Origin of the sequence: Desemzia sp. FAM 23989, assembly GCF_045528345.1 — a bacterium.
Lineage (GTDB): Bacteria > Bacillota > Bacilli > Lactobacillales > Carnobacteriaceae > Desemzia.
The window spans coordinates 1-55,293 of the sequence record NZ_JBGQQT010000019.1 but is presented as its reverse complement, the minus strand read 5'-3'; the positions used below and the strand labels follow the sequence as shown (position 1 = coordinate 55,293).

The window sequence follows — 55,293 nt, the reverse complement described above, 5'->3', positions numbered from 1 at the left end:
AGCTTTTATTACTTTATATTTCTTATCTTCATTCATCGTTAGTATTATCCTTTTCATGATTTTATTTTATCATTTTGGGACATTTTATGCTTCGACCTACTTAGGACATTATCACGTTCGAACGATACTACCTTCTTGCAGGTTGAAAACTGCTTGACAGCAAAGGAAAGTAATGGTAAATTGTGACCGATACCTTAGTGCTTAAGAAAGAATAGGTGAAAAAATTGAGTGTGAAAAAAACAGCTTTAGCATGTACTGTTTGCGGCTCTCGTAACTACACAGCCCGCGCAGGTGAAACAGCCAGATCTGAACGATTAGAAATCAAAAAATTCTGTAAATATTGCAATAAACATACAATGCATCGCGAAACTAAATAATGATGATAGAGTGTACGAATAGTCTGGAGGGAATGTAGTGGGAAAAGTAAGAAACTTTTTTGGCGGTGTTCGTCAAGAAATTCGCCAAGTGACTTGGCCAACAGGAAAAGAACTGAGAAAATATACGGTTACTGTCTTTGGGGTAGTCATCCTGTTTGCAATTTTCTTCTTAGTAGTTGATTTTGCGATCACGTCTTTACTGGATTTGTTCATCTAAAAAACAATATTGTTGCCATATGACTAGCACAAATGCTTGACTAATGGTATACTGAGTGCAATAAATCATCACGCAGAACCTTCCTTATATGATGGAGAAGGTTTTTTTGTGTGTTTAAATTAAACGATGCGAGTATAATGAATTATAACCTATACAAGGAGTGTTAATAATGGAAGAATTGGAACTTGAAAAACAATGGTATGTGCTGCATACGTATTCTGGCTATGAAAACAAAGTCAAACAGAACATTGAATCTCGTGCAAACAGCATGAACATGGAAGAACACATTTACAGAGTGGTAGTACCTGAAGAAGAGGAACACGAAGTAAAAAATGGGAAAGAAAAGATCAAAATGAAAAAAGTCTTTCCTGGGTATGTATTGGTAGAAATGATCATGTCAGATGACTCTTGGTATGTTGTACGTAACACTCCAGGTGTAACTGGTTTTGTTGGTTCACACGGTGCGGGAAGCAAGCCAGCTCCATTATTGCCGGAAGAAGTAAAATCTATTTTACGCAGCTTGGGCATGAATACACGTCATCAAGAAATTGACTTTGAAGTTGGTGAAACAGTTACGATTGTTGAAGGAGCCTTCAATGGTATGACTGGTAAGGTAACAGCAATTGACGAAGAAAGAGCAAAATTAAAAGTGAACGTTGAGATGTTCGGACGTGAAACAAGTACAGAATTAGAATTCGATCAAGTAGACAAACTATAGAGAGTGGAATAAGGCGTTTGGCTTTCCGGAAATAAGCCCGCCACCAACAGTTAGGTGTTGTTCCTAACTGTTGGTGCCGGACTTATTGGCGTGTAAGCTGCCTTACGCAACTCGTTTTAGATAGAGAGTGGAATAAGGCGCTTAACTTTCTGCAGCTTGTTTAAAAGGAATGAAGGAACTGGGGAAAAAGTCACTTTTTAATAATAATTTGGATCTTCATCTTCTAGCGTTGGTAAAGAAATTTTCTCCGGTCTACGGGGTTGCTTATGAAAGCCATGGGAACGCCTTGAGCCGAAAAACGCGTCTCAAGGCTTGCAAGCGTCAAGCTAAGCGTAACGGCTAAAGCCTAACGCTCAGTAATTGCCATGATTGTTGCTGCTTCAGCAGCTTGCAATCATGGTACACTTGGGCGTACGTCCACAGTGTTTCCTTTTTTTGCATCCTTTTTCATGGCTATAAGCAACCCCATATTCCTCCAAAAATTTCTAGGAATGATTTTTTTAAAGGTTTAGGATTTATTTTTTTCCTTACCAACGTCAAATGTTTTAGAACCAATAATTTATAAATCTGAGTAATTAAAAACACCGTCAAGTCAAGGATCCTTCTTCCTAGATTTGACGGTGTTTTCTAATTCAGCTAGTTATTCCCCAGCTCCTCTTTTTTATCTTCTGAGAAAAAATCTTAGGTATCAGAACTCAAAGAAAAGCTGTAAAGATTTTCTTCTATTTGTCTTTCTTCGTTGAAACGACGTTCTACAAAAGTAACGTGGTTTTCTTGGTCAACTAAGATAACGGTAGTGCCGATAGTCCCGTATTCTTTCGTGCGAATAAAAATGGCAGAAGCAGCTTCTTCGAATTCAATAGGAAGACCGGTTTTCGGCAATGCTTCTTTTGGAGCGGTCTGTTCGTCTGAAAACAAAGCGAATAATTGATCGGTGAGTTGTTCTTTCGAGCCGCTTAGTTGCTTTATTCTACTGGTAACTGTGGCAACTTTAGGCCAGGGAGTATCTAGAGTAGCATTGCTTAAACCATGTGTGCCAGGCGTTAACTCATTTAGCTGATTTTCACTGTTATTATAATGAAGAAATTGACCTTCAAGAATGTTGCCGAAGATTAAATTATAGCCGTCATACTGATGTCTGGTATTGATTAAATCATCCGCATATTCAGCGGCTGTTTGATCACCGGTTAAAAAGTTTTTGACTAAAGTGCCTCTGGAAGTCAAAAAAGCTTGCGGATCTTCAGACGTCTGTCTAGTAGAAACTTTTCGACAATTTGTGAGGGCTGCGAATTTACCCTGTTTGGTCAACCCCAGCCAAGTGCCTTTTTGGAGTTCGTCTTGACCAGCTAATAACTCGGGATGGTCTTTCCAGAAGTGAGCAGATTTTGTAGGTCTGCGATAAGCTTCATCGCGGTTAGCAGCAAACACAAATTTATAAGCGCCGTTTTGATGGAATTTTAAGCCGATATTGCACATAATATCCTCCTCGGTTTCAGTGGTTGGTCCTTTCAGTATACAGTAATGAGATAAAATCGGGGTATAAAGTGTATTGGCTTAAAATCGATGTCGTAAACAAGTTTTGTGCTATACTAAATGAAATTAAGTTCAAGAGGTGAAGGTAAATGAGAGAAATTATATTGATTCTTTCAGAAATGATGAATCGAATCCACGATGTCCTTATGTATGGAATAGGGATCGACATGTCAGATAAAGAATTGCATTTTTGGGTGATCGGTTTTATTGGATTAATAACATTTTTAGCAGTGTTCGTCTTAGCAAAAATTATTCAAAAATTGAAATTCAGTACAACGATCCATTCGTTTATCTTTACTTTTGTAGTGATGACAGTATTTGTATTTGCTATCGAAATCCAGCAAGCTGTTACCAATAGCGGGAATATGGAATTTGCAGATGCTATTGCCGGGCTTTGGGGATTTGTTGTGTTCTTTGCCGTGTATGCGGTAATTGCAGGGATCTTTTATAACGCTTTTCGATTAGTTAGAAAGAAGAAGCGAAAGGCTAAACCAATTAAAAACAGTAACTATACTGGGAAACAAAAAAAGGTATCGGATCCAGACATTGTGGAAGAATGGAGCGAGGCTTCATCAGAACCAGCTCAGACGGTCAAATACAGAACTGAAGCCAGAAAACAACGAGAACAATCACGCGAATAGCGTTTTGTCTGTTTAATGAATGGCTCGAAAGTCAAAAAAAGAATGGTTAAAATGAAAAGCTGCATTAAAACAATAACTATTTCTTGATCCGATACCGCTGCGCTGATTGCTTTTGCAGAGATGCCCCAAAACAAAGGTATTTTTAAGCCATTTAAAAAGCTTTTCCTAAATGCTAACGATAAATCGGTCTTGAAATACTTATTTCTCCACGTCATACGCATGAAAAAATTTAAATAAAAAATAAGATTCCGATTCCGTTTGAAACTTGAAAGTTTGGAGACTACAGGCTCCAGACGGTCCCATGGCTTTCCACAAGCAAACCCGTCCATTCCGGAGGGAATTTCACCCCATAGAGCCGCCCCTACTTATTAAGAGAGCGTTTTAAAAAGAAGACCTTAATTTTTGGGAGAAAGTACTTTTCATGCGTATGATGGGTTATTTCTCTAAATCATATGATGGGTTATTTCTCTAAATCTTATTGACAAGATTTGGAAAGTGTAATATAATTCCATGGTACGTTTAGACGTATGTTTAAAGTGGGAGGGGAAATATTAACCCCATTCAACCACACCCGGACTAAATCAAGGAGGAATGTCTCGTGGCTAAAAAAGTTGTTAATGTCGTAAAATTACAAATTCCTGCAGGTAAAGCAAGTCCTGCTCCACCCGTAGGTCCAGCTTTAGGTCAAGCACAAGTGAATATCATGGGATTCTGTAAAGAATTCAATGCACGCACAGCTGACCAAGCAGGTATGATCATCCCTGTTGTAATCTCTGTATATGAAGACCGTTCATTTACATTTGTTACAAAAACTCCACCAGCTGCTATTTTATTGAAAAAAGCTGCAGGTGTTGAATCAGGTTCTGGTGAACCAAATACTAAAAAAGTTGCAACTGTTTCTCGCGCGCAAGTTAGAGAAATCGCTGAAACTAAACAAGAAGACTTAAACGCTGCATCTGTTGAAGCTGCAATGCGTATGGTCGAAGGTACTGCACGAAGCATGGGATTTGTTGTAGAAGACTAATCTGATTAAAGCTTCTCAGTATCTCTTCGTGAAGCTTGCTTTACGGAGAATAAGTGGGAGGTTTAACCGTTATAACCACAATCAAGGAGGAAAAAAACATGGCTAAAAAGAGTAAAAAATTCTTAGCTGCTTTGGAAAAAGTAGATACTTTAAAAGCATATTCAGTTGAAGAAGCTGTAGCTTTAGTAAAAGAAATTGATTACGCTAATTTCGATGCAACTGTAGAAGTTGCTTACCGTCTTGGAGTTGACCCTAAGAAAGCTGACCAACAAATTCGTGGAGCAGTTGTTCTTCCAAACGGAACAGGTAAAACACAAAGAGTATTAGTTTTTGCTAAAGGCCCTAAAGCTGCTGAAGCAGAAGCTGCAGGAGCAGATTACGTAGGTGATTCTGATCTTGTTCAAAAAATCAATGGTGGATGGATGGACTTCGACGTTGTTGTAGCAACTCCAGACATGATGGGTGAAGTTGGACGTCTTGGACGTGTCTTAGGACCTAAAGGTTTAATGCCTAACCCTAAAACAGGAACTGTTACAATGGATGTAACTAAAGCTATCAACGAAATCAAAGCTGGTAAAGTAACTTACCGCGTGGACAAACAAAGTAATTTGCATGCTCCAATCGGTAAAGTATCTTTCGATGCTGATAAATTGATCGAAAACTTTAGAACTATCCAAGATACAGTGTTGAAAGCTAAACCTTCAACTGCTAAAGGTGTTTACATTAAAAACATCACTATTACATCAACATTTGGCCCAGGGGTTAAAGTTAACCCTCAAGCATTCTAAAAAAATCATAAATTTCTTGACCTAGATGATTAGAATTGGTAAAATCATCTAGGTTAAGAATAAATTGAATTATTACCGAAGACAGTAGGTGGCACTTGCCTTAATTTCCTACCGAGGATGATATGTCGTGAATATACACTACACAATCTCTATGTCTACGGTGACATGGGATTTTTTGTTTGTCTAGGACTTTTTTTTAAAAGTCAAAATGAAAAATTCCCGCCAATTGATCAGGAGGTGAAATGTTAATGAGTGAAGCAGCAATCGCTAAAAAACAAGAATTAGTAGATTTAGCTACAACAAAATTCAAAGATGCTGCCGCAGTAGTCGTAGTTGATTACCGTGGATTAACAGTTGAACAAGTTACTGAATTACGTAAACAATTACGTGAAGCAGGAGTTGAAATGCGCGTTATTAAAAACTCTATCCTATCTCGTGCGGCTAGTACAGCTGGACTTGAAGGAATGGATGACGTATTTAAAGGCCCTACAGCCGTTGCTTTCAGTAACGAAGATGTTGTTGCACCAGCCAAAATTATTGCTAATTTTGCTAAAGAAGCAGAAGCTTTAGAAATTAAAGGTGGCGTTATCAGTGGTAAAGTTTCTTCAGTAGAAGAAATCAACACACTTGCAACACTACCAGACCACGAAGGTCTACTTTCTATGTTGTTATCTGTACTTCAAGCACCAATCCGCAATACTGCACTTGCAGTCAAAGCTGTTGCAGAACAAAAAGAAGAAGTTGCTTAATTAAAAGCACTATTCTTTCAATCAACAAACAAGCAAGTTAATAAAAAAACTAAAACATTATAAACGGAGGAACTAACAATGGCATTAAACATTGAACAAATTGTTGCTGACTTAAAAGAATCAACAATCTTAGAATTAAACGACTTAGTAAAAGCAATTGAAGAAGAATTTGGCGTAACTGCTGCTGCTCCTGTAGCTGCTGCTGGTGGAGCTGGAGAAGCTGCTGCTGCAGAACAAACTGAATTTACAGTTGAATTAACAGATGCTGGATCTGCTAAAATCAAAGTTATCAAAGCAGTTCGTGAAGCTACTGGCTTAGGCTTGAAAGAAGCTAAAGCATTAGTTGACGAAGCTCCTAAAGCAATCAAAGAAAACATCTCTAAAGAAGATGCTGAAGCATTGAAAGAAGCTATTGAAGCTGCTGGTGGTTCTGTAGAAGTTAAATAATCATTTTTTAAATGATCATTTAGTTCTATAACGAGCGAAAAGGTGTGAATCGGAAACGATTCACACCTTTTTTCTTTGTGTACATTGGCTGGTTTAGGCTGCCTAATGTAGAGAAGCGGCTTTAACGGATTGTCTAAAGCCCTCAAGCCGGATATAATAGGTTAAAATAGAGGTATCTATTTGTAAGAAGGAAGATACGAGTAAAGGAGATCAAGAAATATGTCTGATCATTATTATACTAGCAATCCAAATGCTAAAAGCAATATTGATTCATGGAAGTTTACTTTGCGCGGACACGAATTTACTTTTTTAACAGATTCAGGTGTGTTTTCTAAAGCGACGGTTGATTACGGCTCGCGTGTATTAATTGAAACAGTTGATTTCAGCCAATTACCTGAAGGTGACTTATTAGATCTTGGCTGCGGCTATGGTCCGATGGGATTATCCTTTGCTAAGGAAGAGAACGAACGTAAGGTAGAGATGGTAGATGTCAACGAACGAGCGATTGGGCTGGCTCAGCAAAATGCTCTTAAAAACAAAGTGACGAATGTGGATATACACCAGTCCAATATTTACGGAAATGTAAAAGGTACTGAGTTTGCCGGGATTTTCAGCAATCCGCCAATTCGAGCTGGAAAACAAGTGGTTCATGAAATTCTGACGGGAGCTTATGATTACCTTAAGACAGGTGGAGCTTTAGTGATCGTGATTCAAAAGAAACAAGGTGCTCCAAGTGCGAAAGAAAAAATGAACGAGACTTTTGGCAATGCAGAAGTCATTGCAAAAGATAAAGGATATTGGATTATCCAAAGTGTGAAAGAATAGATCATGCTATTCTTTCTTTTTTTGGTTATTTTGATTGACTTCTGTGGAAGTAATTTGTAAACTAAATGATAAGTTAATTAGAAATTAGAAATAGATAATAAAACGCTGTGAAAAGAAGAGTATATTCAGAGGAAACCTTAAAGAGAGCCTTGTTTGGTGAAAATAGGCAGGAGCGAATGAATAGAAGATGGTCTTGGAGCGGGATGGACGAGTAAGGCAATTAGTAAATGAGTCCATAACGGATGCACCCGTTACAGTGCCTCAGTACAATATTCTAGATTTTTGTACTGATTGAGACAAACACAGTGATGTGCTTGTAAAACAAGGTGGTAACACGAAATTGATATTTGCTTTCGTCCTTGAAAAGAAGTTCTGTAAAGAGCTTTCTTTTTGAGGGCGATTTTTTTATTCTAAATTAAATACACTAAATTAAATACACTAAATGCGATGAAGAGAAAAGTATGTTTGCTGTACAACAATGACAGAGAGCCTGAGAGCTGAGAACAGGTTTGTTGGTGCAAATGGAAAATGGCCTCTGAGCAAGGATACCGAATGCTTTTAAGTGTAAGGCTGTCATGGGTGCGCCCGTTAAAGCGTCAGAGTATCGAGATGAATTCTTTGTACTTGTTGAGGAATTGTTTGAAAAAGCAATTTGAAAAAAGGTGGTAACACGAACTAATAAACGTTCGTCCTTTTGGTTGAACTGAGTTCAGTCAAAAGGGCAGCGTTTTTTTATTTTTTGAAGGAGGGATCATAATCTTAAGGTGTGCTCGAAATTATTTTAAATACGTATATTTTTATAAAGCAGCTGGGTGAACCCAGAATTAAACCAAAGAGGTGGAAACATGAAAAAATTCAAATCATTCATACTTACTATATTATCTATTGCAACATTAATTGTTCTTACTGCGTGTGGTGCGGCATCTGGAGAAAGTCAAACGGTCAAATTAGGGGTAGTCGGAGAAATCAATGAACCTTGGGAATACGTTAAAGAACAGTTGGCAGCAGAAGGAATCGAGATCGAATTGGTGAAATTTTCCGATTATAGTACGCCGAACCGAGCTTTAGCGGATGGGGAAATCGATATGAACTCCTTCCAAACAAAAATCTTTATGGAAGCTTTTAATGAAGATACAGGAAATAATCTGACTCCTATTGGGGATACTGTTATTGCGCCATTAGGAATCTATTCTCAAAAAATAACAGATATCAGCGAGATCAAAGAGGGCGACAGTATTGCCATTCCAAATGATGCGTCAAATGAAGGGCGGGCATTGCTGTTGTTGCAGACAGCTGGTTTGATTGAGGTCGATCCTTCTAAAGGGCAAGTTCCTGTTGTAGAAGATGTGACGTCTAATCCGCTGAATCTACAATTTGAAGTGATAGATTCAGCTCAAACAGCACGTGCTCTGGAGGATGTAACAGCTTCTGTCATCAATAGCGGGATGGCAGTCGATGCTGGATTTATTCCAACTGAGGATGCGATTTTCTTAGAACCAGTAACGGAAGATTCAGATCCTTACTACAATGCGATCGTTGTGCGTGAAGAAGATAAAGATAATGAGTTGTATCAAAAAATCGTGGATGTCTATCAAACAGACGGAACTAAAGAAGTTATTGAAGAAAGTTCAAAAGGCTCCTCCATCCCAGTGTGGGAATAACGGATAGAGTGAAAAAGACTGACTGAGGATTTTTTTGAGGCTGTTGAAAAGATGTAGTTTTATTTCAAAGGTGATCTGATTAGAAAATGAAGGCGAGGAAATGGTGAATATGCCAGTCCTCGCTTTTTTTACGTTACCTATTGCATTAATTATTCGGATAAAGGGAACGCAAAATTAAATTGCGTTCCCTTTAAGATGATATTATCTTAGAAAAGGAACGCAAACTGGATTTGCGTTCCTTTTAGAGCTTAAATTTTGACAAAAGGTCACGTAAATTGACTTTCGCTACTTCAGCAGCCGCGTAGTTTTTTTCGACAGTCTTTTTTTGATGAATAAGAAAGAAAAAAACTTCCTTTATAGTGTTGACTATTGCTTTAAAGGAGTGTAAAATAAATAGATGCAAATACTATCTAAAAAATAAGCTTTTGGTTTGAAATATTGTCCAAATCAAAGGGTTATGTATGTAAAACAAAAGAAAATGTGCTTTTTCTGAAAAAGTTACGGATCTTTTGGTTTTTTTTTGCCTAAAAACAGGTTATGACTTCTATTCTTAATAATTGTAATCTAAACGTAACAAAAGGCGGCATACTAGATATGAATAATCATTTGAGGGGTGAACAGGTTGGCAGGCCACTTAGTAAATTACGGTAAACACCGTACACGTAGAAGTTATGCACGTATCAATGAAGTTTTAGAACTGCCGAATCTGATTGAGATTCAATCAGACTCATATCAATGGTTCTTAGATGAAGGATTGCGTGAAATGTTTAGAGATATTTCACCAATTGAAGACTTCGCAGGAAACTTATCATTAGAGTTCCTTGACTATACATTACAGGAACCAAAATACACGGTATCAGAAGCTCGTGCTCATGACGCAAATTATTCCGCACCTATATACGCAAAATTACGTTTGATCAACAAAGAAACTGGAGAAGTGAAAGACCAAGAAGTCTTCTTCGGTGATTTCCCGTTAATGACTGAAATGGGAACGTTCATTATCAATGGAGCTGAACGTGTTATCGTTTCTCAATTGGTTCGTTCACCAGGTGTTTATTTCAATCTGAAAATCGATAAAAACGGCCGTGAAAGCTTCGGAACTACTTTGATTCCTAACCGTGGAGCTTGGTTGGAATTTGAAACAGATGCTAAAAACATCTCTTATGTGCGTATTGACCGTACACGTAAAATTCCATTGAGTGTTCTTGTTCGTGCATTAGGATTCGGCTCGGATGATCAAATTCTAGAAATCTTTGGTGAAAATACTTCACTAGGATTAACTTTGGAAAAAGACATTCATAAAAACGCTAGCGACTCTCGTACTGAAGAAGCCTTAAAAGATGTTTATGAACGACTACGTCCAGGTGAACCAAAGACAGCAGACAGTTCAAGAAGCTTGTTAACAGCTCGTTTCTTTGATCCAAAACGTTATGACTTGGCAGCTGTAGGTCGTTACAAAGTAAATAAAAAATTAAGCTTGAAAACGCGTTTGTTCAATCAAACAGTAGCTGAAACGTTGATCGATTCTGAAACAGGAGAAATTATCGTTGAGGCTGGTACATTATTAGACCGCGACCAAATGGATAAATTAAATGACTACTTGGACAACGGCTTAAATAGTGTAACTTTCTATCCAAATGAAGATGGTGTAGTTCCAGAACCCATCAAATTGCAAATTGTAAAAGTTTACTCTAAAGAAAACCCTGAACACATTGTAAATGTTATTGGAAACGGAAATGTTTCTGAAGACCACAAACACGTTACACCGGCTGATATTTTATCTGCTATGAGTTACTTCTTTAACTTGCAAGAAAGCATCGGAAACGTAGACGATATTGACCACTTAGGTAATCGTCGTATTCGTTCAGTAGGTGAATTATTGCAAAATCAATTCCGTATTGGTTTGTCTCGTATGGAACGTGTGGTTCGTGAACGTATGTCTATTCAAGATATGTCTACTGTTACACCACAACAATTGATCAATATTCGTCCAGTTGTAGCATCAATCAAAGAATTCTTTGGTTCTTCTCAATTGTCTCAATTCATGGATCAAACTAACCCATTAGGGGAATTGACTCACAAACGTCGTCTATCAGCATTAGGACCCGGTGGTTTAACAAGAGACCGTGCCGGATATGAAGTTCGTGACGTTCACTATTCTCACTATGGCCGTATGTGTCCGATTGAAACGCCTGAAGGTCCTAACATCGGTTTGATCAATAGTTTATCCAGTTTTGCGAAAGTAAATAAATTTGGATTTATTGAGACTCCTTACCGTCGTGTTGACCGTGAATCAGGTAAAGTAACTGGAAAGATCGACTACCTGACAGCTGATGAAGAAGATAACTATGTCATTGCTCAAGCAAATGCTATTTTGAATGAAGATGGTACATTTGCAAATGATGTTGTATTAGCTCGTTATAAAGATGAAAACTTGGAGATGGATGTAGCTCGTGTAGACTACATGGACGTTTCTCCTAAACAAGTAGTTGCCGTTGCGACAGCATGTATTCCTTTCTTGGAAAACGATGACTCGAACCGTGCCTTAATGGGTGCGAACATGCAACGTCAAGCTGTACCGTTGATCAAACCAGACGCTCCTCTTGTAGGGACTGGTATGGAACACGTAACAGCTAAAGACTCTGGAGCTGCTTTGATTTGTAAAAATGACGGTATTGTAGAATACGTCGATGCTGATGAAGTTCGCGTTCGTCGCGACAATGGCGCATTAGACAAATATACAGTTATCAAGTTCCAACGTTCTAACTCAGGTACTTCTTATAACCAAAACCCTATCGTTGCTAAAGGCGACCGCGTAGACAAAGGCGAGATCCTAGCTGATGGTCCTTCAATGGATCAAGGAGAAATGGCTCTTGGACAAAACCCGGTTATTGCTTTTATGACTTATGATGGGTACAACTTTGAGGATGCTATCATTATGAGTGAACGTTTAGTAAAAGACGACGTTTATACTTCTATTCATATTGAAGAATATGAATCAGAAGCTCGTGATACAAAACTTGGACCTGAAGAAATCACTCGTGAAATTCCAAACGTCGGTGATGACGCACTGAAAAACTTGAACGAAATGGGTATTATCCGTATTGGTGCTGAAGTAAAAGATGGTGATTTATTAGTAGGTAAAGTAACTCCTAAAGGGGTAACGGAATTATCTGCTGAAGAACGCTTATTGCACGCAATCTTTGGAGAAAAAGCTCGTGAAGTTAGAGATACATCCTTGCGTGTACCTCACGGAGGCGGCGGTATTGTTCATGATGTGAAAATCTTTACTCGTGAAGCTGGGGACGAATTATCTCCAGGTGTCAATATGCTGGTTCGTGTGTACATCGTTCAAAAACGTAAAATCAACGTTGGAGATAAGATGGCGGGTCGTCACGGTAATAAAGGGGTAGTTTCCTTAATCTTACCTGAAGAAGATATGCCATTCTTACCAGATGGTACACCAATCGATATTATGTTGAATCCATTAGGGGTTCCTTCTCGTATGAATATTGGGCAAGTATTTGAAACTCACATGGGTATGGCTGCTCGTCGTTTAGGTATTCGTATCGCAACGCCAGTATTTGATGGTGTTCGTGAAGAAGACTTATGGGCTACTGTTAAAGAAGCAGGAATGGCTTCAGATGCTAAAACCGTATTGTATGACGGACGAACTGGTGAACCTTTTGACAACCGTGTAACCGTTGGGGTTATGTACATGATCAAATTGGCTCACATGGTCGATGACAAATTACATGCTCGTTCAACTGGACCATACTCACTTGTTACACAACAACCATTGGGTGGTAAAGCTCAATTTGGTGGACAACGTTTCGGTGAGATGGAAGTTTGGGCTCTTGAAGCATACGGAGCTGCTTATACTTTACAAGAAATCTTAACGTACAAATCAGATGATGTTGTTGGACGTGTGAAAACTTATGAAGCTATTGTTAAAGGAGAACCAATTCCTACACCAGGTGTTCCTGAATCTTTCCGTGTATTAGTCAAAGAGTTGCAATCTCTTGGATTAGACATGAAAGTATTGGATGCACAAGATGAAGAAATTGAATTACGCGATATGGATGATGACGATGATATCGGAACTGTCGATGCGCTTAGCAAATACGCTGAAGAGCAAGAAAAAGCTAGACAACAAGATTCTGAATAAGAGGTAGTTAGAGTTGATTCCAAAGTAATTGGGATCAGCTCTGCACCTTATTCAATAAAAAGAACGAAACAATTCGAGCAAGTTAGGGCAGCTCAAAAAATAAAGGGAGGTAGGCCCCTTGATAGACGTTAATAATTTTGAAAGCATGCAAATCGGTTTGGCTTCTTCTGATAAAATCCGCAGTTGGTCTTATGGAGAAGTTAAAAAACCTGAAACTATCAACTATCGTACGCTAAAACCTGAACGTGATGGTTTATTCTGTGAACGCATTTTTGGCCCATCAAAAGACTGGGAATGTGCTTGTGGGAAGTACAAACGTATTCGTTATAAAGGAATCGTTTGTGATCGTTGCGGCGTTGAAGTTACTCGTTCAAAAGTACGTCGCGAACGTATGGGTCACATTGAATTAGCAGCACCAGTAACACACATTTGGTACTTTAAAGGTATTCCGAGCCGTATGGGTCTTGTATTGGATATGAGTCCTCGTGCGTTAGAAGAAATCATTTATTTTGCTTCTTATGTAGTTATTGAACCAGGTAACACAACGCTTGAAAAGAAACAATTGTTAACAGAAAGAGAATATCGTGAAAAACGTGCGCAATACGGAAATGAATTCAAAGCCGGTATGGGTGCTGAAGCGATTAAACAATTGTTGGACGATGTAGAATTAGGTAAAGAAGTTGAAGAGTTAAAAGAAGAGTTAACTACTGCAACTGGTCAAAAACGAACTCGTGCGATCCGCCGTTTAGATATTTTGGAAGCATTCCATTTATCTGGCAACCACCCAACTTGGATGGTAATGGACGTAGTTCCGGTTATCCCGCCAGAAATCCGCCCAATGGTTCAATTAGAAGGCGGACGTTTTGCAACAAGTGACTTGAATGACTTATACCGTCGCGTAATCAACCGTAACAACCGTTTGAAACGTTTACTGGACTTGAATGCACCAAACATCATTGTTCAAAATGAAAAACGTATGTTGCAAGAAGCAGTAGATGCATTGATCGATAATGGTCGTCGCGGCCGTCCAGTTACTGGACCAGGTAACCGTCCATTAAAATCTCTTTCTCACATGTTGAAAGGGAAACAAGGTCGTTTCCGTCAAAACTTGCTGGGTAAACGTGTTGACTACTCTGGCCGTTCCGTTATCGTAGTAGGACCGACATTGAAAATGTACCAATGTGGTTTACCGAAAGAAATGGCTGTTGAACTATTCAAGCCGTTTGTAATGAGAGAATTAGTTGAACGTGGTATTGCGAACAACATCAAAAATGCGAAAAGAAAAATCGAACGTTTAGACGAAGATATCTGGGACGTTTTAGAAGAAGTTATTCGTGAACACCCAGTTCTATTGAACCGCGCACCAACATTGCACAGATTAGGTATCCAAGCTTTTGAGCCTATCTTAGTAGAAGGAAAAGCGATTCGTCTGCACCCATTAGTGTGTGAAGCTTACAATGCCGATTTTGATGGTGACCAAATGGCGGTCCACGTACCGTTAAGCGACGCTGCTCAAGCTGAAGCACGTATTTTGATGTTAGGTGCACAAAATATCTTGAACCCTAAAGATGGTAAACCAGTTGTTACACCATCTCAAGATATGGTTTTAGGTAACTACTACCTGACAATGGAAGAAGCTGGACGTGAAGGCGAAGGAATGGTATTCAGCAGTATTGAAGAAGCTGAATTAGCTTACCAACAAGGATACGTTCATTTGCACTCTAGAGTAGGGATCCAAGTTTCAGATATCCGAAACAAACCATTTACTGAATGGCAAAAGGATAAAGTCTTGATCACTACTGTTGGGAAATTGATTTTCAACCAAATCATGCCTACAGAATTCCCTTACTTGAATGAACCGACACAAGTCAACTTGGAAGTTAAAACTCCAGACAGCTACTTTGTTGAATATGGAACAAACATTCCAGAACACATTGCTAAACAAAGTTTAGTAAAACCATTCAAAAAGAAAAACTTAGGAAATATCATTGCAGAAGTCTTCAAACGTTTCAAAGTTGCTGAAACTTCAAAAATGTTGGACAGAATGAAAAACTTAGGTTACAAACATTCTACAAAATCTGGTATCACAGTAGGGATCGCAGATATTGCTGTCTTGAAAGAAAAAGAACAGATCTTGGAAGATGCGCATAAACAAGTTGAAAAAGTTACAAAACAATTCCGTCGTGGTTTGATTACAGATGAAGAACGTTATTCAAATGTTATCGACATTTGGAATGCTGCTAAAGACACGATTCAAGAAAAACTGATGGAAGTATTGGATGACAGAAACTCTATCTTTATGATGAGTGACTCTGGTGCCCGTGGTAACATCTCAAACTTTACTCAGTTAGCTGGTATGCGTGGATTGATGGCTGCTCCGAACGGACAAATCATGGAATTGCCGATCACTTCGAACTTCCGTGAAGGTCTAAGTGTTATGGAAATGTTTATCTCTACCCATGGAGCTCGTAAAGGTATGACCGATACAGCCTTGAAGACAGCCGATTCAGGTTACTTGACTCGTCGTTTGGTTGACGTAGCACAAGATGTTATTATCCGTGAAACAGATTGTCATACAGACCGTGGTTTAGTAGTTCATGCTATCAAGAACGGTAATGAAATTATCGAAACTCTTGAAGAACGTCTATTAGGTCGTTATACGAACAAATCGGTTATCCATCCAGAAACTGGCGAAGTTATCATGGAGAAAAACCAATTGATTACAGAACCATTGTCTAAAACGATTATTGACGCAGGTATTAAAGAAGTTACTATCCGCTCTGCATTTACATGTAATACTCCTCATGGTGTATGTAAATACTGTTATGGACGTAACTTGGCTACTGGTAGCGAAGTTGAAGTTGGGGAAGCAGTTGGAACAATTGCCGCTCAATCAATCGGAGAACCAGGTACTCAATTAACCATGCGTACGTTCCATACAGGTGGGGTTGCCGGAGACGATATTACTCAAGGTCTTCCTCGTATCCAAGAAATTTTTGAAGCTCGTCATCCGAAAGGTCGCGCAACGATCACTGAAGTTACTGGTGAAGTTGTTTCGATTGAAGATAAACAAGCTGAACGTATTAAAGAAGTTACCATCAAAGGTGCTACAGATACACGTAGCTACACTGTTCCTTACACTTCTCGTATGCTAGTAGAAGAAGGGGACTTGATTCACCGTGGAGAAGCATTGATTCAAGGTTCTATTGATCCTAAAGAATTGATCGATATCAGCGATGTATTAACCGTTGAAAACTATATGTTGGGTGAAGTTCAAAAAGTATACCGTATGCAAGGGGTAGAAATCGGAGACAAACATATTGAGGTAATGGTTCGTCAAATGTTGCGTAAAGTACGTATCCTTGACCCAGGTAATACAGATTTATTACCAGGTTCTAAGATCGACATCCATGAATTTACTCAAAAGAACAAAGAAGTTCTTATGTCTGGTGGATTACCTGCTACAAGTCGCCCAGTATTGCTTGGAATCACTAAAGCATCACTTGAAACGAATAGTTTCCTGTCTGCTGCTTCCTTCCAAGAAACTACTCGTGTCTTGACGGATGCTGCTATCCGCGGTAAACGTGATAACTTACTAGGATTGAAAGAAAATGTTATCATCGGTAAAATCATTCCAGCCGGTACAGGAATGCGCAAATACCGTAAAATGGATCCAAAAGGAATTGGCGTCGTAAGCGAAAATGTTTACAGCATCAATGACCAAATGGAGAGCGAAGAGTAAGGCGTTCAGCTCATCGAATATAAGAAAACCCACATCAGTTAGGTGCTTTTCCTAACAGATGCGGGTTGGCTTATAGGCGTATGAGCTGCCTTATGCAGCGCGTCTATGGAGAGTGTAGAGTAAGGCGTTCAGCTCATCGAATATAAACCAACAACCGACAGATGGATATTTTTTCTATCCGTCGGTTGTTGTTTTTTTGCGCATTTTTTAGGTGATTAGGAATTTAGAGATAGCGTCCATCGGGTTGAAGCAGGCAGCCAAAATGTGTATCAGTTTAGACCGTTTAGCATTTATGTTATTTTGAATATAGAATGAAATCTAATAGGAGGCGAATCTATTTGACAACAAGACAATCATTACCAGAAATTCAAACCAATCTGTTTATTGACGGACAGTGGGTAGAAGGCTCAATGGATAAAAAAGCTGTTATCAACCCTGCGACAGGAGAAGAATTAGTACGTGTTTCGCAAGGTGGAAAAGAAGAAACGAATCAAGCTGTCGAAGCAGCTAAAAAGGCTTTTCCGATATGGTCCGGTATGGAACTGAAGGAACGAGTAGCTATTTTACACAAGGTTGCTGATTTAATTGAAGAAAATGCAGATCGCTTGGCTTTAATTATGACGTTAGAACAAGGGAAACCGTTAAAAGAAGCAAAAGGTGAAATCAAAACAGATGTTGAAAATATGCATTGGAATGCGGAAGAAGCAAGACGTGTGTATGGAGAAACTATCCCAGCACCAAATAATCACAAGTTTGAAGTGAAAAAACAACCAGTAGGAGTAATAGGTGCCATTACTCCTTGGAATTTCCCGTCCAATATGATTGTGCGTAAAATATCTCCAGCAATTTCAGCGGGGTGTACTGTTGTACTGAAACCAGCAGGAAATACGCCGTTATCCGCTATTGCCATTTTTGAACTATTTGAAAAAGCCGGTTTACCGAAGGGTGTTGCCAACTTAGTAATGGGTTCAGCGAGTGAGATCGGTGAAGCATTTGCTGAAAGCAGTGATGTACGCAAATTAACGTTTACGGGTTCAACCAAAGTAGGGCAATTGTTGTATAAGCAATCAGGACAAACGCTGAAGAAGATTTCGTTGGAACTGGGTGGACATGCGCCTTTTATCGTCTTTAAAGATGCGCCTATTCAACAAACCATTGATGCCCTCGTAGCAATGAAGTTTAGAAATAACGGTCAAGCTTGTACGGCGCCTAATCGTATTTTCGTAGAAGAGCCTATCAAAAAAGAATTTACCGAAAAACTCGTTAAAGCAGTAGAAAAAGTAACAGTGGGTAACGGACAAGATGATGTAATGGTAGGTCCGCTGATCAATGAAGAAGCACGGGAAACTATTGATGGCCAAATCGCAGATGCTAAAGATAAAGGCGCTGAGGTTTTAATCGGTGGCGGAAGACTGGTTGAAGGGGAATATAAAGATGGATTTTTCTATCAACCAACTGTTATAGATAGAATAACGACTGACATGGATATCTTTTATGAAGAAACATTTGGACCAGTCATTCCAGTGATTTCATTTGATAATGAAGATAAAGTGATTGCATTAGCAAATGATTCTCATTTTGGTTTAGCTTCATATGTGTTTACGAAGGATTTACGCTTAGCGGAAAAAGTGAGTACTGAGTTGGAATATGGTTTAGTAGGCATAAATAATACAGGTGTCTCTCAATCAGAAGCGCCATTTGGCGGGGTAAAATATTCTGGTTTAGGTCGTGAAAACGGGAAATATGGAATTGAAGAATTTCAAGAAGTGAAATTTGTACACACCACTTACTTTACAGAAAACTAAATACCAATGTTTTTTAAGCTGTAGACAGTCGTGTGTCTCAACTGATTGCTCCTTAAATAATAGAAAGAGTACGGCTTTATCACAAACAGAACAGTGGTAAAGCCGTACTCTTTCTATTATACCGTTTCGCATCGTTAAAAAAGGAAATACGAATTTAAATAGGTAAAAAACAAAGGGCTGATGAGGCAACTTATATATGCTCCCAGAAAAATAAAGGGAGCAAAAGGGATTGGGTGGTTTCGGTTGTGCTTTTTAATGAAACGCATTGGTAAATAGAAAGTACATGCTATACTGCAAGCCAACAATAATGCTAGCGCGGTGGTTTGATAGCCTAAAAGAAATCCAAGAATTCCGTAGTACTTTACATCTCCACCACCAATGCCGTATGGAAAGATAAGGAAAAATAAGTAGAAAACAGAAAAAAAGCCTATGCCGCATATTAAATAAGAAAAAAAGATATCTGGACGGGCAAATAATTGATACAAAAAAACGAATATAAAAAACAGCAACATGATTTTGTCTGGGAGGATTTGGGTGGTTAAATCAGAAATGGAAAAAACTATTCCAAAAGAAAGCACTAAAAACAAATTGGTGAACGTTGGCCAATTAGGCTGCGCCCAAAGAAAACCAATCACCAGCAAACAAGCCGTAGTGAGTTCCACTAAAGGGTAGAGTAAAGCTATTGGATGGTTGCAGTGACGGCACTTTCCTTTTTGAAACAAAATCGAAAAGAGTGGAACGAGTTCTTTTGAAGATAAGATATGGTGACAATAGGGACAACGGGATCTCGAACAGACAAAAGGTTGGTTAATAGGGGTCCTAAGACCGACAACTGTTAAAAAAGACCCCCAAATAAGACCGTAAATCATTAAGGGAAGAATAGTTAACAAGGGCATGAGCAATCTACCTTTCCAATTTCATTAGTTTCTATACTATACGCAAGAAAAAGTAAGTTCTGTTGAAAAGAAAAAAACAAAAAAAACGATTTTTTATTGACAGATTTTTTTTTACATGGTATTATTCATAAGGTGCTTTTGTACGCAGATTCCTGTAAATCAGTCGTTCTGACTGTTGCAAAGGCGTATAACCTCCATACCCAGAAGTTGCATGCTATGCAGCAATATTTTTTTAAAAATAAAAGAAACACCTGGATGTGTGGGATTAGATATTTAATAACCGGAAGGGAGGAAACAAAAAATGCCAACAATTAACCAATTGGTTCGTAAATCTCGTAAATCAAAAATCGAAAAATCTGAGTCTCCTGCTTTAAACAAAGGGTACAATAGTAAACAGAAAAAACAAACTATTGTAAATTCTCCACAAAAACGTGGTGTATGTACTCGTGTAGGTACTATGACTCCTAAAAAACCTAACTCTGCTTTACGTAAATATGCTCGTGTTCGTTTGTCTAACTTGATCGAAGTTACAGCATATATCCCGGGTGAAGGTCACAACTTACAAGAACATAGTGTTGTTCTTCTTCGTGGAGGCCGTGTGAAAGATTTACCAGGGGTACGTTACCACATCGTTCGTGGTGCTTTAGATACAGCAGGTGTTACTGATCGTAAACAAAGCCGTTCTAAATACGGTACTAAAAAGCCTAAATAAAAATTCTGATAAATATAAAATAGTCGAAAGGAGGAATTTAAATGCCTCGTAAAGGTCCTGTCGCAAAACGTGACGTGTTACCAGATCCAATTTACAATTCAAAATTAGTTACTCGTTTAATCAACCGTTTGATGGTTGATGGAAAACGTGGTAAAGCAGCAACTATTCTTTATAACGCATTTGATTCAATCAAAGAACAAACTGGAAATGATCCAATGGAAGTCTTTGAAGAAGCAATGAAAAATATCATGCCAGTTCTTGAAGTTAAAGCTCGCCGTGTTGGGGGTTCTAACTACCAAGTGCCAATCGAAGTTCGTCCAGAACGTCGTTCAGCGCTTGCTCTACGTTGGTTAGTAAGCTACTCTCGTTTACGCGGAGAAGATACTATGGATCTTCGTTTAGCTCGTGAAATCATGGATGCTGCTAACAACACTGGTTCAGCAGTTAAAAAACGTGAAGATACACATAAAATGGCAGAAGCGAATAAAGCATTCGCTCATTACCGTTGGTAAGATTCTGCTTTCTATATTCCAACGCTGGGATTTAGCAGCGTTGGAATATAATAGTTTTTAAAATTTACAAAAAAGAGGTGTATATTCAAGATGGCAAAAAGAGAATTTTCTTTAGAAAAAACTCGTAATATCGGAATCATGGCTCATATCGATGCTGGTAAAACAACAACGACTGAACGTATCCTTTATTACACTGGACGTATCCACAAAATTGGTGAAACTCATGAGGGAGCTTCACAAATGGACTGGATGGAACAGGAACAAGAACGTGGTATCACTATCACTTCTGCCGCAACAACAGCAGCTTGGGAGGGTCACCGTGTTAATATCATTGATACACCTGGACACGTGGACTTCACTGTTGAAGTTGAACGTTCATTACGTGTATTAGATGGTGCTGTTGCATTGCTAGATGCTCAATCAGGTGTTGAACCTCAAACTGAAACAGTTTGGCGTCAAGCAACAACTTACGGTGTTCCACGTATTGTATTTGTAAACAAAATGGATAAAACTGGAGCAGACTTCTTATATTCTGTAGGTACAATCCATGATCGTTTACAAGCCAATGCACATCCTATTCAATTGCCAATCGGAGCTGAAGATAACTTTACTGGTATTATCGATTTAGTAGAAATGAAAGCCTTCAATTATGCAAATGATTTAGGAACTGAAATTGAAGAAATCGAAATTCCTGAAGATAAAAAAGATGAAGCTGACGAATGGCGTACAAAATTGTTAGAAGCACTTGCTGAAACAGATGAAGAATTCATGATGAAATATCTTGAAGGTGAAGAATTCTCTGTAGAAGAAATCAAATCAGCTATCCGTAAAGCAACAGTTAAAGTAGAATTCTACCCTGTTCTTTGTGGAACGGCCTTTAAAAATAAAGGGGTTCAATTATTATTGAACGCTGTTATTGATTACCTTCCATCACCACTTGATGTTCCTCCAATCGAAGGACACTCAGTAGATGATCCAGATACAGTAATTGAACACCATGCTGATGACAACGAACCATTTGCTGCTCTTGCATTTAAAGTAGCAACTGACCCTTATGTTGGTCGTTTGACATTCTTCCGTGTTTACTCTGGTACTTTACAATCAGGTTCATACGTTATGAACGCTACAAAAGGTAAACGTGAACGTGTAGGTCGTATCTTACAAATGCACGCGAACTCACGTAGCGAGATTCCTGAAGTATTTTCTGGAGATATCGCTGCTGCAGTTGGGTTGAAAGACACAACTACAGGAGATACTTTATCAGATGAAAAAGAACAAGTTATTTTAGAGTCTATGGACTTCCCAGAACCAGTTATCCAAGTTGCTATTGAACCAAAATCAAAAGCAGACCAAGATAAAATGGGTGTCGCTCTTCAAAAATTAGCTGAAGAAGATCCAACATTCCGTGCTGAAACTGACCACGAAACTGGCGAAACTATTATCGCCGGTATGGGTGAGTTGCACTTAGACATCATCGTTGACCGTATGAGACGTGAATTTAACGTTGAAGCAACTGTAGGAGCTCCTCAAGTCTCTTACCGTGAAACATTTACTAAAGCTACTGAAGCTGAAGGTAAATTTGTGCGTCAATCAGGTGGTAAAGGTCAATACGGACATGTTTGGGTTGAATTCTCACCTAATGAAGAAGGTGGCGGATTTGAATTTGAAGATGCTATCGTTGGGGGATCTGTTCCACGTGAATACATTCCTGCAGTTAAAGCTGGTTTAGAGTCTTCTCTAGAAGGCGGAGTTCTTGCTGGATATCCATTGGTGGATGTTAAAGCGAAACTTTACGATGGATCTTACCATGATGTTGACTCGAATGAAACGGCCTTTAAAGTTGCTGCTTCACTAGCATTGAAAAATGCTGCGAAAAAAGCCGGCCCTGTTATCTTAGAGCCAATGATGGAAGTTGATGTTACAATTCCAGAAGATTACCTAGGTGATGTAATGGGACACATCAGTGCTCGTCGTGGACGCATCGAAGGAAGCGAAGTACGTGGAAACACTACTATCGTTAAAGGAATCGTTCCTCTTTCTGAAATGTTCGGATACGCTACAGCATTGCGTTCATCAACACAAGGTCGCGGTACTTTTACAATGCAATTTGATCATTATGAAGCTGTACCAAAATCTATCTCTGAAGAAATCATCAAGAAAAATGGTGTTTCAGCTGACTAATCATTGATTTCAGCCGAAAACTGTTAAGTATTGCTTTTCTTTCAAAAAATCGTTATAATTTTTACTAAAGAATTGGGTTAGTCTGTTGTTGGTCTAAGTGTCACCACTGGGCCAATATAGACGACTTGATTCAAAAAATAGCAACTCAATTATGAGGAGGAAATTAACAAAATGGCAAAAGAAAAATTCGAACGTACAAAACCACATGCTAATATTGGTACAATTGGACACGTTGACCACGGTAAAACAACTTTAACTGCTGCAATTACTACAGTTTTAGCTAAAAAAGGTTTTGCAAGTACTGCAACTGACTACGCTTCAATCGATGGAGCTCCAGAAGAACGCGAACGTGGAATCACAATCAACACTTCTCACGTTGAATATGAAACTGCAGCTCGTCACTATGCTCACGTTGACTGCCCAGGTCACGCGGACTACGTTAAAAACATGATCACTGGTGCTGCTCAAATGGATGGAGCTATCTTAGTAGTTTCTGCTGCTGATGGCCCAATGCCACAAACTCGCGAACACATCCTATTGTCTCGCCAAGTTGGTGTTCCATACATCGTTGTTTTCTTAAACAAAGTTGATATGGTTGATGACGAAGAATTATTAGAATTAGTTGAAATGGAAGTTCGTGACTTATTATCAGAATACGAATTCCCAGGTGATGACACTCCAGTTATCGCTGGTTCAGCTCTTAAAGCTCTTGAAGGCGTAGCTGAATACGAAGATAAAATCATGGAATTGATGGATGCTGTTGACTCTTACATTCCAAACCCAGAACGCGACACTGACAAACCATTCATGATGCCAGTTGAGGACGTATTCTCAATCACTGGACGTGGTACTGTTGCTACAGGCCGTGTTGAAGCTGGACAAGTTAAAGTCGGAGACGAAGTTGAAATCATCGGTTTACACGATACAGTTAAATCAACTGTTACTGGTGTTGAAATGTTCCGTAAATTATTGGATTACGCTGAAGCTGGAGATAACATCGGTGCTTTATTACGTGGGGTTTCTCGTGAAGACATCCAACGTGGTCAAGTATTAGCTAAACCAGGTTCAATTACTCCACACACAAAATTTACAGGCGAAGTTTATATCTTATCTAAAGAAGAAGGTGGACGTCACACTCCATTCTTCGGTAACTACCGCCCACAATTTTACTTCCGTACAACTGACGTAACTGGTGTTATCGAGTTGCCAGAAGGTACTGAAATGGTTATGCCTGGAGATAACGTTACAATCAACGTTGAATTAATCGCTCCTATCGCTTTAGACCAAGGTACTAAATTCACTATCCGTGAAGGTGGACGTACTGTTGGAGCTGGCGTTGTTGCTTCAATCGAAGCTTAATCAACCTAGTTTAAACTTTAATTAAAACCTTTAAAGAAGCTTTCCTTTCATTAGGAAGGCTTCTTTTTTGCTTCTACCACTATTATGGCTCTTCATCTTCTAACGTTGGTAAAGAAATTTCCTCCGGCCTATGGGGTTGCTTATGGAAAGCCATGGGAACGCCTTGGTGCTGAAAACTACATCTCAAGGCTTGCAAGCGTTGCTGAAGCCGTTGGAGCGATAGCGACGTACGGATATAGTATGCGTAGCGTAGCGGAGAACAAACTTAGCGTAACGGCTAAAGCCTAACGCTAAGTAATTGCCATGATTGTTGCTGCTTCAGCAGCTTACAAGCATGGTACACTTGGGCGTACGCCCACAGTGTTTCCTTTTTTTGCGTCCTTTCCATGGCTATAAGCAACCCCATATTCCTCCAGAAATTTCTAAAACTGAGTTTCTAATAGAGTTAGAATTAAAAAGAAGTGTATTTTCTACTCACCAACGTTAAATATTGTAGAACAACTATTATAGGAGAACGCGTCAGTTCTAAAAGTTGTTTGATGAATTAAAAATTACTCGTTTGCAAAAGTGAGAGTAAAAGAAGTTTCTTTTCAAAAGAGAAACTTCTTTATTTGTTTATATGAAAAAATAGCCATTTCTTTCATTCTTGTGATACACTAAATAACAAATTCAAGTGGGGTGAGAATTATGGGAAAAGAAGTATCGATCGATTGGAACAATTTAGGGTTTAATTATATTAAAACGGACTTGCGCTACTTGTCCTATTGGAAAGATGGCAGTTGGGACGAAGGAACGCTTACCGAAGACAATCAAGTACATATTAGTGAGGGCTCGACAGCACTCCATTATGGGCAAGCTTGTTTTGAAGGATTAAAAGCTTACCGAACAAAAGATGGGGATATTAATTTGTTCAGACCAGATCAAAATGCAGAACGTATGCAACGAAGCTGTCGCCGTTTGTTAATGCCTGAAGTTTCAACAGAGATTTTTATAGATGCTGTAAAACAAGTGGTGAAGGCAAACGAGCATTTCTTGCCGCCGTATGGCACAGGAGGAACCTTGTATCTTCGCCCTTATATCATTGGTGTGGGAGACAATATAGGAGTGAAGCCGGCTGCAGAGTATATTTTTTCTGTTTTTTGTATGCCGGTTGGTCCGTATTTCAAAGGCGGGCTTACACCGACAAACTTTTTAGTTTCTCAATACGATAGAGCCGCAGGACGAGGTACAGGCGCAGCGAAAGTCGGCGGAAATTATGCCGGAAGTCTGCTTCCTGGAGCAGAAGCCCATAAACGAGCATTTAGTGATGCGATTTATTTAGATCCTATTACGCATACAAAAATAGAAGAAGTTGGGGCCGCTAATTTCTTTGGTATTACAAAAGACGATAAATTCATCACACCTGAATCTCCGTCTATTTTGCCTAGCATTACAAAATATTCCTTGCTTTATCTAGCTGAGAAACGTTTAGGATTAGAAGTTGTCCAAGGCGATGTCTACATTGATCAGTTGGATCAGTTTAAAGAAGCAGGAGCTTGTGGTACAGCAGCTGTGATTTCTCCGATCGGCGGAATTCAAAATGGGGATGACTTCCATGTTTTCTATAGTGAAACAGAAGTTGGACCGGTAACGAAAAAATTGTATGACGAACTGATCGGGATTCAATTTGGCGATGTAGCAGCTCCTGAAAATTGGATAGTGAAAGTCTGAGAGAAGCAGAAACAAAACAGTGGATAAAAAAATTTAAAAAAGAAGTTTTACTAGACAAATAATTTGAACTAAGCTACTATCTTAATCATTGCAGATGATAAGAAGTAGCTTTTTTCATCATTTAGAAGACTGATAATGGACAAGATCAATCTCGCAAATGGTAAAACCGTTAATAGTGGATGAAATGTGAAGAAAAAAGCCGACTTATTTTCAAAAAAGTTGAAAAAACCGCGAAAAACACTTGATTTGATAATGTATATTGGTTATACTATTTAAGGTGCTGATTTAAAAGAGAGAAGCACAGACCCCGATTTCATTTGGAATCGATGGCTAAGAAACGGGAGGTTGCGATACACCCGGCCGCTTTGCCACGGCGAGTGTGTCGGAAATTTTCGTGGAGCAATGTCTACTTTATAAGAATAGGCGAAGGAGGGAAAATTATGGCAAAACAAAAAATCCGTATCCGTTTGAAAGCATACGAACACCGTATCTTGGATCAATCAGCGGACAAAATTGTAGAAACAGCAAAGAGAACTGGTGCTAGCGTGTCTGGTCCAATTCCATTACCAACTGAGAGAAGTGTGTACACTGTGATTCGTGCGACTCACAAATACAAAGACTCTCGTGAACAATTTGAAATGCGCACTCACAAACGTGTGATTGATATTGTTAACCCAACACCAAAAACTGTTGATGCTTTAACAAAATTAGATCTACCATCAGGCGTAGATATCGAAATTAAATTATAATCAAACTAAAAAAATAATGGAGGTGTACTCATGACCAAAGGAATCTTAGGAAAAAAAGTAGGAATGACACAAGTCTTTACTGAAGCTGGGGAATTAATTCCTGTAACAGTAATCGAAGCTACTCCAAACGTTGTTTTACAACTTAAAACAATGGAAAACGATGGCTACGAAGCAGTTCAACTTGGTTACCAAGACAAACGTGAAGTATTGTCTAACAAACCTGCTAAAGGTCATGTAGCAAAAGCAAATGCTACTCCTAAGCGCTTCATTCGTGAATTTGACGGTGTTGAGCTAGGGGAATACGAAGTAGGAAAAGAAATTAAAGTTGATATGTTCGCAGCTGGAGACATCGTTGATGTCACGGGGACAACTAAAGGTAAAGGTTTCCAAGGTGTTATCAAACGCCATGGCCAATCTCGTGGACCAATGTCTCACGGATCTCGTTACCACCGTCGTCCTGGTTCAATGGGTCCCGTTGATCCTAATCGCGTATTCAAACGTAAATTATTGCCAGGTCGTATGGGCGGAAACCGCGTAACAATTCAAAATCTTGAAATCGTACGTGTTGACGTTGAAAGAAATGTTATCTTAATTAAAGGTAATGTACCTGGAGCTAAAAAATCCTTAATCCAAATTAGAACTGCTCTTAAAGCAGTTAAATAAAGATCGAAGAAAGGAGGAGCAAAGGAATGGCAAAATTAGTCTTATTTAAACAAGACGGTTCTCAAAATGGCGAAGTTACTTTAAACGATGCTGTTTTCGGAATTGAACCAAATGAAAATGTTGTTTTTGATGCAATCATCATGCAACGTGCTTCATTAAGACAAGGAACACACAAAGTAAAAAACCGTAGTGCAGTAAGAGGCGGTGGCCGTAAACCATGGAGACAAAAAGGTACTGGACGTGCTCGTCAAGGATCTATCCGTTCACCACAATGGCGTGGCGGTGGTGTAGTCTTTGGACCGACACCTCGTTCATACAGCTACAAACTTCCTAAAAAAGTTCGTCGTTTAGCAATCAGATCTGTTCTTTCTTCTAAAGTAGCTGAAGGAAACATGATCGTTGTAGATGCATTGAACTTTGATGCACCAAAAACGAAAGAATTTGCACAAGTGTTAAACAATTTAAATGTTGATACAAAAGTGTTAGTTGTTGTAGAAAACGGAAATGATTTCACAACATTATCAGCTCGTAACCTTCCAGGAGTAACAGTAGTAGCTCCAGATAACGTTACAGTTTTAGATGTTGTATCTCATAACAAATTGATCTTAACGCAAACTGCTCTAACTCAAGTAGAGGAGGCTCTTCAATAATGGAAGCACGCGAAGTTATCTTGCGCCCTATGATTACTGAAAAAGCTATGCTTGCTGAAGACAGCAAAAAATATACTTTTGAAGTAGACGTTCGCGCAAACAAAACTCATATCAAACAAGCAATTGAAGAAATCTTTGGCGTTAAAGTTAAAAACGTGAATGTTATGAACGTACGTGGAAAATTAAAACGTATGGGAAGATATTCTGGTTACACTAAAAAACGTCGTAAAGCAGTTGTTACATTAACAGCTGATTCAAAAGAAATCGAATTTTTCGAAGCTGAATAATTCAAAATATCACTTATAGGAGGGAAAACACGTGGCGATTAAAAAGTACAAACCTACCACTAACGGCCGTCGTAATATGACTGGTTCTGATTTCGCTGAAATCACTTCAACAACGCCTGAAAAGACTTTGTTAGAACCAAACAAAAGAAAAGCTGGCCGTAACAACAATGGTAAAATTACAGTACGTCACCAAGGTGGCGGGCACAAACGTAGTTACCGTATTATCGACTTCAAACGTAACAAAGACGATGTTGTCGGTATCGTAAAAACTGTTGAATATGATCCAAACCGTTCAGCAAACATTGCACTAATCCATTATGTAGATGGAATCAAAACTTACATTCTTGCACCAAAAGGAATTGAAATTGGTCAACATATTCTTTCAGGAGAAAATGCTGATATTAAAGTGGGTAATACTTTACCACTATCAAATATTCCGGTTGGTACTGTTGTTCACAACATCGAATTGAAACCTGGTAAAGGTGGACAATTGGTTCGTTCAGCAGGAACAAGCGCACAAGTTTTAGGTAAAGAAGGAAAATACGTGTTAGTTCGTTTAGGATCAGGCGAAGTTCGTCAAATCTTAGCTACTTGCCGTGCTACAATCGGTGAAGTTGGTAATGAACAACATGAATTGATCAACATTGGTAAAGCTGGACGTTCACGTTGGATGGGTAAACGCCCAACTGTTCGTGGTTCTGTAATGAACCCTAACGATCACCCACACGGTGGTGGTGAAGGTAAAGCTCCAATCGGACATGCTGGTCCATTAACTCCATGGGGTAAACCTGCTCTTGGATTGAAAACACGTAACTCTAAAGCAAGATCTAACAAACGAATCGTACGTCGTCGTAAAACAAAATAAACCAGGCAAGTTGGATAACCAATTTGCTGCATAACTGGAAGGAGGTTCAACTATGGGTCGTAGTATTAAAAAGGGACCTTTTGTCGATGAACACTTAATGAAAAAAGTACAAGCAATGGACGCTAGCGAAAAGAAATCAGTTATTAAAACTTGGTCTCGTCGTTCTACAATTTTTCCAAACTTTGTAGGTCACACAATTGCTGTATATGATGGACGGAAGCATGTCCCAGTTTTTGTACAAGAAGACATGGTCGGACACAAATTAGGTGAATTTGCGCCAACAAGAACTTACCGCGGACACACTGCGGATGACAAAAAAACGAATCGTTAATTATTGAGGGGAGGATTACTCATGTCAGAACAAATTACAGCAGCTAAATCAACTGCAAAAACTGTTCGCATTACCGCTCGTAAGGTTCGTTTAGTTGTCGATCTTATTAGAGGTAAAAGTGTTGGTGAAGCAATTTCAATTTTGAAATTCACTCCTAGAGGAGCATCACCAGTAGTAGAGAAAGTTTTAAAATCTGCTATCGCTAATGCTGAACACAATTATGATTTAGATATTGAAAACTTGGTAGTAAGCGAAGCTTATGTTAACGAAGGACCAACGATGAAACGTTTCCGTCCTCGTGCAAAAGGATCAGCTTCACCAATCATGAAACGCACAAGCCACATTACAATCGTGGTATCAGAGAAAAAGGAGGGCTAATCTGTGGGTCAAAAAATTAATCCAAAAGGTATGCGTGTAGGAATTATTCGCGGCTGGGATTCTAAATGGTATGCAGAAAAAGAATTCGGCGACTACCTACATGAAGATATTGCAATTCGTGAATACATCTTTAAAAATCTTAGTGACGCTTCAATCTCATTAGTAGAAATTGAACGTGCTGCTAATCGTGTAAACATCTCTATTCACACTGCTAAACCAGGAATGGTTATTGGTAAAGGTGGATCTGAAGTAGATGCATTACGCAAAAAATTAAACGACTTAACAGGTAAACGAGTTCACATCAACATCGTTGAAATCAAAAGACCTGATTTAGACGCTAAATTAGTCGGTGAAGGAATTGCACGTCAACTTGAAAATCGTGTAGCTTTCCGCCGTGCTCAAAAACAAGCTATCCAACGCACAATGCGTGCTGGAGCTAAAGGAATCAAAACTCAAGTTTCTGGTCGTTTGAACGGTGCAGATATGGCTCGTACTGAGATCCATTCTGAAGGAACTGTTCCATTGCACACATTACGTGCAGATATCGATTACGCTTGGGAAGAAGCAGATACTACTTATGGTAAACTAGGTGTTAAAGTTTGGATTTACCGTGGAGAAGTTCTTCCTGCTAAAAAGAATGCAGAGAAAGGAGGGAAATAACATGTTAGTACCTAAACGTGTAAAATTCCGTCGTGAATTTAGAGGTAAAATGCGCGGTGAAGCTAAAGGTGGTAAAGAGATCGCTTATGGAGAATTCGGCTTACAAGCTGTAGAATCTCACTGGATCACTAACCGTCAAATTGAAGCTGCTCGTATTGCTATGACTCGTTACATGAAACGTGGTGGGAAAGTATGGATCAAAATTTTCCCTCATAAATCATACACATCAAAAGCAATCGGAGTTCGTATGGGATCTGGTAAAGGTGCTCCTGAAGGATGGGTTTCACCAGTTAAACGTGGAAAAATCATGTTTGAAGTTGGCGGCGTATCTGAAGAAGTAGCTCGTGAAGCATTACGTTTAGCATCACACAAATTACCGATCAAAACGAAATTTGTAAAACGTGAAGAAATTGGTGGTGAATCTAATGAAGGCTAATGAACTTAAAGAATTATCCACTTCAGAAATGATTGAAAAAGAAAAAGAATTTAAAGAAGAATTATTCAATCTAAGATTCCAATTGGCTACTGGCCAGTTAGAGAATACTTCAAGATTGAGCGAAGTTCGCAAATCTATCGCACGCATTAAAACAGCGTTGCGCCAAGCTGAATTACAAAAATAGTTGATCGAAACGAAAAAGGAGGTCGCTAACAAATGACTGAAGAACGTAATCAACGTAAAGTGTACCAAGGACACGTTGTTTCTGACAAAATGGACAAAACTATCGTTGTTCAAATTGATACTCAAAAACGCCACCCAGTATACGGCAAACGTATGAAATATTCTAAAAAATACAAAGCACATGATGAAAACAACAGTGCAAAATTAGGCGATATCGTTAAAATTATGGAAACTCGTCCATTATCAGCTACTAAACATTTCCGTTTAGTTGAAATCGTGGAAGAATCTATCATTATCTAAGCATAAAAACCTGATTTTAAAAATGAAGTTTCTAATTCCGAAAGGAGGATACGAAAGTGATCCAAGCAGAAAGTCGTTTGAAAGTAGCTGACAACTCTGGTGCACGTGAAGTACTTGCAATAAAAGTACTAGGTGGTTCAGGCCGTAAGACTGCTAACATTGGTGATGTTATTGTTTGTACTGTAAAACATGCAACACCAGGTGGCGTTGTCAAAAAAGGTGAAGTTGTTAAAGCTGTAATTGTACGTACCAAAACAGGAGCTCGTCGTGCAGACGGTTCTTATATTAAATTTGATGAAAATGCATGTGTCATTATCCGTGACGATAAGAGCCCAAGAGGAACTCGTATCTTTGGACCTGTTGCACGTGAATTACGTGACAACAGTTTCATGAAAATCGTTTCATTGGCTCCAGAAGTTCTTTAATACCCAACCATCCACGAAGGAGGTGCGAGATAAATATGTTTATTAAAACAGGAGATAAAGTTAAAGTTATCACTGGTAAAGATAAAGGCAAAGAAGGCGTAGTTAAAGCTGTATTTCCTAAGAAAAATCGCGTTACCGTTGAAGGTGTTAACATTATGAAAAAACACCAAAAACCATCAACATTTGAACCAAATGGCGGCATTCTAGAAATCGAAGCCCCAGTTGATGCTTCAAATGTTATGTTGATCGACGCTTCAACTGGCGAACCAACTCGCGTTGGCTACAAAGTTGAAGATGGTAAAAAAGTACGTGTATCTAAAAAAACCGGTGAAGTTTTAAACTAATAGATTAAGGAAGGAGGGACAAACTTCATGAACCGCCTTAAAGAAAAATATACTAAAGAAGTTACTCCAGCTATGATGGAGAAATTCAACTACTCATCAATCATGCAAACACCAAAAGTTGATAAAATCGTTATTAACATGGGTGTGGGTGATGCAGTATCAAACACTAAAAACTTAGACAAAGCAGTTAATGAATTGACAGTTATCGCTGGTCAAAAACCAGTAATTACAAAAGCTAAAAAATCAATCGCTGGCTTCCGTTTACGTGAAGGCATGCCTATTGGTACTAAAGTAACATTACGTGGAGACAGAATGTACGATTTCTTAGACAAATTGGTTTCTGTTTCACTTCCTCGTGTACGCGACTTCCGCGGCGTAAGCAATAAAGCTTTCGACGGACGTGGAAACTACACGTTAGGAATTAAAGAACAACTTATCTTCCCTGAAGTTGAATATGACATGGTTGATAAAGTTCGCGGAATGGACATCGTTATTGTAACTACTGCTAACACTGACGAAGAATCTCGTGAATTGTTAACGCAACTTGGAATGCCATTCCAAAAATAATATAGGAGGCGAAGATAGTGGCTAAAAAATCAATGATTGCTAAAAGTAAACGCCCTGCTAAATTCTCAACTCAAGAATACACTCGTTGTGAACGTTGTGGTCGTCCACATTCAGTTTACCGCAAATTCAAACTTTGCCGTATTTGCTTACGCGAACTAGCCTATAAAGGTGAAATTCCAGGTATGAAAAAAGCAAGCTGGTAAAACGAAACTCGCAAAAAGGAGGCTAAAAAATCATGGTCATGACTGATCCAATCGCAGATTTTCTAACACGTGTTCGTAACGCTAACTCAGCAAAACACGAATCATTAGAAGTACCTGCTTCAAAAGTTAAAAAAGAGATTGCTAACATTTTAAAACGTGAAGGTTTTGTAAAAAATGTTGAATTTGTTGAAGATGACAAACAAGGCGTTATCCGTGTTTTCTTAAAATATGGACAAGACAACGAACGTGTTATCACTGGATTGAAACGTATCTCTAAACCAGGTTTGCGTGTTTACGCTAAAGCTGGCGATGTACCTAAAGTTCTTAACGGACTAGGTATCGCGATCGTATCAACTTCAGAAGGTGTCGTTACAGACAAAGAAGCAAGAACAAAAAATATCGGTGGCGAAATACTCGCTTACGTTTGGTAATAAACAAGAAGAAATAAGGAGGTGCCCTGCTATGAGCCGTATTGGAAATAAAGTTATTACTATTCCTGCTGGAGTAGAAGTTACTCAAAACGGAAATGATGTTACTGTTAAAGGACCTAAAGGTGAATTGAACCTTGCAATCAGTCCTGTCATTACGATGACTGTTTCAGATAATGAAATTACTTTCACTCGTCCTGACGACAGCAAACCTAGCCGTACGATCCACGGTACTACACGCGCCCTTGTTAACAACATGGTCGTTGGAGTTACTGAAGGATTCGAAAAAACTTTAGATTTGATCGGGGTTGGATACCGTGCTCAATTACAAGGAACTAAACTTGTATTGAACGTTGGTCTTTCACATCCAGTTGAATTTGAAGCTAGAGAAGGTATTACTGTTGAAGTTCCTTCAAACACTAAGATTATTGTTAAAGGAATCAACAAAGAACATGTTGGAGAATTAGCAGCCAACATTCGTGGAGTACGTCCTCCTGAGCCTTATAAAGGTAAAGGTATTCGTTACACTGACGAATTCGTACGTCGTAAAGAAGGTAAAACAGGTAAATAATACTTACCTGGCTGCCTGATTGCTAGTAAATAAAATAAAGAGGTGACAATTGTGATTTCAAAACCAGACAAAAATAAACTACGTCTAAAAAGACATGGACGAGTACGCGCTAAAATTTCTGGTACTGCTGAGTGCCCACGTTTGAACGTTTTCCGCTCAAACAAGAATATCTACGCTCAAGTGATTGATGACGTAGCGGGTGTCACGCTCGCAAGTGCATCTACATTAGATAAAGAAGTTTCAGGCGAAACAAGAACAGAACAAGCTACAGCTGTTGGAGCATTAGTTGCTCAACGTGCTGCTGAAAAAGGTATTAAAGAAGTAGTCTTTGACCGTGGTGGATACCTATACCATGGCCGTGTACAAGCTTTAGCTGAAGCTGCTCGCGAAAATGGACTAGACTTTTAGGAAAAGGAGGAAAACCACACATGGTATACATCGATCCAAACACATTGGAATTAGAAGATCGTGTTGTTACAATCAACCGTGTAACTAAAGTAGTAAAAGGTGGACGTAACTTGCGTTTTGCTGCATTAGTTGTTGTCGGAGACAAAAATGGACACGTTGGCTTTGGTACAGGTAAAGCTAAAGAAGTGCCTGAAGCTATTCGTAAAGCGATTGAAAGTGCTAAGAAAAATCTTATTGAAGTACCGAGAGATGGTTCAACTGTACCTCATGAAGTTATTGGACGTTACAGCGGTGGAAATGTTTTAATCAAACCTGCTATTGAAGGTTCTGGGGTTTCTGCTGGTGGTCCGGTTCGTGCCGTATTGGAACTAGCTGGTGTCGCTGACGTAACAAGTAAATCATTAGGTTCAAGCACTCCAATCAACATGGTTCGTGCGACAATCGACGGATTAACTCAATTAAAACGCGTTGAAGAAGTTGCAAGACTTCGCGGTAAAACTGTAGAAGAAATTATCGGATAAAAGGAGGACTATAAGAAATGGCTAATTTAGAAATTACTTTAAAACGTAGCGTTATCGGACGTCCTCAAAATCAACGTGATACAGTTAAAGCTTTAGGTCTTAAAAAGACTAACAGTACTGTAGTTAAACCTGCTAATGAAGCAATCAAAGGTATGGTTAACACAATTTCACATTTAGTGGACGTTAAAGAAGTTTAATGTAAACTTTGTAAGATTCAAATTGAAGGAGGTGCCCAAACAATGAAACTTCATGAATTAAAACCTGCAGAAGGTTCTCGTAAAGTTCGTAACCGTGTAGGACGCGGAACTTCTTCTGGTAACGGTAAAACATCAGGTCGTGGACAAAAAGGTCAAAAATCACGTTCAGGTGGTGGCGTACGTTTAGGATTCGAAGGTGGACAAACACCTTTATTCCGTACTTTACCAAAACGTGGTTTCACGAACATCAACCGCAAGGAATACGCTGTTGTAAATCTTGAAACTTTAAACCGTTTTGAAGATGGAACAGAAGTAACCCCTGCATTACTAGTTGAAACAGGAGTCATCAAAGACGAAAAATCTGGAATTAAAGTGCTAGGTAACGGATCAATTGAACGTAAATTGACTGTTAAAGCAAATAAATTCTCCCAAGCAGCTAAAGAAGCAATTGAAGCTGCTGGCGGTTCAGTTGAGGTGATTTAATGTTAAAGGTCCTAAAAGATGCATTTAAAGATAAGGACATCAGAGGAAGAATACTCTTCACTCTAGGAATCTTGATTCTCTTTCGTTTAGGAACCCATATTACGGTTCCTGGCGTTAATGCAAATGCATTGGGAGATTTATCTTCGTCTGGACTATTTAGCTTATTGAATACCTTTGGTGGTGGAGCACTTAGCAGCTATTCTATATTTGCGCTTGGTGTTTCTCCGTATATCACCGCTTCGATCGTTGTCCAATTACTGCAAATGGATATTATTCCAAAATTTGCAGAATGGGCTGATCAAGGTGAGGTTGGACGACGTAAATTGAATCAAGTGACTCGTTACTTGACGATCGGTTTAGCGTTTGTTCAAGCCGTGGGGATATCTTATGGGTTCAATGCCCTAACAAACTTGGGACTGGTTAATAATCCAACCGTTGCAACATATCTTTCCATTGCACTTATTCTTACTGCAGGAACAATGATGGTTTTATGGTTAGCTGAGCTCATAACTGTTAATGGTTTTGGGAACGGCACTTCAATGATCATCTTCTCAGGTATCATTGCCCGTGTTCCTTCAGACCTTTACAATTTTTACAATACTCAAATCAGAAATGCTGGAGACGAAATGACCAAAGCTATTCTGTTCTCAATTGCTATTGCTATCGGGTTCATCTTGATTGTGATCTTAGTTGTGTATATGGAAAATGCTAGACGCAAAATTCCTGTTCAGTATTCGAAACGTGTTTCGTCAAATGATCAAAGTGCTCACATTCCATTAAAAGTAAATTCAGCTGGAGTTATTCCGGTTATTTTTGCGAGTTCCTTTATTATGACTCCTCAAACCATTTTAGGTTTCTTTAGTCAAAATTCAGCGAATGAAACATGGTATCAAGTGCTTAATCAAGTTTTCAATTTGGAAGAACCAATAGGAGCTGTATTGTACACGTTATTGATCGTTGTCTTTACGTTCTTCTATGCTTTCATCCAAGTGAATCCGGAAAAAGTTTCTGAGAACTTGCAAAAACAGGGTGGTTATATCGCAAGTGTACGCCCCGGACAACCTACTCAAGATTATTTATCGAAAGTTCTTGCCCGTCTAAGTACATTAGGTGCACTATATTTAGGTATTATTGCTTTAATACCGATTCTTGCTTCTAATTTGTGGAATTTACCTTCATCCGTTGCTCTTGGAGGAACAAGCTTACTGATTGTTGTCGGGGTAGCATTAGACTCAATGAGACAGCTGGAAGGACAAACTGTTAAAAGAAGTTATCGAGGCTTTATCCAATAAGAAGACTGTGTTGAGGAATTTCCTCAGCACTGATTCTTACATTTAAGGAGGAAAAATGATGAATCTCATTTTAATGGGGCTTCCTGGTGCAGGAAAAGGAACGCAAGCAGAACAAATTGTAGATGCTTATCAAATACCTCATATTTCAACGGGAGATATGTTCCGGGCTGCAGTTGAAAAACAAACCGAATTAGGAATCAAAGCAAAATCCTTTATGGATTCTGGTAACTTAGTTCCTGATGAAGTGACTAATGGAATTGTCAAAGAACGTTTGGCTGAATCCGATACGGACAACGGATTTCTTTTAGATGGTTTCCCTCGAACTTTGAATCAAGCGGAAGCGTTGGAAGAAATTACAAAAGGCTTAAATAAACCAATCGATGCTGTTTTTTACATTGAAGTGAACAAAGACATTTTAATGCAAAGACTTACTGGTCGTTTTATATGCAGCAATTGTGGAGCTACTTACCACAAACTGAATAAACCGACAAAAGTTGAAGGTACGTGTGATCGTTGCGGAGGACATGAGTTCTATCAAAGAGAAGACGACAAACCTGAAACAGTCGAGAATCGTATAAACGTAAACGTTGAATTAACAGAACCTCTTTTAAACTTCTATAAAGAGCGCGATGTTTTGTATACCGTAAACGGTGAAGATGATGTTAAAGATGTATTTAACTCAATCAAAGAAGTTATTGATAAAACCAAATAATCTCTTCATATAAAACAAAAAAACCATCTTGCTTTTTTCGTTCTTTAAAAAAGAAGAATCTTCACAATTGTTCACAGAAATTGATTTGTTCGTTTTTCAAAACCTTGTAGAAGAAAAGGGATTATGCTATAATATTAAAGGTATTGACTTTAAAATGCTTTTTTGTTGTGTTATAATCTATAAGTTAAGATGAAAACAGGTGAGGGCTTGTAATGCGCTCACTGTTTATCGCGTAATAGAAGCGAAAAAATTAAGGGAGGTACTAGGCGTGGCGAAAGACGATGTCATAGAAATTGAAGGTACAGTCGTTGAAACTTTGCCAAATGCAAGTTTTAAAGTTGAACTTGAAAATGGCCATATAGTATTGGCGCATGTTTCCGGAAAAATTCGCATGAATTACATTCGAATTTTACCAGGGGATAAAGTTACAGTTGAGTTATCTCCATATGATTTATCACGTGGACGTATAACTTACCGCTTTAAATAATTGCACTCCGTCACTAAAATAGGAGGGTTAGTTCATGAAAGTAAGACCATCAGTTAAAAAAATGTGTGATAAATGTAAAGTTATCCGTCGTAATGGTCGGGTAATGGTTATTTGTGAAAATCCAAAACATAAACAACGTCAAGGATAATAAAAATTAGGAGGTGTAATTGTAATGGCTCGTATTGCAGGTGTAGATATTCCACGTGACAAACGTGTAGTAATTTCTCTAACTTATATATATGGAATCGGTAAAAATACAGCTAGCGAGGTTTTAAAAGCAGCTGATGTATCAGAAGATATTCGTGTTCGTGATCTTAGCAATGATCAATTAGACGCTATCCGTGTGGAAGTGGATAAATTGAAAGTTGAAGGAGATTTACGTCGTGAAGTAAGCCAAAATATCAAACGTTTGATTGATATTGGTTCATACCGAGGCATGCGTCATCGTCGTGGATTACCAGTTCGTGGACAAAACACGAAAAATAATGCACGTACTCGTAAAGGCCCAGCTAAGGCAATTGCAGGTAAGAAAAAATAATTTAATTGTTAGGAGGTAAACCTTAATGGCAAGAAAAGTTCAACGCAAACGTCGTGTGAAAAAAAATATCGAGAGCGGAGTAGCTCATATCCGTTCTACATTTAACAACACTATTGTAATGATTACTGATACTCATGGTAACGCAATTTCATGGTCATCAGCTGGATCACTAGGTTTCCGCGGATCAAAAAAATCAACTCCATTTGCAGCTCAATTAGCAGCTGAAGCAGCAGCTAAAGTAAGTATGGAAAATGGAATGAAAACAGTCGAAGTTGCAGTTAAAGGTCCTGGTTCAGGTCGTGAAGCAGCAATTCGTTCTTTGCAAGCAACAGGTTTAGAAGTTACAGCTATTCGTGACGTAACTCCAATTCCTCATAATGGATGCCGCCCTCCAAAACGCCGTCGTGTTTAATTGAGAGCTGCTTCATTTTTTGTAGGTTTGCACTCGATAACATGAACTTAACGTTTTGAAAGGGGTAAATAGCAGAATGATCGAAATTGAAAAGCCAAGAATTGAAACGATTGAGATCAGCGATGATGCCAAGTTTGGTAAATTCGTTGTAGAGCCACTTGAACGTGGATATGGAACAACGTTGGGTAATTCCCTACGTCGTATTTTATTGTCTTCTCTTCCGGGAGCAGCTGTAACAAATATTCAAATTGACAGTGTTTTACATGAATTTTCTACTATTGACGGTGTTGTTGAGGATGTTACAGCAATCATCTTAAATATTAAAAAGTTGGCACTCAAATTATACTCTGAAGAGGACAAGACAATTGAAATCGATGTGAAAGGCCCTGCAGTGGTTACAGCAGCAGACATCATTTTTGATAGTGATGTTGAAATCTTGAACCCTGACTTGTATATCTGTACTGTAGCTGAAGGCGGACACTTCCATGTTCGTATGACAGCTAGAAAAGGTAGAGGTTACGCAAGAGCTGAACACAATAAAAAAGACGATATGCCTATCGGTGTATTGCCAGTCGATTCAATCTACACCCCAGTTAGTCGTGTGAACTATCAAGTTGAAAACACTCGAGTGGGTCAAAAAGACGCTTTTGACAAGTTAACACTTGATGTATGGACAGACGGTTCAATTAGCCCTGAAGAGGCAGTTAGTTTAGCCGCTCGAATTCTAACCGAACACTTGAATATCTTCGTAAATCTAACAGATGAAACACGTAAAGTGGAAATCATGGTGGAAAAAGAAGAGACTCAAAAAGAGAAAAAACTTGAAATGACAATAGAAGAACTTGATTTGTCTGTACGTTCATACAACTGTTTGAAACGTGCTGGAATCAACACTGTACAAGAGTTGACTGACAAATCAGAAGCTGAAATGATTAAGGTACGTAATCTTGGACGTAAATCACTTGAAGAAGTTAAATTCAAACTGAATGAACTTGAATTGGGATTGCGCCACGAAGACTAGTAGTACTGTATCAAGGGAGGATAATATACAATGGGTTACCGTAAATTAGGACGTACAAGCTCTCAACGTAAAGCTATGTTGCGTGATTTAACTTCTGATCTAATCATTAACGAACGTATTGTGACTACTGAAGCTCGCGCTAAAGAAGTTCGCAAAACAACAGAAAAAATGATTACTTTAGGTAAAAAAGGCGATTTAGCTGCTCGTCGTCGTGCTGCTGCATTCGTTCGTAACGAAGTTGCAACAGTTAAAGAAGAAGAAGATGCAATCATCGTTGAATCAGCTTTACAAAAATTATTCGGGGACATTGCACCACGTTATGCTGAACGTCAAGGTGGATACACTCGTATTTTGAAAACTGAAAACCGTCGCGGTGATGGTGCACCAATGGTCGTTATTGAATTAGTATAATTCATTCAACCAGCACTTCATATTTCAGCCAGTTGTTGCAACAATTCTGTTGAGACAACTGGTTGAATAATAAGGAAACAAAATGACGTTCACTTTTTTAGATGTATGATCGGAGTGTTATGATGATGAATAGATAGCAATATCTTTCGAGTCTAGCTCTAAACTTCTCTTAGAGAATCTGTTCTCTAAGAGAGGTACATTCATCAATTAAAGTGATTTTTTTTATTTTAAAGCAGCTGAAAACTGGAATCACTCCTTTTTTCAGTTACTTTAAAGTAAAAAGAAGCAAGTACAGGTACACTAAATTTTCTGAAAAACAAGATGGTCTGTATAGTAGAATAGTGTATAATAATTACGTAATGGACCATGACAGGTGTCAAGACTGATGACGAGTGAAAGGTCTGAGCAACATTATCTGCCTAACAACGTGATCCGTGATGACGTTGTAATCCTAATAGAAGACTTGGGGAGTTAGCCATGAATAAAATCATTACACTAAATAATTTAATATACCAATACAATGAAACGGATCTGCGACCTGCTCTGAACGGAGTATCTTTAGAAATCGAAGAAGGCGAATGGATCGCGATCATTGGACCAAATGGATCAGGAAAATCTACGCTGGCAAAAACGATCAATGGCTTGATTGCTCCAGACAGTGGAGAAGTTTTTGTGGATCAATTAGCGTTATCAGAAGAAAATATTTGGGGAATCCGTGAAAAAGTGGGCATGGTTTTTCAAAATCCGGACAATCAATTTGTAGGATCAACAGTGCAAGATGATGTGGCCTTTGGTTTAGAAAATCAAGCTGTTCCAAGAGACGAAATGCTGCAAAGAGTCGAATCGGCTCTAGGGCAAGTTAAGATGCTGGACTTTAAAGAGCGAGAACCGGCGCGTCTATCTGGAGGACAAAAGCAGCGCGTAGCTATTGCAGGTGTGGTGGCAATAGCGCCTAAAATTATTATTTTAGATGAAGCTACAAGTATGCTGGACCCTCAAGGACGTCAAGAAGTGATTGAAACTGTACAACAGATCAAAGAAAAAGAAAATTTGACCGTTATCTCCATCACGCATGATATTGACGAAGCAGCCAATGCGAACCGTATCTTAGTGATGCAAGAAGGAAAATTAGTGAGAGAAGGCACTCCGCAAGAAATCTTTTCTAACGGAGACCAATTGATCGATATGGGATTGGATTTGCCATTTCCGGAGAAATTGAAAGTGGCTTTGGAAGAAAGAGGCTTAAAAGTTCCCGAAACATACTTAACAGAAGAAGGGATGGTGGAATGGTTATGGACATTACTTTCGAAAAAGTAGGGTACACATACCAAAAAGGCACACCATTCGAAAGCCGAGCGTTATATGATATTGATTTTGCTATTAAAGATGGCAGTTATACTGCTCTCGTTGGACATACTGGAAGCGGAAAATCCACGATATTGCGTCATTTGAACGCATTGAACAAACCGACTGAAGGTAAAGTCGTTATTGGAGACCGTGAAATCATCTCAACGACCAATAATAAAAATCTCAAAAGCATCCGTAAAAAGGTTGGAATCGTCTTTCAATTTCCTGAATCGCAATTGTTTGAAGAAACGATTGCCAAAGATATTGCTTTTGGACCAAAAAACTTTGGTGCTACTGAAGAAGAAGGTATCGAAATTGCTAAGCGTATGCTGCCGTTAGTGGGATTGGATGAGACTTACATGGAACGTTCACCATTCGACTTGTCAGGCGGACAAATGCGCCGTGTAGCGATAGCTGGTGTGTTGGCAATGGAACCGGAAGTATTGGTGTTGGACGAGCCGACTGCTGGATTAGATCCAAAAGGGCGCAAAGAAATGATGGACATGTTCTATCGACTGTATCAAGAACAAGGTATGACTATTGTCTTAGTGACTCACCAAATGGAAGATGTAGCCAATTACGCCAATCACGTCATCATTTTAGAACAAGGTACCGTTGTGAAAGAAGGTCCTCCTCGTGAGATCTTTCAAAATGAAGCATGGTTGGAAAGCAAACAATTGGATGTTCCGGCAACTGTATCTTTTGCAAGTCGTTTAGAAGAGCGTCTGGGGCTGAAGTTAGAGGAAATACCGTTGACTACAGATGAATTGGCAGATCAATTAGTAGCCCAATTAGCCGCCCAGTTAGCCGTTGATGCATTCGAAGGCGGTGATGCCAAATGATGGAGAAATTGATTTTTGGACGTTACATTCCCGGAAATTCCTGGATACACCGATTGGATCCTAGAGCGAAACTGATCAGCACGATCCTGTTTATTTTCGTGATCTTTTTGGCTAACAATTGGCAAACGTATTTGCTCTTATTCATTTTTGTATTGACCGCTGTCTTATTATCGAAAATCAAATTCAGCTTCTTTATCAATGGGATCAAACCCATGATTTGGCTGATCCTGTTTACCGTGATTTTACAGGTGTTCTTCACTGGAGGGGGAGAAGTTTACTTCCAGTGGTGGATTTTGATGCTGACTTCTCAAGGATTGCTGAACGGGGTCTTTATTTTCTGTCGTTTCGTGTTGATCATCTTCATGTCGACACTGTTAACACTGACTACAATGCCACTGTCCTTAACAGACGCTTTAGAGTACCTGATGCGTCCGCTGACCGCTTTGAAGGTTCCAGTGTATGAGATTGCTTTGATGCTCTCTATAGCGCTTCGTTTCGTTCCTACGTTGATGGATGAAACGGAGAAGATCATGAACGCCCAACGAGCTAGAGGGGTAGATTTTGGGGAAGGAAATGTCTTCCAGCAAATGAAATCCATCGTTCCGCTGCTGATTCCTTTATTCGTAAGCTCATTCAATCGTGCTGAGGATTTAGCAACTGCTATGGAAGCCAGAGGATACAGCGGCGGCGAAGGTCGTACGAAATTCCGTAAGTTGGACTGGAGTGCTTCAGATACTCTAGTGATGCTCACTTTTGCAGTGTTGACCGCTGCTTTAGTCTTTTTAAGAAATTAATAAGTAGTGACCGCAACAAAAATTGCCCGACTCATGAGACGCTTCCAACGCTGTTTGTTGTATGAGGCGTCTTTTTTAATGAGTAAAGCGTCTTTAGTCTTTAGTGCAGAGAGACAGCACAGACAAATCTTGCTCTGCTTAAAGAGCTTGACGTTTTTACGTTACTAAATAAGCCTTAAAATCTGGAAAAAGGAACGCAAAAATAGTTTGTGTTCCTTTTTAAATAAAAACGCCTAGAAAAAGGCACATAAATACTTGTTGCGTGACCTTTATAAGCTAAAACATCTAAAAAGGGCACGCAAATCAAATCAGTCAATATATAGCGTACTTTTTATATAGAAAAAAGAGTCACTAAAAGATATCAAGGAGGCAGCACATGGAAAGCTATCGTTACAAAGTATTATTGCAATATGATGGAAGCCAATTTGTAGGATTCCAAATACAACCAAATGGTCGTACAGTCCAAGGGGACATTGAGAAAGCTTTGAACATCATGACTAAAGGACAAACGATCAGACTGCGCAGCGCTGGACGTACCGACTCGGGTGTCCATGCTAAAGGACAAGTGATTCATTTTGATTACCCGTTTTATTTGCCGCCTAAAAATATGCTGCGAGCCTTAAACAGTCTAACCACAGATGAACTGACTTTTTATTCTGCGGAAATTGTGGACACTGACTTTCATGCTCAATACTCGACAGCAGGGAAGAAGTATCAATACCGTGTGGATATCAATCAGGTCATGAGTCCATTTAAACGCTTATATGCCTTACATCACCCTTATCGTATTGATATGGAAGCTTTAGAGGTTGCTCTAAACGACCTTGTCGGAGAGCATGATTTTACGAGTTTTTGTGCCAGCAATAGTGGCAAAGAAGATAAAGTACGTACCGTTTATGAAGCGAAAGTCGAAAAAGATGAGCTGAATGGCGAATTGATTTTTACCTTTAGAGGCAATGGATTCTTGTACAACATGGTGCGAATCTTTATCGGCACGTTGTTGCAAATTGCTGACGGGTTGCGCCCTGCTGATGATATCAAGCGTCTTCTAGAAGTCAAAGACCGCAATCAAGCTGGTCCTACTGCTGCTGCTCATGGGTTGTACATGATGGAGACTTTTTATGACAAGCAGGAAGCGACTAAAGGAACGATCTTTGAGGCTGTAGAGGAAGAAGTTAAATAGTCGAAAACGAAGCGTTATTTTGCTAAAATAGGCTCAATGGACGGAAATCAAGTCCATTATAACGGATTAAAGGAGTTCTTAAGATGAAATGGATCGCACTGATTTTAACGGCATTTCTATTTGCCGGATGCAGTACGCAGGAAGAAACTGGTTCAACGGACAGTACAGCCTCTCAAGTAGCGTCAAGTTCTCCAGCAGCGGAAGAAGACTTGGCACCAGTACCTGAAGAGGAACTGGATTCTGCAGACTCTATCCAATCACCAGACTATCCTGAACTTACTGTCATTCAAGAAAAGATTGATCTGGAGACTGTAGAAAGTTATTTGATGACGGATAATCAAGGAACCAGAGTCATGATTTTTGTGGAAGACGGCGAACAAGCGTATAAAAGTATCTACATTAAATCGGATAATCGGTTGAAGTTAGTGAATCTCAAATCCGATGAATTGATGATAGATGAAGAATGGATGGAGTAAAATACTCTAATGTGGAGCAGTGCAATCGTTCTTCATCCTCCAGCATCGGTAAAGAAAGATATTTTTACTCATCAACATCAAATGGTTAATTAAATGGTCTGTGCCGCTGATTGGCTGGTAAGTATCCGGTAAATAACTGGATTCATACCAGTCAGCTTTTTTTGATTCGCTCATAAAAGGAAGTACTGAGACCTTGTCAGTACCTCATAAAAGACGTAGACTGTTTAGAAAGGAAGTGAGTGCGTATATGCGCTACATCAAAGAAGAATTATTAACGTTTCGCCGACCGGAAAAAGACGATTGGGCGCAGATTATTGCTCCTATGGCAGGAATGGCATTCTGTTTGCTGTTCGGCTACTTTATTGGGAAAGTTTCCTTAGGGGGATTGATGACTCTAGGGTTATTTGTCTTTTTTTACTATGAACAGATGCCATTGCGTCTGCTATTAAAGAGGCTGGTTTTAGTTGGTCTTTTGCTGCTGTTTGTGATGTTTGTCTCCTTACTGTGTTGGCATTTCCAATGGACTGCTCCTATGGTTATAGGTAGCTTAGCTTTTCTTTGCCGTCTCTTTTTTCGGCTTTATGGGATGCAAAAACCAGGGGCCCTTTTTGTCATCTTATTATCAGCTGTTGGGGTAGGAATCGAATCCAATTTTCAATCCATGGTAGGAATTATGGGAGCCATGTCACTAGGCGTTACCTTAGGGATTATCCTAGCTGTCGTCGTGCACTTCACAGAAAGGAATAGTTCAGACTACCAAATAGACAAATCGAATCTTAAAGAAAGAATTAACCGAGATCCAGGTGCCTTGATGGATGCCCTGTTCTACGCCGGCACGCTCTTTTTTGCTGTTTATTTAAGTATGGGAATCGGACTGGATAAACCTTCTTGGATGATTTTCTCCTGTGCAGGAATTTTACAGGTGAAAAACATACGAGCTATGATGAACCGCAACATCCAGCGGATTTCTGGAACCGTTCTAGGCTTGATCGTTGCCAGTATGATTACTGCTTTCCCAATGTCTCAACTCATGCAAATTTTCATTGTGGTTGCTCTTTATGGGACGCTGCAATATTGTATGCGTGTTAACTATGCTTTAGGAATATTTGTTTCCACCCCTATGGCTATCCTGCTGACGACTATGATCTCTAATAAACTGACAGTCACTTCAGCTATCTCCAACCGACTGATCGGCATTGTATTCGGCTGTATTTTAGGTGTCACAGCTGCTTGGATAATGGTGACCACGCTAAAATTTTATAACCGAAAATGGGACTTGGATCTTGAAAAATCAGAAGAAAATGAAAATCAATAAGTGTATTAAAAAATAGTGCAGAGCGTGAACTGTAATGAATTCTAAAAATTAGAGTAGTTCAATTAAATAAGTTAAGCAGTTGCTTGGCTGGAATGTTTTCGGAAATTGACCGGATTCATTCCGGCCAATTTTGTTTTAATCCAATCATTATGGTAATCATCGGTATAGTTTTTATTTTAAAAGGTCATTTTTTTGTATACCGATTCCGTTTAAAGCAATAAATAAAACAAAGTTGTCTTTATGGAGGGCAGAAATTGAAGGATTAAATAGAAAAAAATTGCACTTAAACGTTTATATACCAAACTTTCTGTAAGCAAATTTAAAACATACGGAAGAAACTTCTAAGGATTCATCTCGGAAAATTACAAAATACCTTTGTGAGAATTGGATAATTGACTTACAATAAATACGTTGTTATCGAACGGGCCTGTTCATAATTCAACTAGAAACCCCTATTGCTGAAAAAGTGAAGGTGGTTATTTAGGAGGAAATTATGCATTTATTAAATAAAAAATTACTGGTGCTGACATTTGCAAGTACGTTGATACTAACAGCGTGTAGGACAAATGAAGCTACCAGCCAAGACGCTTCTGAAAGTACGACAGAAACTTCTGCGAATGAATCTGCAGAAGCGGCTTTTCCATTAGCTACGACCAATGAGGAAGAAGCAATTGATGGAGGCGTATTAAACTATGCCTTAGTCACAGATACGCCATTCCAAGGAATCATGAGTCCTGAATTCAAAGCGAATGCGTATGATGCTCAATTACTCAGCTTCAATATGGAACCCATGTTTTCAATCGATGAAAGCTTCCGCTTGAGCAATGACGGATATGCGACTTATGAATTTGATGAAGCGAATAATCAAGTAACAATCCGGTTGACTGAAGAGCTCAATTGGTCTGACGGCGAACCGATTACTTCGGAGGATTTGGTATTTCCTTATGCAGTGCTAGGCCACCCTGACTATCCTGGAACGAACTTTGGAGAAGCTTATTTGAACATTGCGGGAATGGAAGCTTACAACAAGGGAGAAGCAGAGACGATTTCAGGCATTACCGTGGTGGACGATTTGACCATTGAAATCGAGTACTTAAAAACGACGCCATCTCTCTTACAGTCTGGTGGGGGAATCTGGGAGTATCCGATGCCGAAACATCACTTGGAAGGCATCGAAGTAGCGGATATGCCGTCTGCTCCTGAAATTCGGGAAAATCCCGTTGGAACAGGTCCTTTCAAAGTTGAAAGCATCGTTCCAGGCGAATCCGTCCATTATGTGGTCAATGAGCACTATTGGAAAGGTGAACCGGGAGTTGCCGAAGTAGTGGCCGAAACCGTACCAACCTCTACGATTTCCATTGCGATGGAAAATGGGGAATACGACATTGCCAGCATGCCAGCCGGTGAGTATGATGCCTACAAAGATTTAGAAAACATCGCTTTGTTGGGGCAACCGGACACTCAATATTCTTATTTAGGCTTTAAAATGGGTAAATGGAATGAAGAAGAAGGCATCAACGTTCTTGACCCGGATGCAAAACTAGCTGATAAAGAATTGCGACAAGCCATCGCTTATGCGATTGACAACGATGCCGTCGGAGAACAATTCTACAACGGCTTACAAATGAGAGCCACTTCACCTATTGCACCAGCTTATGAGGAATACCATAATGCTGAATTGACAGGCTACTCGTACAATCCTGAGAAAGCGATGGAACTACTGGATGAAGCCGGTTATGTGGATACCAATGATGACGGCTTTAGAGAAACTCCAGTAGGCGAAGAACTCGTTATTAATTACGCAGGAATGTCTGGTAGCGAGGAAGCAGAACCGATTACCGACTACTACATCCAACAATGGGAAGCGGTCGGCTTGAATGTCGATTTAGTCGATGGTCGATTGATGGAATTTCAAGATTTCTATAACCGCGTGCATGTAGACGATGAAGCTATTGATATGTACAAAGGAGCTTGGAGTACAGGTTCTGACCCTAACCCAAGTGGTTTATACGGACCAAGAGAAATTTACAACTATCCACGTTGGGCAACAGAAGAAAATACTCAATTGCTGGACAATATCTCTTCTCAAGAAGCCTTTGACCATGAGTACCAAATTAATGCCTATCACGAGTGGCAAGCTTATTTCATGGAAGAAGTCCCTGCATTGCCATTACTAAACCCTACAGAGCTGATTGCGGTGAATAATCGTGTGAAAAACTACGATATCACTCGAGGCAATCCAAACGGTTGGGAAGTAGTAGAATTAACGGCGGTGGAACCCGCTCAATAGAAATAATAAAAACAGGAGCTGATACCAGATCAGTTCCTGTTTTTTTACATAAAAAAATAAAAAACGAACAAAATGTTTCGTCTTTTATTTTAAAGATATTCTTTTGTCGTAAAATTTTAAAAACTTGTATAATTACCCCCAATCCAAATAGTGTCATCAGCAGAAAAACATCAATGATTCGGCTGATGACTTTGTTCGCAATATTATCAAAAACATCTAAATAAGATCCAGCATTATAATGACTTCCGAGATCTAATAGTATCATTCCAACAAAAGCGAATAAAGCAGTTGCTACAACAGCACCAACAATTCCCCACAGTCCAAAACTAGTAAAATATTGGATAATTTCTTGACCTGAGGCGAAACCGGCTCCGACGAAAACACCCATAAACGCCATCACGATTCTGAAAACTTTTTTCTGATTTTTCAAAATACACGCCTCCTTTTAGAGTCTATCGTATACTATTATTTTTTCTAATTCCATTTTTTTGATTGAAGAAAGAAGGAAGCGGAAGCTTCTAGAGTTGAAAAAAAGAGGGGAGACTCACACGGCTAAGTTGTTCAAAAAAAAGACTTAAAGAATCACTTTTTTATCTTTCAAATCATTGACATTTGACTTGAAAAAAGTTAAGATATTATATGGTATTGTTTGCCCCATGATGAGCCCCGGAAACTTATTATGCATTCAAACAAACAGAAGAATATGGAGGAAATTAACGTGCGTACAACTTATATGGCTAAACCAAGCGAAGTAGAACGTAACTGGTATGTAATCGATGCTACTGATATCCCATTAGGTCGCTTATCTACTGTCGTTGCATCTATCTTACGTGGAAAAAATAAACCAACTTACACTCCTCATGTTGATACAGGGGACTTTGTAATTGTAATCAATGCAGATCAAGTAAAATTAACAGGTAAAAAAGCAACTGACAAAATTTACTCTCGTAACATCGATGGTAACCCAGGTGGATTGAAACAAATCTCTGCTGGTGCATTACGTGCTAAAGACTCTCGTAAATTAGTTGAATTGTCTGTAAAAGGTATGCTTCCTAAAAACACTTTGGGACGTAAACAAGGCATGAAATTACACGTTTACGGCGGCTCAGAACACAGCCACCAAGCACAACAACCAAAAACTTTAGACATTACAGACTTAATTTAAGGAGGGAATTTCATTGGCACAAGTACAATATACTGCAACAGGACGTCGTAAAAACTCAACTGCACGTGTACGCCTAGTACCAGGTACAGGTAAAATCATGTTCAACAAAAAAGATATCGCTGAATATCTTCCATACGAAAGTTTACATGTTATTGTAAAACAACCTTTAGAAGTAACTGAAACTACAGGTAACTACGATATCATCATCAACGTTAATGGTGGTGGATACGCTGGACAAGCTGGAGCAGCTCGTCACGGTATCGCTCGCGCATTGTTAGAAGTAGATCCTTCTTTCCGTGCACCATTAAAATCAGCTGGTCTATTAACACGTGACCCTCGTATGAAAGAACGTAAAAAACCAGGTCTTAAGAAAGCTCGTAAAGCTTCTCAATTCTCAAAACGTTAATTCGTTACTATATCAACGTTTCAAGACACTTTCCATTTTTTGGAAGGTGTCTTTTTTTTGTAGTGACTGAAAACATGACTGAATGGACTAAAAATTGACCTGTTGTGCAAACTTCTCAGCGGTGTTTTCCAGTGCTCTTTTAGTCATATGTCCGTATACGTCCATGGTGATTTGGACAGTAGAATGACCCAAACGTTCTTGGATTTCTTTCATGCTCGCCCCACTTTCAATTAATATAGAGGCATGTGTATGACGAAAGCCGTGTACTGTAATTTTGTGCAACATGGGATTAAACTTTAGAACTTTCTCCACAATAGTATCAGGATACTTCATGTATAAAGGCTCATTAAAGGCATAATTGGAAAAGCGATTGAAAACAGGCTGAGTTTTTTGAAATTGATTTATACCAAGTTGCAACAACTCTTGTGCTTGAGCATTTTTCCATCTTTTCAAGATAGAGACCGTTTTACCATCGAGAGATATAGTTCGGATGGATTTTTTTGTTTTTACTTCACTCAACTGTTGTTTTCCATCCAAGTAAGATATATTTCGCTTTACGCTCAATGTCTTCCGTTCAAAATCTATGTCTGACCAGTTAAGAGCGATTAACTCACCCTTTCTTAAACCGGAAAAAGCTAAAACCCTAAATATGGCTAATTCTTTGAGCCCAAAATGTTTGGTTAACGTACCAAAAAAAGATTGGAGTTCGTTGGTATCATAGAAGTTTTTGTCAACTTGGTCTAATAGTTGGTCCTTGGTCACTTTTTTCCGAGGCATCTGTACAAATCGGATAGGGTTGTCTGATGTATATTTTAATCGTACGGAATAGTCAAGAACTCTTTGTACACATGATTTCAATACTTTAAAATTTGTATAGTAGGTGCTCCATTCATTGACTACTTGCTGGCAGTAACCTAATGTAATGGAATCAACTGACTTATCTCCAAATTTCGGCAAAATATATTTGTCGAATTGCTGCATAGTCCTATCCAATGTTATTGGACGGACTGTGTTTTGATACCCAATTTTCCATTCATTAAATACATCAAAAAAAGTAGCTGTTTCTTTTTTTGAAAATGTTCCTTTTGATAGTTCTAATCTTAATTTCGCCAGTTCAAATTCGGCTTCAGCTTCAGAAGAGAACCCTCTTTTTGTGATGGACTCTCTTTTTCCGGTGGAAGGATTTATACCGATATAATGAGAAAACCAATATGTTGTTTTGCCTGTTCTTTTTCCCTTGTATTCTTTTACCTTTGTCATAATGATGACCCCTTTTCTAATGTAATGGAATTCTGACCACGCCTTTTGGTTGAATTCGCTTATCATAGATAAAAGGATTCAAAAATATAACACTTCGATGTTCGACCACAGTTCTATGTTCATCCACCGGTAGAATTTTTACTAATATTTCCCCCTTTCAAAGTACATTATATAACATCTATTACTATATAACCTATGCTACATCAAATATTTATCGTTACAGAAGCAAAGGTCATCGTGATATTATAGAATTTCTTTTTGCTTGAACAGGGCTCGAACAGGTTAAGTTAAAATTTGGGGCATATTTTTCCAACTCTATGAATAGAATAGGAAAAACTAAAAGGAGAAATGCCCAATGAATGATTTTGGAAAAGTGATGGATACATATTTGAAAGAAATGGAACAACGAATTACGGAGAAATTAACTCAACAATTGGAGAATACTTCTCATAAAAAAGCTGAAAAAATGTGGATGAATAAAACAGAATGTGCGAAGTATTTAGGAGTTTCCTTTAAAACATTAGATAAATTTATGAAAGAACATTCCAATTTTCCGTCTACGAACATATCGGGAGCTATTCGATTTAATGCCAAACGAGTGGATGAATGGTTTGAAATACATGACGAGATGATTAAAATGAGAAATAGAAAGCGTGCATCTTAATTTCATGAAATTAAATAAGGAGAAAAAGAGGGGACGCTATGGAGTGATTCAGCCTTTTTTAATATCTACAATTTTACAGAGAAGAGAGTCGCCCTCAAAGCACGCGTACATCGCATGATGTATACCTGCATAGTATTGCTATTAAGTTAAGGTGGATATAGCATAGGGTGGCTCATCAGATGTGTTTTTTTGTGTAGGATTTAATGAAGCTGTCGTATAATAAAGGTAGAAAAGAAACGAGGAGCGGTGGATGATGACAAATAAACTGAAAAGAATCGGAAAAAGCCTAATGGTCGAAGTTCCTGACGGAATCGTAGAGCATTTGGGATTGGAGGAAGGAGATATATTAAACTTCTCCGTGCACGGAGACAGCATGCTGGTTGCTAAGAAAGGGCAATCCGAAATGAAAGACTTCATGGATTTAGTCCGGAAGATTACCGACGAGAACGATGAAGTGTTTAGAGCATTGAAGGATAGATGAAGAAAGGAGGGAAGGACATGAGAGAGAAACCGTACAGGTCATTTGGACCGGACACGAAACGGAAAAGGCCTCGAAGCAGGAATAAGTATGAGTGGCTCAAAAAAATGGAGATAAAGAGGGGGTACCCTATCGGGGAAGTTGGTAACCGTGTGTGGCTGGATGTTGAGGACCATTCGAAAGGCTTCTACGAACTGAATGAGGAGGGGAATGAAATCCAGTGGTATCCAGACCCTGAACCAGTCAGAGATGAAAAGAAAGAGGATGAAGTTTAACTATAACAATACGACGGTCCTTGATACGAATAGATAATTGTAAGATATAGACCGTCTTACATGGCATAACTGATTGGCTTTGCTGCTTGATTAAGATGAATAGTGAAGAGAGAACCGAGTATGGGTTCTTTTTTATTTGGTGATGGATAAAAAAAAATTTTGCTACTTGCGTTGACGTGATTAGCTTAGTAAAAGAAAGGATGATTACATGCTGATTTTAGACAACGGCTGTTATTGGTTCAAAGTTGAGAGGATAGATATTAAGCAAGGTGTGTACGAAGTTGTTCCTGTCAATATGTGTGGGGCCTCAGATGGTGGTCGCCTCTATAGAAACCCCGCTATGAAGAAAAGCAAGAGTTCACGCTTCGCCAGGTAAGGGTATGTGAGGTTTATCAAGAAACGGAAGACCGGCTCATCTAAAGAAGGAATCGCAATTCGGGGAAATAGTCCGAAAGAAAGCATAAGAGTATCTGTTATTGAACAGGTACTCTTTTTCCGTTTTAGTAATTATATTTTACTTGAAGGTAGGTGTGTTGATAGTTTTCTTTTAACTATATAGAAAAAGAACTCAAGCGTTATACTTCCATAAATAACGGTCACTATTATTCTATGAGATTCAATATGATTTGAATAAAAGTCTATAGAACTCCATACAATTACTTTAAGGAGGTGATAGGATGGAAAAAGGTTTGGAAGAACAAGTCCCTGAATGGATTGAAAACGTAATTTCTGCTCAAGTTGAAAAGTACTATAATGAACTCATTATTCAAAATAAGAAGTACTTGAACAAAAAAGAAACGTGTGTGTATCTTGGAATATCATATGCTACTGCAGAAAAGTATATTTTTCCAATTACACCGCACCTTAAATTTGGTAAGACGATTAAATATGACAAGGTAGATATTGACCAGTGGGTGAAAGAAAATAAATTATTTCAAATATAAGCATGAAAAGAGCATGGGACTTTAAAGGTCTCATGCTTTTATTTGTTGTTTGTAGATTAGATGGACAACTTGTGTATATATAATCAAGAAGTTCCTAAGAGAACAATTTCTACTTTTTTGTGAGTTGAATATGTCTCTGTATAAGCGCAAAGTGCGTATTGAATAATTTGAAGGAAGCATCATAATTCTTAAAATGAGATATTTGGTAGAGACGCTTGCATTCCGCAAGAGTCATATATCTTTTGAGTGGTTTCTTGATATTCTTTGAAGAAGAGTAGATTCTGAATTGCATGGGATATAGACCAAGGCGTGCATTCTTCATCATATTTTTTGTTGTCATAGTTGAATAATCAACCATGATGGAATCTTCTCCATCTTCGTCAATAATAAGATGAGTGAGATGTGAAGTAAGATATGCGGCTAATTTGTTAACTTGGATAATAGTCTGTGTATGTACTGTCCCATTCTTCCATTTCTTTATAAGAACTGATTCAATGTCAGCGGTTATTTCTTTGTTGCAACGGAGCAACACATGCATGTGCCAGGAACCTGACAAATGTGGTTCCCTAACCACGATGTAGTCAAAGGAACAATTGCTTTTTAATTGATTACTAATACGCTTCATGTAATTACGAAAATCAGACGATAATCCATCTGGATTCAGAAAAGGATTTGCATAAGTAAGGGTCAAAAAAAGTTCCTGATTATCACCAGAAAAGTTATTCAATATCAGCCAATTCAATTCTCTACGAGTACGATAAAAGGTTGATTCATTTTGTGTTCGTTCTGTATTATGAATGTATTCTTTTTTTTCGTTCCCCGTGGGGTCAAGGTAAGTGTCCTTGTCGATTCTTTTTACTTTTTCTATCGGTTGCACATATGTTTGTTCTTTTTTGTGTGTTGCATTGTTCTCTGGGTATTTTGTATATCGGATGTCCACATTGTTCAAGGTGGGTATTACCTTTACAAAATCTTTGTCCAGTATGGTCAGTTGCTTAATATTTTCTTTATTTAACATTCCATTCACCCTTTGCTTTATTAGATAACTTAATATAGACAAGAGGTGTTAATAAAATTCCGTATGAATGCTCGAGAATGGTTCGAGCACTTGAGAATCAATTTAGCCTATTTTTAATTATGTAATGTCTACTGAATAATAAACTATGCTTATTCTGCTGCCTTTTACAACTAATGATTGATATAATAGATGCAAGGGTTTTTATAGGATGTTAAACAAAACCTTGCACTTTTACTGAAATGAGGATAG

General features: G+C 38.8%; 65 protein-coding genes, 2 pseudogenes and 3 other annotated features. Of the genes and pseudogenes, 61 read left to right on the top strand and 6 right to left on the bottom strand.

Going from position 1 to position 55,293, the window contains the following annotated elements:
• The first annotated feature begins 224 nt into the window (after positions 1-224).
• From rpmG to nusG, 3 genes are all read left to right on the top strand, one after another.
• Entirely contained in the window at positions 225-377 is a 153-nt protein-coding gene (rpmG, locus tag ACEN36_RS10475; protein ID WP_407126563.1) for a 50S ribosomal protein L33, read from the top strand.
• A gap of 37 nt (positions 378-414) precedes the next feature.
• Entirely contained in the window at positions 415-594 is a 180-nt protein-coding gene (secE, locus tag ACEN36_RS10470; protein ID WP_079651020.1) for a preprotein translocase subunit SecE, read from the top strand.
• Between the two features lie 169 nt (positions 595-763).
• Positions 764-1,312, top strand: a complete 549-nt coding sequence (nusG, locus tag ACEN36_RS10465) for a transcription termination/antitermination protein NusG (protein WP_407096015.1) — start codon at positions 764-766, stop codon at positions 1,310-1,312.
• A 681-nt stretch (positions 1,313-1,993) separates the two neighbouring features.
• Here the strand turns inward: nusG and ACEN36_RS10460 are convergent.
• Complete coding sequence (locus ACEN36_RS10460; RefSeq protein WP_407096014.1) at positions 1,994-2,788, bottom strand: NRDE family protein; 795 nt, start codon at positions 2,786-2,788, stop codon at positions 1,994-1,996.
• A gap of 146 nt (positions 2,789-2,934) precedes the next feature.
• On the opposite strand from ACEN36_RS10460, the gene ACEN36_RS10455 reads away from it, so the two are divergent.
• The 10 genes from ACEN36_RS10455 to ACEN36_RS10410 all read left to right on the top strand — a co-directional run bounded on the left by ACEN36_RS10455 (position 2,935) and on the right by ACEN36_RS10410 (position 18,695).
• The gene (locus tag ACEN36_RS10455) at positions 2,935-3,486 is read left to right on the top strand and encodes a hypothetical protein (protein WP_407126562.1); all 552 of its coding nucleotides are present in this window, start codon (positions 2,935-2,937) and stop codon (positions 3,484-3,486) included.
• A gap of 598 nt (positions 3,487-4,084) precedes the next feature.
• Entirely contained in the window at positions 4,085-4,510 is a 426-nt protein-coding gene (gene rplK / locus ACEN36_RS10450) for a 50S ribosomal protein L11 (protein ID WP_407096012.1), read from the top strand.
• A gap of 98 nt (positions 4,511-4,608) precedes the next feature.
• Positions 4,609-5,298: a 50S ribosomal protein L1 gene (gene rplA / locus ACEN36_RS10445; protein WP_407096011.1), complete on the top strand. Its 690-nt coding sequence runs from the start codon at positions 4,609-4,611 to the stop codon at positions 5,296-5,298.
• Between the two features lie 57 nt (positions 5,299-5,355).
• Positions 5,356-5,484, top strand: a sequence feature (ribosomal protein L10 leader region).
• 62 nt (positions 5,485-5,546) lie between these two features.
• Complete coding sequence (gene rplJ / locus ACEN36_RS10440) at positions 5,547-6,047, top strand: 50S ribosomal protein L10 (protein ID WP_407126561.1); 501 nt, start codon at positions 5,547-5,549, stop codon at positions 6,045-6,047.
• A gap of 78 nt (positions 6,048-6,125) precedes the next feature.
• Positions 6,126-6,494 carry a 50S ribosomal protein L7/L12 gene (gene rplL / locus ACEN36_RS10435; RefSeq protein ID WP_407096009.1) on the top strand — a complete coding sequence of 123 codons (369 nt, stop codon included), beginning with the start codon at positions 6,126-6,128 and terminating at the stop codon, positions 6,492-6,494.
• A 219-nt stretch (positions 6,495-6,713) separates the two neighbouring features.
• A complete protein-coding gene (locus tag ACEN36_RS10430) occupies positions 6,714-7,319 on the top strand; it encodes a class I SAM-dependent methyltransferase (protein ID WP_407102815.1) in 606 nt (201 codons plus the stop codon).
• Between the two features lie 98 nt (positions 7,320-7,417).
• Positions 7,418-7,683, top strand: a binding site (T-box leader).
• A gap of 74 nt (positions 7,684-7,757) precedes the next feature.
• Positions 7,758-8,016 (top strand) — a binding site (T-box leader).
• A 148-nt stretch (positions 8,017-8,164) separates the two neighbouring features.
• The gene (locus tag ACEN36_RS10425; protein WP_407126560.1) at positions 8,165-8,980 is read left to right on the top strand and encodes a MetQ/NlpA family ABC transporter substrate-binding protein; all 816 of its coding nucleotides are present in this window, start codon (positions 8,165-8,167) and stop codon (positions 8,978-8,980) included.
• A 613-nt stretch (positions 8,981-9,593) separates the two neighbouring features.
• Complete coding sequence (gene rpoB / locus ACEN36_RS10420; RefSeq protein ID WP_407126558.1) at positions 9,594-13,148, top strand: DNA-directed RNA polymerase subunit beta; 3,555 nt, start codon at positions 9,594-9,596, stop codon at positions 13,146-13,148.
• Between the two features lie 118 nt (positions 13,149-13,266).
• A complete protein-coding gene (gene rpoC, locus ACEN36_RS10415; protein WP_407096005.1) occupies positions 13,267-16,890 on the top strand; it encodes a DNA-directed RNA polymerase subunit beta' in 3,624 nt (1,207 codons plus the stop codon).
• Between the two features lie 338 nt (positions 16,891-17,228).
• Entirely contained in the window at positions 17,229-18,695 is a 1,467-nt protein-coding gene (locus ACEN36_RS10410; RefSeq protein ID WP_407096004.1) for an NAD-dependent succinate-semialdehyde dehydrogenase, read from the top strand.
• A 134-nt stretch (positions 18,696-18,829) separates the two neighbouring features.
• Here the strand turns inward: ACEN36_RS10410 and ACEN36_RS10405 are convergent.
• Positions 18,830-19,216, bottom strand: a pseudogene (locus ACEN36_RS10405) (prepilin peptidase); the annotation flags it as partial.
• A gap of 13 nt (positions 19,217-19,229) precedes the next feature.
• Here ACEN36_RS10405 and ACEN36_RS10400 point away from each other — a divergent pair.
• Positions 19,230-19,367, top strand: a complete 138-nt coding sequence (locus ACEN36_RS10400) for a hypothetical protein (protein ID WP_407126564.1) — start codon at positions 19,230-19,232, stop codon at positions 19,365-19,367.
• 11 nt (positions 19,368-19,378) lie between these two features.
• Here ACEN36_RS10400 and ACEN36_RS10395 read toward each other — a convergent pair.
• A pseudogene (locus tag ACEN36_RS10395) lies at positions 19,379-19,564 on the bottom strand (prepilin peptidase); the annotation flags it as partial.
• 328 nt (positions 19,565-19,892) lie between these two features.
• On the opposite strand from ACEN36_RS10395, the gene rpsL reads away from it, so the two are divergent.
• The 41 genes from rpsL to ACEN36_RS10190 all read left to right on the top strand — a co-directional run bounded on the left by rpsL (position 19,893) and on the right by ACEN36_RS10190 (position 48,834).
• Positions 19,893-20,303 carry a 30S ribosomal protein S12 gene (rpsL, locus tag ACEN36_RS10390; protein ID WP_407096002.1) on the top strand — a complete coding sequence of 137 codons (411 nt, stop codon included), beginning with the start codon at positions 19,893-19,895 and terminating at the stop codon, positions 20,301-20,303.
• A gap of 41 nt (positions 20,304-20,344) precedes the next feature.
• Positions 20,345-20,815: a 30S ribosomal protein S7 gene (gene rpsG, locus ACEN36_RS10385; protein ID WP_407096001.1), complete on the top strand. Its 471-nt coding sequence runs from the start codon at positions 20,345-20,347 to the stop codon at positions 20,813-20,815.
• Positions 20,816-20,905: 90 nt separating this feature from the next.
• Positions 20,906-22,996, top strand: coding sequence for an elongation factor G (gene fusA, locus ACEN36_RS10380; protein WP_407096000.1), 2,091 nt, complete (start codon positions 20,906-20,908; stop codon positions 22,994-22,996).
• Positions 22,997-23,167: 171 nt separating this feature from the next.
• Complete coding sequence (gene tuf / locus ACEN36_RS10375) at positions 23,168-24,355, top strand: elongation factor Tu (protein ID WP_407095999.1); 1,188 nt, start codon at positions 23,168-23,170, stop codon at positions 24,353-24,355.
• A 687-nt stretch (positions 24,356-25,042) separates the two neighbouring features.
• Positions 25,043-26,065, top strand: a complete 1,023-nt coding sequence (locus ACEN36_RS10370; RefSeq protein ID WP_407095998.1) for a branched-chain amino acid aminotransferase — start codon at positions 25,043-25,045, stop codon at positions 26,063-26,065.
• Positions 26,066-26,505: 440 nt separating this feature from the next.
• Entirely contained in the window at positions 26,506-26,814 is a 309-nt protein-coding gene (gene rpsJ / locus ACEN36_RS10365) for a 30S ribosomal protein S10 (protein WP_143084253.1), read from the top strand.
• Between the two features lie 30 nt (positions 26,815-26,844).
• Complete coding sequence (gene rplC / locus ACEN36_RS10360) at positions 26,845-27,477, top strand: 50S ribosomal protein L3 (RefSeq protein ID WP_407095997.1); 633 nt, start codon at positions 26,845-26,847, stop codon at positions 27,475-27,477.
• Positions 27,478-27,503: 26 nt separating this feature from the next.
• Positions 27,504-28,127, top strand: a complete 624-nt coding sequence (gene rplD, locus ACEN36_RS10355) for a 50S ribosomal protein L4 (RefSeq protein ID WP_407095996.1) — start codon at positions 27,504-27,506, stop codon at positions 28,125-28,127.
• On the top strand, positions 28,127-28,414 hold the full coding sequence (gene rplW / locus ACEN36_RS10350) for a 50S ribosomal protein L23 (RefSeq protein WP_407095995.1): 288 nt from the start codon (positions 28,127-28,129) through the stop codon (positions 28,412-28,414). Before rplD ends, rplW begins: the two co-directional genes overlap by 1 nt.
• Positions 28,415-28,445: 31 nt before the next feature.
• Complete coding sequence (gene rplB / locus ACEN36_RS10345) at positions 28,446-29,279, top strand: 50S ribosomal protein L2 (protein WP_407095994.1); 834 nt, start codon at positions 28,446-28,448, stop codon at positions 29,277-29,279.
• Between the two features lie 52 nt (positions 29,280-29,331).
• The gene (gene rpsS, locus ACEN36_RS10340; RefSeq protein ID WP_079650878.1) at positions 29,332-29,610 is read left to right on the top strand and encodes a 30S ribosomal protein S19; all 279 of its coding nucleotides are present in this window, start codon (positions 29,332-29,334) and stop codon (positions 29,608-29,610) included.
• A 21-nt stretch (positions 29,611-29,631) separates the two neighbouring features.
• A complete protein-coding gene (rplV, locus tag ACEN36_RS10335) occupies positions 29,632-29,988 on the top strand; it encodes a 50S ribosomal protein L22 (RefSeq protein ID WP_204212098.1) in 357 nt (118 codons plus the stop codon).
• 3 nt (positions 29,989-29,991) lie between these two features.
• A complete protein-coding gene (rpsC, locus tag ACEN36_RS10330) occupies positions 29,992-30,648 on the top strand; it encodes a 30S ribosomal protein S3 (protein WP_407095993.1) in 657 nt (218 codons plus the stop codon).
• A gap of 1 nt (position 30,649) precedes the next feature.
• Positions 30,650-31,084, top strand: a complete 435-nt coding sequence (gene rplP / locus ACEN36_RS10325; protein WP_204212096.1) for a 50S ribosomal protein L16 — start codon at positions 30,650-30,652, stop codon at positions 31,082-31,084.
• The gene (gene rpmC, locus ACEN36_RS10320) at positions 31,074-31,268 is read left to right on the top strand and encodes a 50S ribosomal protein L29 (RefSeq protein WP_092480908.1); all 195 of its coding nucleotides are present in this window, start codon (positions 31,074-31,076) and stop codon (positions 31,266-31,268) included. Before rplP ends, rpmC begins: the two co-directional genes overlap by 11 nt.
• A gap of 32 nt (positions 31,269-31,300) precedes the next feature.
• Positions 31,301-31,567: a 30S ribosomal protein S17 gene (rpsQ, locus tag ACEN36_RS10315; RefSeq protein ID WP_407102809.1), complete on the top strand. Its 267-nt coding sequence runs from the start codon at positions 31,301-31,303 to the stop codon at positions 31,565-31,567.
• 56 nt (positions 31,568-31,623) lie between these two features.
• The gene (gene rplN / locus ACEN36_RS10310) at positions 31,624-31,992 is read left to right on the top strand and encodes a 50S ribosomal protein L14 (RefSeq protein WP_407095991.1); all 369 of its coding nucleotides are present in this window, start codon (positions 31,624-31,626) and stop codon (positions 31,990-31,992) included.
• Between the two features lie 35 nt (positions 31,993-32,027).
• Positions 32,028-32,336, top strand: a complete 309-nt coding sequence (gene rplX, locus ACEN36_RS10305) for a 50S ribosomal protein L24 (RefSeq protein WP_407095990.1) — start codon at positions 32,028-32,030, stop codon at positions 32,334-32,336.
• Positions 32,337-32,363: 27 nt separating this feature from the next.
• Entirely contained in the window at positions 32,364-32,903 is a 540-nt protein-coding gene (rplE, locus tag ACEN36_RS10300) for a 50S ribosomal protein L5 (protein ID WP_407095989.1), read from the top strand.
• 17 nt (positions 32,904-32,920) lie between these two features.
• Positions 32,921-33,106: a type Z 30S ribosomal protein S14 gene (locus ACEN36_RS10295; protein WP_092480913.1), complete on the top strand. Its 186-nt coding sequence runs from the start codon at positions 32,921-32,923 to the stop codon at positions 33,104-33,106.
• 32 nt (positions 33,107-33,138) lie between these two features.
• Positions 33,139-33,537, top strand: coding sequence for a 30S ribosomal protein S8 (gene rpsH, locus ACEN36_RS10290; RefSeq protein ID WP_407095988.1), 399 nt, complete (start codon positions 33,139-33,141; stop codon positions 33,535-33,537).
• 31 nt (positions 33,538-33,568) lie between these two features.
• Positions 33,569-34,105, top strand: a complete 537-nt coding sequence (gene rplF / locus ACEN36_RS10285; RefSeq protein WP_407102808.1) for a 50S ribosomal protein L6 — start codon at positions 33,569-33,571, stop codon at positions 34,103-34,105.
• Between the two features lie 51 nt (positions 34,106-34,156).
• The gene (gene rplR / locus ACEN36_RS10280) at positions 34,157-34,513 is read left to right on the top strand and encodes a 50S ribosomal protein L18 (protein WP_407095986.1); all 357 of its coding nucleotides are present in this window, start codon (positions 34,157-34,159) and stop codon (positions 34,511-34,513) included.
• Between the two features lie 20 nt (positions 34,514-34,533).
• On the top strand, positions 34,534-35,034 hold the full coding sequence (rpsE, locus tag ACEN36_RS10275; RefSeq protein WP_407095985.1) for a 30S ribosomal protein S5: 501 nt from the start codon (positions 34,534-34,536) through the stop codon (positions 35,032-35,034).
• Positions 35,035-35,051: 17 nt separating this feature from the next.
• Positions 35,052-35,231 carry a 50S ribosomal protein L30 gene (gene rpmD, locus ACEN36_RS10270; RefSeq protein ID WP_092480918.1) on the top strand — a complete coding sequence of 60 codons (180 nt, stop codon included), beginning with the start codon at positions 35,052-35,054 and terminating at the stop codon, positions 35,229-35,231.
• 42 nt (positions 35,232-35,273) lie between these two features.
• Positions 35,274-35,714 (top strand): 50S ribosomal protein L15, encoded by a 441-nt coding sequence (gene rplO, locus ACEN36_RS10265; RefSeq protein WP_407095984.1) that lies wholly within the window; start codon positions 35,274-35,276, stop codon positions 35,712-35,714.
• A complete protein-coding gene (secY, locus tag ACEN36_RS10260; RefSeq protein WP_407126556.1) occupies positions 35,714-37,006 on the top strand; it encodes a preprotein translocase subunit SecY in 1,293 nt (430 codons plus the stop codon). Before rplO ends, secY begins: the two co-directional genes overlap by 1 nt.
• Before the next feature lie 58 nt (positions 37,007-37,064).
• A complete protein-coding gene (locus tag ACEN36_RS10255) occupies positions 37,065-37,718 on the top strand; it encodes an adenylate kinase (protein WP_407095982.1) in 654 nt (217 codons plus the stop codon).
• Positions 37,719-37,986: 268 nt separating this feature from the next.
• The gene (gene infA, locus ACEN36_RS10250; RefSeq protein ID WP_092480922.1) at positions 37,987-38,205 is read left to right on the top strand and encodes a translation initiation factor IF-1; all 219 of its coding nucleotides are present in this window, start codon (positions 37,987-37,989) and stop codon (positions 38,203-38,205) included.
• 34 nt (positions 38,206-38,239) lie between these two features.
• The gene (gene rpmJ, locus ACEN36_RS10245) at positions 38,240-38,353 is read left to right on the top strand and encodes a 50S ribosomal protein L36 (RefSeq protein WP_034299928.1); all 114 of its coding nucleotides are present in this window, start codon (positions 38,240-38,242) and stop codon (positions 38,351-38,353) included.
• A 24-nt stretch (positions 38,354-38,377) separates the two neighbouring features.
• On the top strand, positions 38,378-38,743 hold the full coding sequence (rpsM, locus tag ACEN36_RS10240; protein ID WP_407095981.1) for a 30S ribosomal protein S13: 366 nt from the start codon (positions 38,378-38,380) through the stop codon (positions 38,741-38,743).
• A gap of 25 nt (positions 38,744-38,768) precedes the next feature.
• Positions 38,769-39,155, top strand: a complete 387-nt coding sequence (gene rpsK, locus ACEN36_RS10235) for a 30S ribosomal protein S11 (RefSeq protein ID WP_407095980.1) — start codon at positions 38,769-38,771, stop codon at positions 39,153-39,155.
• A 76-nt stretch (positions 39,156-39,231) separates the two neighbouring features.
• Positions 39,232-40,176, top strand: coding sequence for a DNA-directed RNA polymerase subunit alpha (locus ACEN36_RS10230; RefSeq protein WP_204212082.1), 945 nt, complete (start codon positions 39,232-39,234; stop codon positions 40,174-40,176).
• A gap of 30 nt (positions 40,177-40,206) precedes the next feature.
• Positions 40,207-40,587 (top strand): 50S ribosomal protein L17, encoded by a 381-nt coding sequence (gene rplQ / locus ACEN36_RS10225; RefSeq protein ID WP_407095979.1) that lies wholly within the window; start codon positions 40,207-40,209, stop codon positions 40,585-40,587.
• Positions 40,588-41,064: 477 nt separating this feature from the next.
• Entirely contained in the window at positions 41,065-41,904 is an 840-nt protein-coding gene (locus ACEN36_RS10220) for an energy-coupling factor ABC transporter ATP-binding protein (RefSeq protein WP_407095978.1), read from the top strand.
• Positions 41,880-42,776, top strand: a complete 897-nt coding sequence (locus tag ACEN36_RS10215) for an energy-coupling factor ABC transporter ATP-binding protein (protein ID WP_407096088.1) — start codon at positions 41,880-41,882, stop codon at positions 42,774-42,776. Before ACEN36_RS10220 ends, ACEN36_RS10215 begins: the two co-directional genes overlap by 25 nt.
• Entirely contained in the window at positions 42,773-43,570 is a 798-nt protein-coding gene (locus ACEN36_RS10210; protein WP_407095977.1) for an energy-coupling factor transporter transmembrane component T family protein, read from the top strand. Before ACEN36_RS10215 ends, ACEN36_RS10210 begins: the two co-directional genes overlap by 4 nt.
• Before the next feature lie 376 nt (positions 43,571-43,946).
• Positions 43,947-44,753, top strand: a complete 807-nt coding sequence (truA, locus tag ACEN36_RS10205) for a tRNA pseudouridine(38-40) synthase TruA (protein ID WP_407095976.1) — start codon at positions 43,947-43,949, stop codon at positions 44,751-44,753.
• A gap of 83 nt (positions 44,754-44,836) precedes the next feature.
• Positions 44,837-45,229: a hypothetical protein gene (locus tag ACEN36_RS10200; protein ID WP_407095975.1), complete on the top strand. Its 393-nt coding sequence runs from the start codon at positions 44,837-44,839 to the stop codon at positions 45,227-45,229.
• Between the two features lie 247 nt (positions 45,230-45,476).
• Positions 45,477-46,544: an FUSC family protein gene (locus tag ACEN36_RS10195; RefSeq protein WP_407126554.1), complete on the top strand. Its 1,068-nt coding sequence runs from the start codon at positions 45,477-45,479 to the stop codon at positions 46,542-46,544.
• 493 nt (positions 46,545-47,037) lie between these two features.
• A complete protein-coding gene (locus ACEN36_RS10190; protein WP_407095973.1) occupies positions 47,038-48,834 on the top strand; it encodes an oligopeptide ABC transporter substrate-binding protein in 1,797 nt (598 codons plus the stop codon).
• Here the strand turns inward: ACEN36_RS10190 and ACEN36_RS10185 are convergent.
• Positions 48,770-49,264 (bottom strand): hypothetical protein, encoded by a 495-nt coding sequence (locus ACEN36_RS10185; protein WP_407095972.1) that lies wholly within the window; start codon positions 49,262-49,264, stop codon positions 48,770-48,772. The genes ACEN36_RS10190 and ACEN36_RS10185 overlap by 65 nt on opposite strands.
• Before the next feature lie 288 nt (positions 49,265-49,552).
• Between ACEN36_RS10185 and rplM the strand changes: the two genes are divergently transcribed.
• A complete protein-coding gene (gene rplM, locus ACEN36_RS10180) occupies positions 49,553-49,999 on the top strand; it encodes a 50S ribosomal protein L13 (protein WP_407095971.1) in 447 nt (148 codons plus the stop codon).
• Positions 50,000-50,012: 13 nt separating this feature from the next.
• Positions 50,013-50,405 carry a 30S ribosomal protein S9 gene (gene rpsI, locus ACEN36_RS10175; RefSeq protein WP_204212075.1) on the top strand — a complete coding sequence of 131 codons (393 nt, stop codon included), beginning with the start codon at positions 50,013-50,015 and terminating at the stop codon, positions 50,403-50,405.
• 87 nt (positions 50,406-50,492) lie between these two features.
• Here the strand turns inward: rpsI and ACEN36_RS10170 are convergent, their stop codons facing one another.
• Positions 50,493-51,665, bottom strand: coding sequence for a tyrosine-type recombinase/integrase (locus ACEN36_RS10170; protein WP_407095970.1), 1,173 nt, complete (start codon positions 51,663-51,665; stop codon positions 50,493-50,495).
• A 355-nt stretch (positions 51,666-52,020) separates the two neighbouring features.
• Here ACEN36_RS10170 and ACEN36_RS10165 point away from each other — a divergent pair, with 355 nt between their 5' ends.
• The 4 genes from ACEN36_RS10165 (at position 52,021) to ACEN36_RS10150 (ending at position 54,026) form a co-directional block, all read left to right on the top strand.
• Positions 52,021-52,329 (top strand): hypothetical protein, encoded by a 309-nt coding sequence (locus ACEN36_RS10165; RefSeq protein ID WP_407095969.1) that lies wholly within the window; start codon positions 52,021-52,023, stop codon positions 52,327-52,329.
• A 253-nt stretch (positions 52,330-52,582) separates the two neighbouring features.
• On the top strand, positions 52,583-52,810 hold the full coding sequence (locus tag ACEN36_RS10160) for an AbrB/MazE/SpoVT family DNA-binding domain-containing protein (protein ID WP_407095968.1): 228 nt from the start codon (positions 52,583-52,585) through the stop codon (positions 52,808-52,810).
• Positions 52,811-52,827: 17 nt separating this feature from the next.
• On the top strand, positions 52,828-53,082 hold the full coding sequence (locus ACEN36_RS10155) for a hypothetical protein (RefSeq protein ID WP_407095967.1): 255 nt from the start codon (positions 52,828-52,830) through the stop codon (positions 53,080-53,082).
• Positions 53,083-53,759: 677 nt separating this feature from the next.
• Positions 53,760-54,026, top strand: coding sequence for a helix-turn-helix transcriptional regulator (locus ACEN36_RS10150; protein ID WP_407095966.1), 267 nt, complete (start codon positions 53,760-53,762; stop codon positions 54,024-54,026).
• A 109-nt stretch (positions 54,027-54,135) separates the two neighbouring features.
• On the opposite strand, the gene ACEN36_RS10145 is transcribed toward ACEN36_RS10150, so the two are convergent.
• Complete coding sequence (locus ACEN36_RS10145) at positions 54,136-55,044, bottom strand: hypothetical protein (protein WP_407095965.1); 909 nt, start codon at positions 55,042-55,044, stop codon at positions 54,136-54,138.
• Positions 55,045-55,293 lie beyond the last annotated feature (249 nt).

What these genes read in the sequence shown, in the direction of transcription:
- nusG (WP_407096015.1), top strand. Translation starts at nt 764, where the DNA reads ATGGAAGAATTGGAACTTGAAAAACAATGGTATGTGCTGCATACGTAT.
- ACEN36_RS10460 (WP_407096014.1), bottom strand. Translation starts at nt 2,788, where the DNA reads ATGTGCAATATCGGCTTAAAATTCCATCAAAACGGCGCTTATAAATTT.
- ACEN36_RS10455 (WP_407126562.1), top strand. Translation starts at nt 2,935, where the DNA reads ATGAGAGAAATTATATTGATTCTTTCAGAAATGATGAATCGAATCCAC.
- rplA (WP_407096011.1), top strand. Translation starts at nt 4,609, where the DNA reads ATGGCTAAAAAGAGTAAAAAATTCTTAGCTGCTTTGGAAAAAGTAGAT.
- rplJ (WP_407126561.1), top strand. Translation starts at nt 5,547, where the DNA reads ATGAGTGAAGCAGCAATCGCTAAAAAACAAGAATTAGTAGATTTAGCT.
- rplL (WP_407096009.1), top strand. Translation starts at nt 6,126, where the DNA reads ATGGCATTAAACATTGAACAAATTGTTGCTGACTTAAAAGAATCAACA.
- ACEN36_RS10430 (WP_407102815.1), top strand. Translation starts at nt 6,714, where the DNA reads ATGTCTGATCATTATTATACTAGCAATCCAAATGCTAAAAGCAATATT.
- ACEN36_RS10425 (WP_407126560.1), top strand. Translation starts at nt 8,165, where the DNA reads ATGAAAAAATTCAAATCATTCATACTTACTATATTATCTATTGCAACA.
- rpsL (WP_407096002.1), top strand. Translation starts at nt 19,893, where the DNA reads ATGCCAACAATTAACCAATTGGTTCGTAAATCTCGTAAATCAAAAATC.
- rpsG (WP_407096001.1), top strand. Translation starts at nt 20,345, where the DNA reads ATGCCTCGTAAAGGTCCTGTCGCAAAACGTGACGTGTTACCAGATCCA.
- fusA (WP_407096000.1), top strand. Translation starts at nt 20,906, where the DNA reads ATGGCAAAAAGAGAATTTTCTTTAGAAAAAACTCGTAATATCGGAATC.
- tuf (WP_407095999.1), top strand. Translation starts at nt 23,168, where the DNA reads ATGGCAAAAGAAAAATTCGAACGTACAAAACCACATGCTAATATTGGT.
- ACEN36_RS10370 (WP_407095998.1), top strand. Translation starts at nt 25,043, where the DNA reads ATGGGAAAAGAAGTATCGATCGATTGGAACAATTTAGGGTTTAATTAT.
- rpsJ (WP_143084253.1), top strand. Translation starts at nt 26,506, where the DNA reads ATGGCAAAACAAAAAATCCGTATCCGTTTGAAAGCATACGAACACCGT.
- rplC (WP_407095997.1), top strand. Translation starts at nt 26,845, where the DNA reads ATGACCAAAGGAATCTTAGGAAAAAAAGTAGGAATGACACAAGTCTTT.
- rplD (WP_407095996.1), top strand. Translation starts at nt 27,504, where the DNA reads ATGGCAAAATTAGTCTTATTTAAACAAGACGGTTCTCAAAATGGCGAA.
- rplW (WP_407095995.1), top strand. Translation starts at nt 28,127, where the DNA reads ATGGAAGCACGCGAAGTTATCTTGCGCCCTATGATTACTGAAAAAGCT.
- rpsS (WP_079650878.1), top strand. Translation starts at nt 29,332, where the DNA reads ATGGGTCGTAGTATTAAAAAGGGACCTTTTGTCGATGAACACTTAATG.
- rplV (WP_204212098.1), top strand. Translation starts at nt 29,632, where the DNA reads ATGTCAGAACAAATTACAGCAGCTAAATCAACTGCAAAAACTGTTCGC.
- rplP (WP_204212096.1), top strand. Translation starts at nt 30,650, where the DNA reads ATGTTAGTACCTAAACGTGTAAAATTCCGTCGTGAATTTAGAGGTAAA.
- rpmC (WP_092480908.1), top strand. Translation starts at nt 31,074, where the DNA reads ATGAAGGCTAATGAACTTAAAGAATTATCCACTTCAGAAATGATTGAA.
- rpsQ (WP_407102809.1), top strand. Translation starts at nt 31,301, where the DNA reads ATGACTGAAGAACGTAATCAACGTAAAGTGTACCAAGGACACGTTGTT.
- rplX (WP_407095990.1), top strand. Translation starts at nt 32,028, where the DNA reads ATGTTTATTAAAACAGGAGATAAAGTTAAAGTTATCACTGGTAAAGAT.
- rplE (WP_407095989.1), top strand. Translation starts at nt 32,364, where the DNA reads ATGAACCGCCTTAAAGAAAAATATACTAAAGAAGTTACTCCAGCTATG.
- rpsH (WP_407095988.1), top strand. Translation starts at nt 33,139, where the DNA reads ATGGTCATGACTGATCCAATCGCAGATTTTCTAACACGTGTTCGTAAC.
- rplF (WP_407102808.1), top strand. Translation starts at nt 33,569, where the DNA reads ATGAGCCGTATTGGAAATAAAGTTATTACTATTCCTGCTGGAGTAGAA.
- rpsE (WP_407095985.1), top strand. Translation starts at nt 34,534, where the DNA reads ATGGTATACATCGATCCAAACACATTGGAATTAGAAGATCGTGTTGTT.
- rpmD (WP_092480918.1), top strand. Translation starts at nt 35,052, where the DNA reads ATGGCTAATTTAGAAATTACTTTAAAACGTAGCGTTATCGGACGTCCT.
- rplO (WP_407095984.1), top strand. Translation starts at nt 35,274, where the DNA reads ATGAAACTTCATGAATTAAAACCTGCAGAAGGTTCTCGTAAAGTTCGT.
- secY (WP_407126556.1), top strand. Translation starts at nt 35,714, where the DNA reads ATGTTAAAGGTCCTAAAAGATGCATTTAAAGATAAGGACATCAGAGGA.
- ACEN36_RS10255 (WP_407095982.1), top strand. Translation starts at nt 37,065, where the DNA reads ATGAATCTCATTTTAATGGGGCTTCCTGGTGCAGGAAAAGGAACGCAA.
- rpmJ (WP_034299928.1), top strand. Translation starts at nt 38,240, where the DNA reads ATGAAAGTAAGACCATCAGTTAAAAAAATGTGTGATAAATGTAAAGTT.
- rpsM (WP_407095981.1), top strand. Translation starts at nt 38,378, where the DNA reads ATGGCTCGTATTGCAGGTGTAGATATTCCACGTGACAAACGTGTAGTA.
- rpsK (WP_407095980.1), top strand. Translation starts at nt 38,769, where the DNA reads ATGGCAAGAAAAGTTCAACGCAAACGTCGTGTGAAAAAAAATATCGAG.
- ACEN36_RS10230 (WP_204212082.1), top strand. Translation starts at nt 39,232, where the DNA reads ATGATCGAAATTGAAAAGCCAAGAATTGAAACGATTGAGATCAGCGAT.
- rplQ (WP_407095979.1), top strand. Translation starts at nt 40,207, where the DNA reads ATGGGTTACCGTAAATTAGGACGTACAAGCTCTCAACGTAAAGCTATG.
- ACEN36_RS10220 (WP_407095978.1), top strand. Translation starts at nt 41,065, where the DNA reads ATGAATAAAATCATTACACTAAATAATTTAATATACCAATACAATGAA.
- ACEN36_RS10215 (WP_407096088.1), top strand. Translation starts at nt 41,880, where the DNA reads ATGGACATTACTTTCGAAAAAGTAGGGTACACATACCAAAAAGGCACA.
- ACEN36_RS10210 (WP_407095977.1), top strand. Translation starts at nt 42,773, where the DNA reads ATGATGGAGAAATTGATTTTTGGACGTTACATTCCCGGAAATTCCTGG.
- truA (WP_407095976.1), top strand. Translation starts at nt 43,947, where the DNA reads ATGGAAAGCTATCGTTACAAAGTATTATTGCAATATGATGGAAGCCAA.
- ACEN36_RS10200 (WP_407095975.1), top strand. Translation starts at nt 44,837, where the DNA reads ATGAAATGGATCGCACTGATTTTAACGGCATTTCTATTTGCCGGATGC.
- ACEN36_RS10195 (WP_407126554.1), top strand. Translation starts at nt 45,477, where the DNA reads ATGCGCTACATCAAAGAAGAATTATTAACGTTTCGCCGACCGGAAAAA.
- ACEN36_RS10190 (WP_407095973.1), top strand. Translation starts at nt 47,038, where the DNA reads ATGCATTTATTAAATAAAAAATTACTGGTGCTGACATTTGCAAGTACG.
- ACEN36_RS10170 (WP_407095970.1), bottom strand. Translation starts at nt 51,665, where the DNA reads ATGACAAAGGTAAAAGAATACAAGGGAAAAAGAACAGGCAAAACAACA.
- ACEN36_RS10165 (WP_407095969.1), top strand. Translation starts at nt 52,021, where the DNA reads ATGAATGATTTTGGAAAAGTGATGGATACATATTTGAAAGAAATGGAA.
- ACEN36_RS10160 (WP_407095968.1), top strand. Translation starts at nt 52,583, where the DNA reads ATGACAAATAAACTGAAAAGAATCGGAAAAAGCCTAATGGTCGAAGTT.
- ACEN36_RS10155 (WP_407095967.1), top strand. Translation starts at nt 52,828, where the DNA reads ATGAGAGAGAAACCGTACAGGTCATTTGGACCGGACACGAAACGGAAA.
- ACEN36_RS10150 (WP_407095966.1), top strand. Translation starts at nt 53,760, where the DNA reads ATGGAAAAAGGTTTGGAAGAACAAGTCCCTGAATGGATTGAAAACGTA.
- ACEN36_RS10145 (WP_407095965.1), bottom strand. Translation starts at nt 55,044, where the DNA reads ATGTTAAATAAAGAAAATATTAAGCAACTGACCATACTGGACAAAGAT.